Source organism: Aliidiomarina sp., assembly GCF_022565475.1.
Taxonomy (GTDB): Bacteria; Pseudomonadota; Gammaproteobacteria; order Enterobacterales; family Alteromonadaceae; genus Aliidiomarina.
Window position 1 is genome coordinate 57672 of the sequence record NZ_JAIUMR010000008.1, and the last position, 57671, is coordinate 115342.

The following is a 57671-nucleotide window of genomic DNA, read 5'->3' on the forward strand; positions in this document are numbered from 1 at the left end:
AGCGATCACGGCTTCTTGCGCATCTAAAACGACTTGATAGACGTCTCTCTGAGCTGCGGTGAAGCGTCCATTGACTGGAAACGTGCGGGTAATATCGCCAGCGTAACCGGCATATTCAGCGCCAGCATCAATCAAGAGCAGATCACCGTCATTCAACACGTCGGTATTGGCGGTATAGTGTAAAATACAAGCATTCTCGCCACCACCGCAGATAATTCCATACGCGGGGCCGGCAGCACCCTGTCGCTTGAATTCATGTTCGATATCAGCAGCCACTTGATATTCAAAGCGTCCAACCGTCGTGCTTTGCATTCCTCGGATCATCGCTTGTGCACTTATCTGTGCAGCCTTACGCATCTGGTCTTGCTCATAGGCTGACTTGACCAAACGCATTTGATGCAACATCGGCTTCACATCGCACCACGCCTCAGGTGCTGTCTTTGCGCGTTTCGGCGTGGCAGCCAGTCGGCGGCAATAGCCGCGCAATTGCTGTTCAAATTCAGGGTGTTGGTCGAATGCGACATACAGCGATTTAGGTCCATTCAAGAACGCTAAAAGCCGAGACTCTAATTCATCGCGGGTGTACACCACATCAACGGCGCTCACTTGCTTCGCCACATCAGCGCCCAAGCGGCGACCATGCCAAACTTCTTGCAAGGGGTCTTTCGGCAAAACAAAAAGAATTTCTTGCTGCTCGGCGTCGGGAATCAATACCAACACGCCCTCGGGCTCGGTAATACCAGTTAAATAGTAAAAATCGCTGTCCTGACGAAACGGGTAATGGGTGTCGCGACTGCGCACAACTTCTGCACCAGCGGGAAAAATTGCAATCGCATCGGCGGGCAACTGTTCTAGTAGCTGCCGGCGACGCTTTTTCACTTCATTTTGCATGGCTAATGTCATCTTCCACTCACTTCTTCAACGCGTTGCGCACTTCAGCTTTAATGCAAGGTGGAATTTTCCGGGACTTTAGCCAACGGGAATTCACTTAATTCGTTAAAGCACATAATCGCGGTGATTCGCACATACTCACTCACTTCGTAATACGCGCGCTCGTCCTCTTCGTTGCTGACGACGTCAGTCGATAGGCGCGAAATTTCCGCCATATCTTGAATCGCTTCTTGCAAATCAGCAGACGCCTTCGCCAGATTTTGTTGATGAATTCCAAACCCGACTAAAAAGCATTGTGCCCATTCGGTTAAAGCGGCCAGGCGCTCTGTTAATGGCTCATCGTCACTCGGTAACACCATTTGAAAGCTTAAATCCGGGCAGCGCAGTCCTTCCAACGTATAGTCATGGAGCGCTTCGAGGTCATTTATCAGCGCATCACTGAATTTTTGCCCTTCATGAATTAAATCTGCCATCACGACCAACCACTCACGTTGCTCGGTCGGCTTGCAGCTAGCCACTAGTCCGGTCAACATGCCATGAACTTCCGCGGCACTCACAATCAGCTCATTGTCGTGCAACTGCCGATTTAATTGCTCAAATAACTTACTCGGTGTTTTTGTCATAGCTCGCTCATCACTCGTATGTTCAGCCTTTATGCTACCATTGCCTGTACCTAGCAGCCAGATTTGCACGTGAATTATCAGAATTTCAATTCTAATGGTTGTATTGTAGGCAAAAGCATACAAATCCGACACGTAAACACGTTAAGGTGATTGCAAGTTTTCGGGTGCCTCGGTATCCTGCAAGCAATCGAACTGTAATCGGTTTTTGTTCATTAGGGCAATCGAGGGAAGGTCCATGAGTGGTAATGTAGTTGATATTAAAGTGCTCGAGCGGAGCTATCGGGTCATGTGTCCAGCCGGACAAGAGGGTGCGCTGCGCGATGCGGCAGAACAACTCGATCAACGCATGAAGGAAACTCGCGAAACCACCAAGCTAACGAACATGGAACAAATTGCAATTATGGCTGCGCTCAATTTATGCCATGAGTGGATTCAAGAACGCGCCACTGAAGCGCGCAAAATCACTGCGTTGGAAGACAAGGTGAGTTTGTTGCAAGCCACCATCGAAAAAGCGATAGGCACACCAAATAGTTCATCTAAATCAGCGCTGACTGACGCGAATTCGACCAATCCACCCTCCAGTTCTTCACAAGAATAAGTTATACTATCAGCGTTCTCTGGGGTGTTTGCCAGCACGTGAATGTCCCTGAGCCGATATCGTCAGTACAGGGTCCTGCTCGTGTACCAGTGTGCAAGCCCGCCGAGCAGCGGGAAGCCTGCGGTATATGTTTCAGCACCCGCCTTGAGCCAAAGGGTTCAAGGGCTAACACGACGCAGCGGCACTCTGGAGAACACCCATTTACCCTTGAGTAGATTCACCTGTGCGAACGCTTAGCGAACGCTTCGCGATAGCACTCCCTCGGGAACAAGAACATGCGTAAACTTGAAGTGGTTGCTGGAATTCTGATTATATTAATTGCAATTTTGGTGATGAACACCTGTAGCAGCGAGCCTGCCACGACGGCTGCCCCAAGTGTTAATGAACTGAGTGACGTTTAAAGTCGCTACCGTTGCTGACGAAACTCAAAAACGACCCCCTTCCACGCCATCAACAATCGCTCATCATCGACACGGATCAGTTCGCCACCCGGTGTGAACCAAGGCTCGCCAGCACAATCAATATATAAAAGTTGGACCGGTGTTTCTGCACGTAATGCGAACACATCGACTTGAATTCCTAGGCGATCCGCGACCATACTTAACTGCTGCCAATCCGATGTAATCCGCGGATCGTTGCATTCCCAGCGGGCGAATTGAATGCGGCGATCGTCAAAATAGGCACGGTAACCCATCCAGCTAATCGCTTCTTCATCGGTCAGTTCCGCGGCAACACTGGTGTGAAAACCGGTGATCCGCCATTCACCTTTAAGTTCAGGAGAATACATGGGTTTACAAGCCGCTAAGCCGACGATCGCCAGCAAACCTAATACGGCTTTTGCAACGTTTAAATTTATTCGTTTGCCTATCATTGTGGCCGCCTCTGCTTATTCGGCTTCTTCTTGTTTGGCTAATTCGACGATGGCTCTGACATTAGCCAACAGTTGCTGGGCGTCATAAACAATACCGTCGCGAACCGTGTAAAGAACACCCTGAGTGCGCATCGGTTCATTTTGGTCGTTTAATTGGTAATGACCGGTACCATACAACACCTTCCAGTTTCTCAGCGGGTTCTCTTTGACAATAAAGAGATCAGCTTTCTTACCGGCAATCACGCTGCCCACTTCTTCGTCCAGCCCGAGCGCTTCTGCGCCAGATAATGTCGCAGCACGAATGACTTCTAATGGATTGAACCCAGCTTCGCGCAAAAGTTCCAATTCTTGGATATAGCCAAACCCATAGATTTTATAGATATAGCCAGAATCGGAGCCTGTGGTCACCCGACCGCCGTGATTTTTAAAGTCATTGAGAAACGCCATCCACAGTCGATAGTTTTCACGCCAAGCAACTTCATGCTCGGTGGTCCAGTCAAACCAATACGAACCGTGTGCGTAGCGACTTGGGGTAAAAAAGCGGGTCAGCGTCGGTAAAGTATATTCCGCATGCCATTCGGCATTGCGCTGAGCGGCCGCGTCTCGGCTTGCCTCATAAATAGTAAGTGTCGGATTAATAGTAAAATCGAGTTCAATTAAGCGATCCCGCACCATGTTCCAACGCTCACTGCCGGGTTTCGCGGCTTGCGCCCACAAGTTACCCGCTTCACCGAAGCGATCCATTTCATTTTGATAATTATAATCCGGTGAATAATTTTGGATGATCTGGTCGGTGAAGAGTGCTTCTGGCAGTCCATACCAATGCTCCATGGTCGTCAGCCCCATGGCTGCCGAGTCCAGCACATTCGTGCGGACGACGTTTAATTGTGCATGGTGCATCATGGTGCCCATATCGAGCTCGTTCGCCTGTTCAATAGCGGCGCGAATCACTCTTGGAGGTGCACCGAAAAACTTCACACCTTGCGCACCGCGACTTTGTGCTTGACGCACCCAAGCACTAGCTTGCTCGGCAGTAATAATCGGCTCAGCACTACCCATACCAAAGCCAGCGTACGGAATGATTCGGGGAGCGGCAATCTCATTCGCTGCAGCACGCTCGGCTTGCTCAACGGTCCAATCTAAACCGCGGAAACTACCCGGCTCCCGGACCGTGGTAATACCGTGGGCCAACCAGAGTTGATAGACATACTCTGGTGGGATATTCGGTGCTGAACCGCCAATATGACCGTGCATATCGACGAATCCGGGCAATACATAATGGCCGCTGATGTCAATTTCACGGTCGCCCGGGCCGGCTTCGGGACGACGTTGTTCAAGAATGGGCACTCCCGGATAACCAACAACGGCAACACGCTCAATGCGATCACCGACAATGACAATGTCGACCGGACCAACGGGTGGTGCGCCCTCACCATTGACCAGAATACCGCCGCGCAGAATTAACCGTTCAAACGGCCCTTCACGAGCGTCCAGTCCACTTAAGTGCGCCGGTACGTCGGTGGCTAACACCGTCGTTGGCATTAGAAAATGTGCGCTGAAACAGGCCAAGACAAAAAGGGAGACATGGCGTGCTGATTTCGTCGCCAAGAGGGTCTTGGTAGCGGCGTTGGTTAGGGTGCGGAATACAGATCTCATGGTTGATTTCGCCTATGTTTTAGTGTGATTATCAGGCATAGTTTTTGATTCTGACCGATTCGTTGCGGTATAGCAACTCTGTGCCTGGCAACTAAGGAATATTCGTGACTGAGAACGAACGTCAACAATGGCGGCGACAACTGCGAACGCGGCGCCAGCAGCTCAGTGAGACCGAGCAACGCGAAGCCAGCGAAGCTGTGAGCCAACGCCTATTGACGTTCACCGAACAGCGACCACAAGTGCAAGAAGTCGCCGTTTTCTTAGCCAATGACAGTGAAATTAACCTGCAACCCTATATTGAAGCCCTTTGGCAGCGTAATATTAAAACCCTAGTGCCGGTTCTTCATCCATTTTGTGCTGGCCATCTACTCTTTATGCGTTATGCCGACGACACGGTCATGCGACCTAATCGTTTTTCTATTCCAGAGCCTGAGCTCGCCTGTCCGAATGTTGTCCCTTTAGCAAAAATCGACTTGCTCTTGGCGCCTCTCGTTGGTTTTGACGGTCATGGCAACCGCCTTGGCATGGGTGGCGGCTTTTACGACCGCACGTTAAATAGCTGGTTTGCAGGTCGTTATCCCAACCTGCAGGTCGCTGGCGTGGCGCATGATTGCCAATACGTCGAGCAGCTGCCCGCTGCTGCTTGGGATATTCCCCTCCCCCGCGTGTTTACACCGACCCGCGAATGGCAATTCTAACCGACGATTCAACGCTGACAGCGGTACAGAAAATCAGTATACTATTTGCCCATCCTGAACCACCTCCCAACACGACCCAAATCAGTGGCCATAAACATGACTAAAATTGATCAAAATCGCGCCAAACAACTCGCTGCCGAAGCGGCTTTAGAATTCGTCGAAGCCAATACCATTGTCGGTGTCGGTACCGGCTCAACTGTCAATTACTTTATTGATGCGCTCGCCCGCCGAAAACACGAAATTCTTGGTGCAGTCAGCAGCTCAGAAGCGTCGACCGAACGACTCAAGCAACACGGCATCCCAGTCTATGACTTAAACGGTGCAGGCGATGTGAAAGTGTATGTGGACGGCGCAGATGAAATTAATCAGCAGTTAGAAATGATCAAAGGTGGCGGAGGTGCGTTAACCCGCGAAAAAATCGTTGCCGCCGTTGCGGAAAAGGTTATTTGTATCGCTGACACATCAAAGCTTGTTGACGTGCTGGGTCAGTTCCCACTACCCGTTGAGGTCATTCCGATGGCGCGTTCTTATGTCGCACGTGAAATTGTCAAGCTTGGCGGCGATCCACTTTATCGTGAAGGCGTCGTGACCGACAATGGCAACGTTATTCTTGACGTTTATAGTCTACATATCGAAAAACCGGTAGAACTTGAAGCCAAACTCAATCAAATTACAGGGGTCGTCACCAACGGATTGTTTGCAGCGCGCCCGGCTGACATTGCTTTGCTCAGTGATGGCACTTCTGTTTTTACCCATACACGCTAAGTTTTGTTAAGGAACCATTCATGCAGCCGTCATTTTCACTGGCCAAAGACAAAATAAAAATCCTCTTACTTGAAGGCGTGCATCCGAGTGCGGTGCAGTGTTTTCAAGAACATGGCTACCATGAAATTGAACAATACTCGACGGCCATGAATGAAGATGAGCTCGCGGCGAAGATTGGCGACTATCATTTTCTTGGTATTCGTTCACGTAGTCAGCTGACACGGAAAGTACTCGAAAAAGCAGAACGCCTAAATGCCATTGGTTGTTTCTGTATTGGAACCAACCAAGTTGACACGCAAGCCGCGCGTGAATTCGGTATTCCGGTATTTAACGCTCCGTTTTCTAATACCCGCAGCGTCGCCGAATTGGTCTTGGCCGAAATCATTATGTTGTTGCGCAAGATTCCGGAAAAAAACGCCGCCTGTCACCGCGGTGGTTGGTTAAAATCGGCCTCAGGCTCACATGAAGCGCGCGGTAAAACCTTAGGGATTATCGGTTACGGCCATATCGGCTCGCAACTTGGTGTTCTTGCCGAACAGCTTGGTATGCGCGTGGTTTTTTACGACATCGAGAACAAACTGTCGATGGGCAATGCCTTACCGATGCCCTCATTGCCAGCGTTACTGCAAACGGCCAATGTCGTGTCACTACATGTCCCAGAAACCGAGCAGACCCGCAATTTAATTACCGCCAGTGAGCTGGCTTTAATGCAACCAGGTGCGCTGTTGATCAACGCTTCACGTGGCACCGTAGTCGACATCGACGCGCTGGCTCAAGCGTTGCGTGATGGTCACCTCAATGGCGCCGCGATTGATGTTTTTCCAGTCGAGCCGAAAGGCAATAGCGACGAATTCGTGTCGCCTTTACGTGGTCTCGATAACGTCATTTTGACCCCGCATGTGGGCGGTAGCACGCAAGAAGCGCAGGAAAACATTGGCGTCGAAGTGACCCATAAACTGATCAAGTACTCGGACAACGGTTCGACCTTGTCCGCAGTCAATTTCCCCGAAGTGAGTTTACCTGTACATCAAGGTTGTAGCCGCCTCTTGCACATTCATCGCAATCAGCCAGGTATGATGAATCGAATTAACCAAGTGTTTGCCGATTTAGGGGTGAATATTTCGGGTCAGTTCCTGCAAACCGACAGCGAACTTGGCTATGTCGTTATGGACGTGAATAGCGACCAAGCCCCGGAAGTGCTTGAGCAACTCAAAGCCATTCCGGGAACTATTCGTTGTCGCGTTTTACACTAAGTATGACCGCAGGTTAAACCTGCGGTTTGCCACCACGGACCGTATCTTCCATCGACTCGTGTGATGAGTGACGAACATCCTTGCCTTGTACATTGTAAATTATGTACTCGGCAATGTTTTGACAGCGGTCACCAATCCGCTCCAGCGAGCGTGCTGACCACACCACATCCATAATCTTCGGAATACTGCGCGGATCTTCCATCATATAGGTCATCAGCTGACGCATCATCCCTTCGTATTGACGGTCGATATTGCTATCAAGCTTATGCACTTCCAACGCTGACTCGACGTCCATACGCGCAAACGAATCCAGTGCTTGACGAAGCATGTTGACCACCAGCTGACCAAGATTTTCCAGTCCGATTAACAGATGTTTTTGATCGCTAGTAAAGTTCTCTTTCGCCACTCGCGCTAGTCTTTTGACTTCATCACCAATACGTTCGAGATCGGCGATCGTTTTTAACGTCGCAACAATCAATCGCAGGTCGCTGGCTGTTGGCTGGCGTTTAGCGATAATCCGCGTGCACGCACCATCAATGTCCATCTCCAACGCGTTAATTTTTTTGTCGTTCGATAACACCGTATCAGCCAAACTTGCGTCATTGGTTTCAATGGCCGTTAGCGCGTCGGTTAATTGCTTTTCAACCAAGCCACCCATTGACAACACAGCGTTGCGAACACTCTCCAGTTCACTATTGAACTGCTCAGAAATGTGTTTACCTTTTTGCATTCTTAATCACCTCAACCCATTGGCTTAGCCGTAACGACCCGTAATATAGTCTTCTGTTTGCTTTTTCGCCGGCGTGGTAAATAACGTGTTGGTGTCGGCGTATTCAATCAATTCACCCATGTACAAAAACGCAGTCTGATCGGAGACACGTGCGGCTTGCTGCATGTTGTGAGTGACGATAACAATGGTGTATTGCTCTTTTAACTCATTAATCAATTCTTCGATTTTCAGCGTCGAGATTGGGTCAAGCGCTGACGCCGGTTCGTCGAGCAACAATACTTCTGGCTCAATCGCGATCGCACGAGCGATAACCAAACGCTGTTGCTGCCCACCCGACAACCCAAAGGCATTGTCGTGCAAACGGTCTTTGACCTCGTCCCATAATGCCGCGCCACGTAAGGACTGCTCAACCACTTCGTCGAGCGTGCGACGGTCGTTTACACCTTGCAAGCGCAAGCCATAAGCAACATTTTCATAGATTGACTTTGGAAATGGGTTTGGCTTTTGGAATACCATTCCCACTTGCCGACGCAACTCGGCGACATCGACATTCGGCTGATAGATGTTCTCGCCGTCAAGTAGAATTTCGCCAGTAATCGTGCAGCTTTCAACCAAGTCATTCATGCGATTGAAGCAACGCAGCAGGGTTGACTTACCGCAACCCGAGGGACCGATAAACGCGGTCACTTTCTTCTCAGGAATGACCAAGTTAATACCTCTGAGTGCTTCGTCTTTCCCATAGGATAAGCGCAGATCTTTCACTTCCAACTTACGCGGCAACGCATCGATATTCACTTCTGACGGTGCAGCTAAATGGGTTTTAATTGTCGGCTTTTCAGTTTGCTGTTCCATAAGACTCACTTCGCTTTTAAATTAAATTCGTGGCTATCATCAAATCATTCGTTAGTCTGAATCGCTGCGATATTTTTCACGCAGGCGGTTCCGAATGCTGATTGCAGTTAAGTTCAGAATGACGATCAATATCACTAGTACCAAGGCCGTGGCATAAACCAGCGGACGCGAGGCTTCAACGTTCGGGCTTTGGAAACCAACATCAAAAATGTGGAAGCCGAGGTGCATGATCTTGCGCTCTAAATGGACGAACGGAAACTCACCATCAATTGGTAGGTTCGGCGCCAGTTTCACCACCCCGACCAGCATCAGCGGCGCCACCTCTCCTGCCGCCCGCGCAATCGCAAGAATCAAGCCCGTCATCATACCCGGTGTTGCTAAAGGCACGACAACCCGCCACAAGGTTTCTGACTTCGTCGCTCCAAGCGCCAGCGAGCCTTGGCGAACCGTACTTGGGATCCGCGCCAAACCTTCTTCGGTTGAGACAATAACAACCGGCAAGGTGAGCAGTGCTAAGGTTAATGATGCCCAGAATAAGCCCGGGGTACCGAACGTTGGCGACGGTAATGCCGCTTCGTAGAAAATACGGTCAATGTTGCCACCGAGGTAGTAGACAAAGAAACCTAAACCAAACACCCCGAAAACAATCGACGGCACACCCGCAAGGTTATACACACTAATCCGAATCATCCGAGTCAGTGGTCCTTGCTTGGCATATTCGCGCAAGTAAATCGCGGCTAAAATACCAAAGGGTGTCACCATAATCGACATAATAAAGACCATGGTGATGGTGCCAAATATGGCGGGGAAGATACCACCTTCCGTATTCGCTTCTCGCGGCTCAGTAGTTAAAAACTCCCAAATTTTGGCGAAGTAATGACCAAACTTGCTCAATAACGACATGTCGTTGGGCTGTGTAATCGCAATCACAGTCGATAAATTGAGCTGCACTTCGCGTCCGTCAGTCATGGCCATCACCAAGCTGTCACGGCGACGTTCGCGCTGAAGTTCATCCATTTGCATACGCAAAACATCGTATTCTGCGTCGAGCGCTTCCCGCTGTGCCCGTAACTCAGCTCGCTGACTAGCTAACTCTTCGTCCGGTAGTTGCTGCAATTCAAGACCCCGTTCAGTCAAGCGAATCCGTTCAATTGCAGTGTTGATCCGACCCACATCACGGCGCTCAATCACCCGTTGTGCGTTGGCACGCTCAATTGCACGCGCCAATGCGACTTCAAGTTGCGCTGCGAAAGCAGGGTCGTCCGCGGTAACGGTCACCAAGCCATCAGTCATTAAGGCAACTGGGAAACCATAAAAGTTACCCCACTCACGCCGCTCAATCACCATCACACCTTGCGGATAACGAACATCTTGCATGGTGCTGTCGAAATGCCAAACGAAATCCGTACCGAACTGGTCACGGTTGCCTTGTTTAAACAAATAGCGCGTGACTAAGTCTTGATCTTCACCGACTGGGTTGCCACCTTCTCTCGCCATTTGCGCGGTAATTGTTTCGCTGCGGACAATTTCACCCATAACTGAACTGGTTTCACCGGTTCTCGGATCAAATATTGTCACTTCCGCCACACTACCTGGCCAAAAGTGGCTTAAGCCACGCACAGCAATCAAACTTAACAAGCCGACCACCATGACGATACTAATTGTAACTGCGCCCCCAGTTAACCAGATCCAAGGAGTACCGCTTCTAAACCATTGTTTCATTGCTTCTTACCCCTTTAATTACAGGCTACTGTAGCGTTGACGTAAACGCTGACGTACAACTTCAGCAATCGTGTTGAGAATAAACGTAAAGGTCAGTAACACGAGTGCCGCCAAGAACAAGATTCTAAAGTGGCTACTGCCGACGGCTGTTTCTGGCAATTCCACGGCGATATTCGCTGACAAGGTCCGCATTCCTTCAAAGATATTAAAGTTAACGATTGGGCTGTTGCCGGTGGCCATTAACACAATCATGGTTTCACCCACGGCGCGACCGAAGCCAATCATAATTGCTGAGAAAATCCCCGGACTTGCGGTCGGTAAGACCACACCAAGCACGGTTTGCCAAGGGGTTGCACCCAGCGCTAACGACCCTTGAGTAAGGTGCTTCGGTACGTTAAACACCGCGTCTTCAGCAATCGAGTAAATCGTTGGAATGACGGCAAAGCCCATCGCGACACCCACGACCATCGCGTTACGCTGGTCATAGGTAATGCCGTTATCGGTGAACCACTGGCGCATGCTGCCGTCGAAGAACCACACTTCAATGTAAGGACTAATCGACACCATCGCCCAACCAAAACCAAGCACCACCGGAACCAAAAGTGCCGCTTCCCAACCTGCCGCGACACGACCGCGAATCACTGCAGGAACGTAACGCCAGAGAAAGGCCATCAGGAGCATGACAATTGGCATACCGATCAACAGTGAGAACACTGCTGGCAAGTTGTTTTCCATGAATGGCGCGAGCCATAAACCAGCAAGGAAACCAAGAATAACGGTCGGTAACGCTTCCATAATTTCGATGGTCGGTTTCACGGCACCACGTAATTTCGGCGTCATAAAGTAAGCGGTATAGATAGCGCCCATGATCGCCAATGGCATGGCAAACAACATGGCGAAGAACGCTGCTTTCAAGGTTCCGATTGATAACGGTACAAGGCTGAACTTCGACTCAAATTCGTCATTGCCCGACGACGACTGCCAAATATACTCTGGATCGCTGCGTCCTTCGTACCACACACGGTTCCACAATGCCGAGAAAGAAATCTGTGGATGGCGGTTCCAAAGCTCAGAAACATGCAAATTTTGGTCTTGATCAAGCACTACCAACCGACGGTTCACAGGCGATAGAGCAATACCTGCGATAGCACCATCGACCATTTGTTGTTGCAACAATGTCCGTGCCGAAGTGCCGTAATGAACGCCCACGGTACCGCTGGCGTCACCGACGATGAAGCCCTTACGAAGGTACTCTGGAGCAATATGGGTAATCGCTGCTGGGTGGGATTTGAAATCACGAATCCGTTGCAGAATACTGTTATTTTCTGCATCGCGGACTAAGAACCATTGGCTCAAGCGCCCTGAGTCGGTACCGACAATCAGTGACACTGTGCCGACTAAAAAGTCCACCGCCGTGATGTATTCGCCTGGTGCGGCGCGCACACTATGTTGCAGCACTGGCTCGCGTGGGTTACGAATGTCCACGTAATGCAGGTATCCGGCAACGTCGGCGACAAACACACTACGCATTTCCTTGTCGATGAGAATCGTCTGTGGTTGTGCCGGCAGTGCCGGTAATACGCCGCGCGCGACTTGGGTTTCCACTGCACCAGTAAAGAGGTTTTCGCGTGTCGTTAAGCGTGCAGTGACGTAGCGGCCATCATTCGTGTAGCCCACTAACATGGCTGACCGCGCGCCTCGCGTGCTTTCTTGCAAACCAAGCTGAATAATGGCTGCGCCTTCTGGGTCAAGTTGAATTGGCGTGTCACCGTAAGGACGGGTTAACGAAGGCGTGATATAGCGTTGATCATCGGGGAAAGTGACCTGGTAGTCTGCTCGAGCTAGCTTCACACTACCATCGGTATAACCGTAAGCGACGAGACCACCGATGTCCTCGCCGCGCGCAAATACGGTGATATCGGCGCCATCATTACCCACTAATTGGTCTTGCAGGCGCACTTCACCAGAGTCGAGGTTAAAGAAAGTGACCTGACCATCCGCACCATAATTTAACCCCATTTCTTGATAGCGTTCGATGCTCAGATGCAACGGTTGCGCGTCACCTGGAACTTGGAAGGTCACTTCGTGATCAATCGTTGCACCTTTGAAGACCGGCATGACTTCGTAGAAGAGGTAGATAAAAATGAGGGCCAGAGAAAACACTACACCGAAGCCGGCAGCAGTAATTCCCCAACGCGATAAGCCGTTCTTGAACATCCGCACGCGGCGACGTTTTGCCCGCAACTCTGGAGAGGGCAAACGCGACTGGCGGCGGCTGCTCAGGGCGTTAGACGTGGAATCTGTCATCATACGAGTATCTCATTTTGGCAGATAGAAGTTATCATGAGCGAAAGTATAAATTTGGAATATGACAGCAATGTGACAGTGACACGAAAATGTCATATTTGATGTCACTACCAAACGCAAAAAGAGGCACAAGGGTGCCTCTTTAATTAACCACACTCATGGTCGCGTTACTTTACATTCAGCTCGTTGCGAATGCGTGACGCTAATGACTCAGGTAATGGTACGTAACCGTCACGATCTACGACTTCTTGACCGACTTTCGAGTACAACATTTTTACGAATTCACGCGTCATTGGGTCGAAGTCACGGTTTGGATGCTTGTTCACATACACGTATAAGTAGCGTGCTAGCGGATAATCACCAGATGCTGCATTCTCAGCCGTTGGCTCGAAGCACTCACCGCCTTCAGTCGCTGACAACGCGATAGCGCGAACACCAGACGTGCGATAGCCGATACCTGAATAACCGATACCATTCAATGATTCCGTTACACCTTGAACTACAGATGAAGAACCAGGCTGCTCGTTGATGCTTGATTTAAAGTCACCGCCGAATAAAGCATTGTCTTTGAAGTAACCGTAGGTACCTGATACTGCGTTACGGCTGTATAAAGCGAAGTCACGGTTTGCCCACGAACCGGTCAAGCCAACTTGGCCCCAACGAGTAATATCATTCGGATAACCACCACGGCGAGTGGCTGAGAAGATGGCATCAACTTGTTGCAAAGACAAACACTCAATAGGGTTGTCGTTGTTGACGTACACTGCCAACATGTCGATAGCAACTGGCATTGCGTATGGAGCATAACCATGACGTGCTTCGAAAGTTTCGATTTCAGACTGACGCATCGCACGGCTCATCGGCGCGAAGTTTGCAGTACCTTCAGTGATTGCCGGTGGCGCAGTAGAAGAACCAGCGCCCTGAATTTGCACATTCACGTTCGGGTAGAACTTGTTAAACTCTTCTGCCCAAAGGGTCATTAAGTTGTTCAAGGTGTCAGAACCAATTGAGTTAAGGTTCCCTGACACGCCTGATGCGCGTTGATATTCTGGAAGACGTGGGTCAACATCAGCAGCTGCAGTTGCACTTAGTGTAAACGCGGCGGCAACGATGGTAGCGATCATAGTCTTTTTCATCATTCTCTCCTGGTCCTGTCGATTCAACAGGGTTATCAAGTTAAGTCGAGGTCATCCTAGCGCTTAAATATGACACAAAGATGACACTCAATTATTTTTTAGAAACTATACACAAGGCCGACTGATAAACCGGTTTGGGTTTCGCCAGCAAGCGCTGGAAGACGCGTATCACGGCCGCCGGCACTGACTTGGAAAGTCGCAGCAGCGTCGTTATCCGCCATCGCGTATACAATGTAAGCTGTCGTTGAACGCGCTAAGCGACGGTCTGCACCAATGACTAACATGTTGGCGCCAGTATCAGCGGTGTCGTTGTCACTTGCTGCATAAAACTGGGCACGGTAAGTCCATTCGCCAGAACGGTAGCTGGTGCCTAAACCATAAACAGTGCGGTCACCACCAACAATATCAGTTGCGCTCTGGAAGAACGCTGAAACGCGCCACTCAGGTTTGAAGTTGTAGTAAGCACCGACGCGCACCACTGACGGGTCAAGCACGGTTCCGTCTGCAGTGGTCACTGCACTTTCCAATGTTTCGTAGGCTACGACCGCGTACCAGTCACCTTGGCGATAAGTTAATGCGGTACTAATGGCGGTACGGTTATTGTCTGCAGTCGCGCCTTCAGCATTGTGCGGCGAGTACTGGACATCAAATGATACTGGACCTTTGCTTGGGCTGCGGTAATGAACGCCGTTACGGAAACGGTTATCGAAGCTCATGTTATCGCCACTGGTGAAGTTACGAGCATCACCTAAACGATCACCGAACATGTCTGTGTTGCTGCGCACAAGCTTGGTAGGGGTATCAAAGTAACCAACGCGCAATTGACCGAAACCACCGCGAATCCCTGCAAATGAATCGCGCGATGCAAGTGAACCACCGTTACCTTGATCGTAGCGAATATTGGTTTCAATTTGCATAAAGGCTTCTAAACCGTTGTCCAGTTCGTGCTTGGCACGGAAACCTAAACGGCTGGAGTTACTTGAAACGTTCATCCCAGTGTCATTGCCGTTATCTAAAGCATCGACAGACACATGTGCGCGGCCATAGATTTCAATATCCTGAGCCATGACAGGGGTTGCCAGTGAAGCTGATATCGCAGCAGCGAGTAATAATTTTTGTGGTGCTTTCATGGAATATCTCCAGCAATTAAAGACAAAAAGTTGTTGGCTTGCTGGACAGGTATGTTGCGTCACTTGCATGACAAAAGATTTTCATTTATGTGACAAGTTGATGACATTTTTGCGGTTAGTTGGCACTGACGAGCAATTCAGGGGCAATTCGGAAGAAAAAGCGGCTACCTTGACCCGGAGCGCTTTCTATTTGCAAGTAGGAGCGGTGGTGCTCTAGGGCGTGCTTCACAATCGACAAGCCCAAGCCGGTACCGCCACTGGCGCTGTTACGATCTTTCTCAACGCGATAAAAGCGTTCGGTTAATCGTGGCAAGTGCTCGGTTTCAATACCGGGACCATCGTCTTCGACCGAAAACTCCGCAAACTGCCCTACTCGGTACCAAGCAACTCGTAAATGGCCACTTTCTTTGCCGTATTTAATTGCGTTGGTAATCAAGTTACTGCATGCAGCGCGGAGTTTTTCTTCATTGCCCAGCACTGCATCCGTGGCAGACATATCGACATGCAGAGCTATATTTTTCGCCTGAATGATAGGCTGCAGCTCGGCGATTACTTCCTGAATAAGCGTTACCATGGCGACCTTTTTGGTAAAGGTGTCCTGCATTTGCCCTTCCATCCGCGACAAGGTGAGCAGTTGTTCGACCATTTTCTGCATCCGCTGATTTTGCAGGTTCATGTCATGAACTGCTTTTTTAACCATCGCAGGCGGAACGCCTTCAGAATCTTGGAGCAACTCAAGGTAGCCATTCATGACCGTTAATGGCGTCTTTAATTCATGTGAAACATTGGCTACAAAGTCTTTGCGTAACCGTTCTAGCTTACGAAGTTGGGTGATGTCTCGCGCAATGACAAGTAGCTGCGTATCGGTGTACGGCATAAAGCGCATCTCAATGTCGCGCTGCTCTCCAACGGGATCTAAAATCGTAATCGGCTCGTCAAAATCGGCAATTTCAAAATACTTTAAAAAGCGAGGGTAACGAATCAGGTTGGTAATTCGAATACCCCGATCTGCAGGCCAGCGCAAACCGAAGTAGATTTGCGCCAATTTATTGCTCCAAACCAATGTACCGTCACTTTCAATCACGAATGCTGCATCTGGAATCGCTTCCGCAGCTTGGCGAAAGCGTTGCAACAGTATTGATAATTGACGGCGTTTGATCTGTGCCCGACGCAAGGTTCGATAAATACCGTCATAGATGTCACTCCATGCCCCAGGCGCTTGCGGTGGTAGCATGGTTCGACTTTGCCAGAGCCAATGATTAAGACGATGAAAATAGAAGAGATGCCAAATCACAGCACTCGCAAACGCGACCGCTAACGCTGGCCACAGTAAATCAAGCAACCAACCGATTAGCGCAAATGGTAACACCCACGCTATGAGTCGTTTCAGAAGCCGCGTTAGCGTATAGTGTCGTTCCATTTAACGCGCCGAAAACCGGTAACCAACACCGCGAACGGTTTGCACTAAACGGTCGTGACCATGAGCCTCAATTGCTTTTCGCAAGCGGCGAATATGCACGTCGACGGTGCGGTCTTCGACATAAACATTCGTACCCCATACGTGGTCAAGCAACTGCTCGCGGCTATAAACGCGATCTGGATGGGTCATGAAAAAATGCAATAAGCGGAACTCAGTCGGCCCCATGTCTAGGCTTTCTTGATTGGCCGAGACACGATGGGAAACCGGATCAAGCACTAAACCTTCGATATCAATAGGCTCATCGAGATTCGTTGGCGACACCCGACGAAACACAGCCCGCATGCGCGCGACGAGTTCTTTCGGAGAAAACGGTTTGGTTAAGTAATCATCCGCGCCCACTTCTAAACCTTTAATCTTGTCTTCTTCTTCGCCACGCGCCGTTAACATGATGATAGGAATATGACGAGTGTGTTCTTTTGACTTTAATGCACGTGCAAGTTGAATACCACTACCACCGGGAATCATCCAATCCAGTAATACCATGTCTGGATAGGGCTCAACGATTTTTTCCTGAGCCTGTTGATAATCTCCCGCTTGGATAGGTTGGTAGCCATGTTGTTCCATGACAAAGGCGAGCATCTCGCGAATTGGCGCCTCATCTTCCACAATCAAAATTTTGCTTGGCATGTTATTCACCCAATCATCATAAAGTTAGGTCATTATGCGACGTGAGTGTGACAGTTTTATGACGTCACGCAACAAGCTAGAAATTCCAACGCAAACCGAGCGCGAGCGCAAACGGATCTTGACCGGGCTCGATGGTCATGGTTTTACCATGTCCGCCTGCGGAAACATTCGCTGTCGCTTGCTCAGCATTGTCCGTGTGCGAAAACGTCAGATAGACATTCACTTTCGAGTTGAGCTTACGGTCAATCCCCACTGTAATCATGGTCGAGTCTAATTCACTGACTAGGTCAGCCGTACGATAAAACACTTGGCCTTTCAAGGTATACTCGGAGGTTAACCCGTAGCTCGAAGTAAAACCATAAACCTCTTGCTTACCGGTCGCCATGCCGTCTGCGTGCTGATAAAACAAGGCGTGATTCCAACGCTCGAACTTACGCATCAAGGCCAAGCGAAACGCTTCAAGATTGGCTTGGTCTGGACGACTCTGCGACTCATAACCGGCGATGGCAGTCCACTCGTTGCGTTGATAGGTAATCGAAGTGCTGTACGCATCGTGCTCATTGTCAGTGGTCGCGCCAGAGAGTTCATGGGTACCGTAGTGAACCATGACCGTGACGTTGTTCCAGGTCGGCGTTGTGTAATGTAAACCGCTTTTAAAACGTTTGTCGAAATGCATTTCACCACTACGTATGATATTTCGCGCTTCACCAACTTGGTCACGAAACTGTTCAACGGCATTAATAATCCGCTTCACCGGCGTGTCGTAATAACCAGCTCGGAGTGTGCCCCAATCGCCGCGAACACCGACAAATGTGTTGCGTGCCGTGATCGTGCTGTTCCCCTCAGATACATCGATGCCGCGTTCAATTTGGCCGATTAACTGCAGTTGTTCGTCAATTTTATAATCCAGTGTCAATCCCAATCGACTGCTATTATTGGAGACGTTCAATCCACCTTCCTGACCATCATGGAGGTAGTCAGTGGAGACATGGAGACGCCCATAAAAGCCGATTTCAGGGTCGTTAGCGATTGCAGCGTGACTCGCGAGCAGCAGACATAGGGGGAAGGTTGTATAAAGCGTTTGACGTGTATATCCAGACATGGGACTCGTCCAATTCAGAGAAAGTAAGTCGTTGTGAATGAATTATAATCCACTGTCTTCTATTTGAAATAAATATTTCATAATAAAACTTTTTTTACGCTGTCCATGCGTGGCTGCAAAGTATGTGCATTGGCCGCAGATTTCCAATAAACTGACGTTTGAGAATATCTCGCTTTCGCCTTTGGAGTGCCGATTCTTGTCAAACGCAATTGACCCAGCACAATTTCAGCCGCAAAACAGCATCAGTCGGGTGTTATTGACCAGTGTACTGGCGGTCTATTTTTTGTTGACGCTGATGATAACCGCGGTGCAAGTCGGTCTTGAATACAACAATACACGCAACAACCTTTTAAACGACATTCGCCATCAACACCATACGTTTGCCGCCAGTTTCGCGCGTGCGATGTGGGAGTTTAACACCCCGCAGGCCGAGTCTTTAGCCATGGGCATGATTAACATTCCATCCATTAGCGGCATTATCTTGCGCGATGACCAAGGTAACGTCGTCTACAGCTCAGGTCGCGTGGTCTCTGAAGAACGGTTGAAACAGATGTCGGAAGGGGGCGTAATCGACCATCAGGGCGTGTTTGGTTACTTTAGCCCCTTAGTTTGGGAGTTTGCCGGCGGCTCGCAAATGGTTGGCGATGTCACCTTGTTCTCTAGTCGTGAAATCACCATCGAACGACTCAAACCCAGTCTCATGGTGTTGATCTTTGCTGCTGTCATTAAGAGCTCATTACTCATTATTCTGTTCACCTTAGCCTTTCACCTCTTTTTAAAACGACCATTCGCGCAACTGATTGAACAAATTCGACAATTTAATCCAGACGACCCAGAAGGCTCGCAAGTCCATTTGCCGCAAGGGCAAGCGAATGAATTTACATTGCTGGAAATCACATACAATCGCCTCTTACAACGCCTGCGCTTGCATCAAGAGGAGCGTGAAGTCACCCAACGTGAGGTTTCTGATTTGAACCGTCGACTCGACGAACAAAACAGTCAGCTTGAACGTGAAATTACCGAGAAAACACTCGGCATCAGTCAACTGATGCTCGACCTCGAGCAGCGTCGAGCAGCGCTGCAAAGCAGGCAAGACGCATTAGAAGAGGAAATTCGCCAATGCCGTTTGGAGGCGTCAAAACTGAAACAACGCAACTTTGAATTAGAACAGGCGTTGCAATTCAGCCAAAACAATACGAAAAGAACTCGAAACCAAGACTAAATATTCGGTATGATGTCGGATTAATTTAGAATCATCGAGAGTTGCAGTGCATGTGGTTTAAGAATTTACGCGTTTATCAATTTACCCAACCATTCACGTGGGCAGACGATGCTGAAAAACAACTAGAAGAACGTCGTTTTTCACCTTGTGCTCGTCATGAGCCAATGAGCTTTGGCTGGGTGTCGCCGTTGAATGACGAGGACGCTCCGTTAACACTTCAAGTTGGGCAACATCTTTTGCTCTGCGCTCGGAAAGAAGAAAAAGTGATGCCAGCGAGCGCGGTGCAGATTGAGTTAGACGCAGTTCGTGAAGCTTACCAGCAAGAACATGCCCGTCCGATGCCGCGTAAAGAACTGCAAGCGACCAAAGAAGACGTCGTTCAGCGCCTATTACCGCAGGCTTTGAGTCGGCATTCAGTGATTTGGTTAATGATTGATCTAGAGACACAACGTGTGCTGGTCGATGCGTCGAGTGCGAGTCGTGCTGAAGAAGTCACTGCATTGCTGCGCAGTTGTTTAGGCTCGTTACCGATTCGGCCGTGGGGTCCAGAAAACTCTGGTGAGTTTTTCTTTACCGACTGGCTAAAGTCGAAGAAGTCACCAGCGCCATTCGAACTTGGTACCGATGCTGAGTTACGTGGTCAAGGCGAAGAAGAAAGCGTCGTCAAGCTTAAAGATCATGACTTGACCAGCGATGAAATCAGCTTGCATTTAGAACACAATAAGTTGTGTTTGCAATTAGGCTTAAATTGGGGCGAACGTATTAGTTTCATGCTCACTCACGACTATGCCATTAAACGCATTCACTTCCTCGACGTGATCAAAGACGCCCGTGATGCAGACGAAACTGAAACGCGTGCTGAGCAGTTAGACGCCGACTTCGCCATCATGAGTCAAGAGTTTCAACAGCTGCTCAACCAGCTTAATGCTATACTAACCGACGCATCGGCTACAGGAGAGTAAGACCAAATGACGCCTGACTGGGATTCCCTTGAACTTGAACCAGAACTGGTTAATATCCTCCTGGATCTTGGCTTAAAGAAGCCGACGACCATTCAACAAGATGTGATTCCACTTGCATTGGAAGGTCGTGATGTATTGGCTTCATCACCTACAGGCACAGGGAAAACCTTAGCCTTTGTCTTGCCCATTATTCAGCATCTTGTCGACTTCCCACGGAAGAATCCTGGGCATGCACGCGTACTTATTCTTGCCCCCACTCGTGAACTTGCCGAGCAGACGGGGAAAATCACCGAGCAGCTTTGTGCTGCTGTTGATTTAACCAGCCTGACAATTACTGGTGGGGTTAATTTCGGTAGTCACACCGGCGCTTTAAAGCAAAATTTGGACATCATTATTGCCACGCCAGGACGTTTACTTGATTATCTTGGCGAGGAAAAGTTCAGTGCTGAAGACTTAGAGATTCTCGTACTCGATGAAGCCGACCGAATGTTGGATATGGGTTTCAAAGAGCCTGTTCAGCAGATCATGAATGAAGCTGTGTATCTCAAGCAGCGTCTGTTATTTTCCGCTACCACTGATAGTCATGCGCTAGCTAATTTCAGCACTCACGTACTCAATAACCCAGCATTTATTAATGTCGACCCGCCTAAGCGTGAGCGTGGCAAAATTCTACAACGCATGTATGTTGCTGACACCTTAGAGCATAAGCAACAACTATTGCTGCAGCTGTTGCGCGACTACAACGGTCGTATCCTTGTTTTTGTGCGCAAACGTGAACGTGCGCATGAACTCGCCCAATTCATCAGCGCACAAGGCTATGGCGCCGCAGCGTTAGAAGGTGGTTTGCCGCAAGACGAGCGACAAAAACGTATTCAATCGTTTCACAGTATTCGCCAACGGATTTTGGTCGCAACCGACGTTGCCGCGCGTGGACTCGACATCCCGGATGTTGAGTTAGTGGTGAATTTCGATTTGCCGCGCAAAGGCGATACTTTCTTACATCGCACTGGCCGTACCGGTCGCGCGGGTAAGAAAGGTACCGCTATTTCCTTGGTCGAAGCACATGATGCGGAAAACCTCGGCCGGATTGAGCGTTATTTAGGCGAACGACTGGAACGGCGGGTAATTCAAGAATTGAAGCCTCAGTTCAAGTTCCCAGATCCACATAAAAAGCCAGCGAAGAAGAAAAAGAAGAAGAAAGATAAGAAGGCAAAGAAAAGTGAAAAAGTAGGCTCTATAAAAAAACGTCGCGATTAGCGACGTTTTTTGTTTCTATCAGGTACGCAATATGCGTCGCCGACGCGGCCATAAAACCACGAGTCGCAATAGATAGAAGCTTGCCGCTCCTGCCATATCAGCAACCACATCCCAGACATCGGCGCCGCGACCCGGCACATAATGCTGAACGACTTCGATAAGGACCCCATAAATAAGCAATAACGTCAGGCCAAGCAATACTCGCGGCCGAAACGCTAAGTGCAGTGACCCCGCGAGAATAAAAAACAACGCAAAATGCGCCACTTTGTCGGCGTGCGCAAAACGAGCAACCTGAGCTGGTGTTGGCGGTGACTGTATAAGAAATAAAATCGATATACTTACCAACACCAATACAAATGTGATTCGCCAAAATCGCAACTGCTAATCCTCTATGCTAATTCACTTAAGGTCTTTCGTAAATTGCGACGCGGTCGAACCCTTGCTCCTGCAACTGTACTGCTTGCAAGCGACTCATCACACCCTGATCACAATACAAAAAATATGCTTTGGACTTGTCTAGCATATCCTGTTTACTGGCCAAACGGAAAAAGGGAATGTGTAAAACTTTGTGTCCGGGCACCTCGAGCGGTGACGCTTCCTGCTCTTCATCCCGACGCACGTCGACAATAACGGCATCGGACGGTAAGGTTTCGCTGGAGCGAACCACCGGCGGTCCAAGCGTGTCCTGTTGCGCCGAATGTGCATCACGGATGTCAATGACACGGCATTGTGCAACGGCATCAGCAATTAATGCATCCGGTAACACAGTTTGCTCGGTTGCAGCGATAACTTCTGGGCGCACTTTCACCGACGGTTGCTTCGAGATAACGCCGCAATACTCAGGCACCGCAGCACTCAGCGCCTCGACACCGATCGCCCGCGCGCAATCCACGATCATTTGTTTGTCCTGGACGATTAACGGGCGCAAGATCAATGCATCCGTCGATTGATCGATTAACTGCAAATTACTAAGTGTTTGACTGGAGACTTGGCCCACCGCTTCACCGGTCACAATCGCCTGTGCGTTAAGTCGCTGGGCAACTTGTCCCGCTGCCCGCATCATCGCACGCTTCAGTAATACGCCCAAGGTACCTTGATCGCCTGCTTCGAGAATCTGGGCGACGACTTCGCTAAAATCGACAGTGACAAATTTAACCGCGTGAGTTTTGGAGTACTTTTCCCACAAGAAGTAGGCAATTTCACGCACCGCAACTTCATGGGCATCCGCGCCTAAATTAAAAAAGCAGAAATGTGTGCGCGCGCCGCGGCGAATCATTTGAAAACTAGCCACTGCCGAATCAAAACCACCAGACATTAGTGACAGCACCGTTTCTTGAGTCGGTAAGGGGAAGCCACCAAGCCCAGGGAAACGCTGTTGAACCAACGACACCTGATCCTCGATCACATGAATGACGAGTTCCTCTTGCGGGTTCTTTAACTGAACCTTGGTATCCGCTACACGCGCACGAATTCCACCGCCCAGATAAACAGCCATGTCCATCGATGAAAATTCGTGACGACCTTTACGCTTGACTCGCACAGCAAATGTTTTGCCCTGCAGCCGTTGCGTTTGTAACGGCAGTATCCACTCTAACAGCTCGGCAAAATCGGTCAGTGGGTGCTCAACAACTTGTTCAAAATAGGCGATGCCGGGGATTTGACCTAAGTGACGAATGGTCGCTGCGGTGAGTTGCGGTTCGTCATCGTGATGCACTTCAATTCGGTCCCAGTGGTTACGGACACGCATCGATGCATGCAAAGGTTTAAGCAAAGTGCGGATATTTCCGGTCAGCACTTTGAGATGACGTTGGCGCACCGATTTACTCTTAATTGTAATTTCGGCATGCAAGCGAACAATAAATTTCATGGATTCCCCAGCGACGAGCAAAATAAAGCGCAAAATTATAGCAGAAACCTTGCTCATACGGCCACTTTATCGACAGTACCGCCAAAAGATTACACCCTTTTAACACTGCGTTCTCCGTCATGCTGTGGTATTTTATACAGATTCAGATTTCAGTATTCGAATTTGAGGACATTGAAGCATCATGAGTCAGAAAGAAGCGAATCAACTCGACTTTGAGCAAGCGATGCAGGAGCTCGAGGGCATTATTAAAGAATTAGAAAGCGGTGATTTGAGCTTAGAGAACTCATTACAAAAGTTTGAACGTGCCGTCCTCTTGACCCGTGTGAGTCAAGACAAGCTCAGTAAAGCTGAGCAGCGCGTTCAGCAATTACTGCAGCAAAATGGCAATGAGTCGTTGCAAGCACTGACAAGTAACAACGAAAACAACGACGGGCTGCCGTTTTAACTTAGATTAGGAAGTTTTCATGTCGGCAATGTCTGCCCAACTCGAGCATCAAATGGCTGCTTATCGCGAGCGCCATGTTGCTTGGCTGCAAAATGCACTGCAACAGCAAGGTCCTGCCGCTGAACTGCAACAAGCGATGGCCTACAGTGCTATTCTTGGTGGTAAACGCGTGCGTCCGTTTCTTGTCTACGCCACCGGTGAAATGCTCGGAGCAACGCTTGATGCGCTCGACGCTCCCGCTGCTGCGATCGAATGTGTACATGCTTATTCGCTAGCGCACGACGATCTACCGGCGATGGATAATGATGCTTTACGTCGCGGCCAGCCAACCTGCCACGTCAAGTTCGGCGAAGCGACAGCAATTCTTGCCGGCGACGCGCTACAAACGATGGCATTTCAGCTTTTAACCGTGCCGCATGTGGATTTGTCGTCGTCCCAGCAACTTGAAATGGTTGCCGCTCTGGCACACGCGAGTGGCCATCTCGGCATGTGTGGTGGGCAAGCACTCGATATTGCTGCGACTGGTCATGCACAAACACAAGAAGCTTTAGAACAAATTCATCATCTAAAAACCGGCGCTTTGATTCGTGCTGCCATGCAACTTGGGGCAATTGCTGCACCGAACCGAACCCCAGAAATTATGACAGCGATTGATGATTATGCTCATGCGATAGGTTTAGCGTTTCAAGTGAAGGACGATATTCTCGACCTCACCAGCACTCCAGAAATGCTCGGCAAAGCGACCGAAGCTGATCTAGCGCTGAATAAAACCACGTATGCGACGCTTCTGGGGGTTGCCGGTGCCGAGCAATTGCTCCGTCAATTGACCGAAAAAGCGCTACACGCTTTGCAGCAAATCCCGTACAATACGCAGCTATTGCAAGATTTTACTGACTATTTAGTAACACGAGACCACTAGTATTATGACGCAAGCAAACTCAGCATTTCCATTGCTGCACATTATCGACTCCCCTGCAGATTTACGCGGTTTACCAAAAACCAAGCTAAAGCAGGTTAGTGACGAATTGCGTCAATTTTTGCTGAGCTCGGTCAGTAAGAGTAGCGGTCACCTTGCCAGCGGTTTAGGTACTGTTGAGTTAACCGTTGCCTTGCACTATGTCTTCAAAACGCCGTTTGATCATTTGGTCTGGGACGTTGGCCATCAAGCCTATCCACATAAAATTCTTACCGGCCGTCGTGACCAGCTGCATACGATTCGCCAAAAAGAGGGATTACATCCGTTTCCTTGGCGAGAAGAAAGTGAATATGACGTGTTGTCCGTAGGGCATTCAAGCACCTCGATCAGTGCTGCATTAGGCCTTGCCGTTGCCGCTGAAAAGGAACGTCAGAATCGTAAAGTTGTCGCCATTATTGGTGACGGTGCCATGACCGCCGGAATGGCCTTTGAAGCCATGAACCATGCGGGCGATGTTTCCCCAGATATGCTGGTGATTCTCAACGACAACGAAATGTCGATTTCCGAAAACGTTGGTGCGTTAAACTCCCATTTCGCCCGCCTTTTGTCAGGTAAGTTTTATACCTCACTACGGGAAGGCGGCAAGCAATTATTAAGTGGCATGCCAAGTATGCGTGAGCTGGTCAGCCGCGCGGAAGAGCATGTTAAAGGCATGGTCACGCCAGGAACCATCTTTGAAGAATTGGGTTTCAACTATATCGGACCGATTGACGGTCACGACGTTGAAAGCTTAGTCGAAACACTGACCAACATGCGTTCATTGAAAGGCCCACAGTTACTCCACGTGGTGACGCGCAAAGGCAAAGGTTATGCGCCTGCAGAGAAAGATCCGATAGGTTACCATGGTGTCCCGAAATTCGACCCAATGACCGACGCTCTACCGTCGAAAGCACCTAAGGTTCCCTCTTACTCACAAATTTTCGGCGACTGGCTGTGTGAAACAGCGGCAAACGATCCGCGTCTAATCGGTATTACCCCTGCCATGCGCGAGGGTTCCGGCATGGTTGAGTTTGCCAAGCGTTTCCCTCAACAGTACTTCGATGTCGCCATTGCCGAACAGCATGCAGTCACTTTTGCCGCGGGTCTTGCCATTGCCGGTGAAAAGCCCGTGGTCGCGATTTATTCGTCGTTTTTACAACGCGCTTACGACCAGCTCATCCATGATGTTGCTTTACAGAATTTAGATGTTCTGTTTGCCATCGATCGTGCCGGAATAGTCGGCGCGGACGGCCCAACCCACCAGGGTGCGTTCGACTTATCCTATTTGCGTTGTATACCGAATATGGTGGTGATGACACCAAGTGACGAGAATGAATGTCGATTAATGCTACACACGGGTTATCTTTATCAAGGTCCAGCTGCGGTGCGTTATCCACGTGGTAATGGTCTTGGCGTCGACTACAGCCCATTAACCGAACTCGAGCTTGGCCGCAGTGTTAATCGCCGAAAAGGTCAAGATGTCGCGTTTCTCAACTTTGGCACCTTGTTACCGGAAGTCTTAAGCGCTGCTGAAGCGCTAAACGCGACCGTAATTGATATGCGTTTTGTCAAACCACTCGATACCCAAGCAATCGACGAGGTATGTGCGCAACATACGCTGTTGGTCACAGTTGAAGAGAACGCCATATCAGGTGGCGCAGGTAGTGCGGTAAGTGAGTACTTACGCAGCCAGAATAAGCAAACACCGGTGCTACATATTGGTTTACCTGACCAATTTATCAAGCATGGTAGCCAAGAAGAGATTCGCGCTGAACTCGGTCTCGACAGTCACGGTCTTCTTCACACCGTGCGCGACTATCTGGGCAAGCGCTAACAAGACCAATTCAGCTCATTGATAGAAAAAACGCTCGATGAACCATCGAGCGTTTTTGTTTGTTCAGATCAGCGTTTAGGCGATGGGTAGCCAGCCATAGAACAAGGCGAGATGCATAAGCACGAGTGTCATCAAGCCGGCGACAATATCGTCCAACATGATCCCCAGTCCGCCATCGACTTTCTTGTCGAACCAAAGAATCGGCCATGGCTTGAGAATATCGAAAATACGAAAGAGGATAAAAGCCACGAGCAGAGCTTGCCAAGTCACTGGTACCGCAATCATTGCAATCATATAGCCAACGATTTCGTCCCAAACAATGGCAGGAGCATCATGTTCCCCCATCGCTTTGGCTGTTTCACCGCACAAGTAAATGCCAATAATTGCAAAAAAAGCAACGACGCCAATATATTCAGCCAGACCCAAAGGGGCAAACAACCACACCAACAGAAGCCCTGGAATTGTGCCGAACGTGCCAGGCGCTTTCGGTGCCAATCCGGTACCAAAGCCTAACGAACAAAAATGGATAGGGCTTTTCAGCAGTTCTTTTTTACTTAAACGTTTATGTGCATAACCCATGACGCAATCCTTTTTCGCAATCTGCGACTAAAAGTGGCTATAGCTGGTATCGTCGAGCTTGATAACTTTGTCTTTATGGAAAAAGCGCAAGCCGCGTTGAGCTTCTATCGTACCGATACAGCTTACCGTGACACCCGCTTGGCGAACAAGACTTTCAAGCAACCCACACCGATTTTCAGGAACCGTAAAACATAACTCATAGTCATCACCACCATTTAATTGGTAGTGCCAGCCTTCTTGCGCGTTAAGGTTTGCTCGAAAAGCGAGTGACGCCGGCAATGCATCAAGGTTAACCCGAGCGCCTACACCTGACGCAGCGAGAATATGTTGTAAATCACCCGCTAGACCGTCAGAAAGGTCAATCGCACTGGTTGCTTGATTACGCAGTAATTGCCCAAGCGCGACACGTGGCGTGGGATAAAACAACCGCTTTTGCAACTCGTCGATGGTTGCATCGCGCAATTCAATGTTGCCCTGCAGACCTGCCAATGCCAGTGCTGCATCCCCTAAAGTACCACTAACAAAAATACGATCGCCGGGTTGCGCGCCGCTTCGCTGTAAACAACGATCGAGTGGCAAAATACCTTGCGCAGTGATGGTTAACGTTAGTGGCCCGCGGGTCATATCACCGCCAATTAACTCGCAGTGATAATAATCCAATGCACTAAAGAGACCTTCAGAAAACGCTTGCAACCAACTCTCGTCGACGTCCGGCAACGAACAGGCGAGTGAAACCCACGCTGGCTCAGCGCCCATGGCGGCTAGGTCACTGAGATTCACAGCCACCAGCTTATAACCAAGCGCATGTGGCGAGGTCGAATCGTCGAAGTGCACACCATTGACCATGGTGTCCGTCGTAATGGCAATACGTGATTCTGCGGGTGGCGTAACCACCGCAGCGTCATCACCAATACCAATCAGGACATCATTACGTTGACGGCGAAAGGGCGTCTTCTGATTCTCTGACATAGATGAGCCGGTCGATTGACCGGCTCGCTTTTGGAAAAACTCAGAAATGATCGCGAATTCGCGACGTTGAGCGTCCATACTAACCTCTTATTGACGCGCTCCGCGCAGGGAATCAACGGCTTTGTCGAGCACACCGTTGACGAAGCGATGACTATCGTCGGCGCCAAATGCTTTGGCCAATTCAATCGCTTCGTTCATAACAACTTTGTAGGGCACGTCAAGACGTGCTTTCAATTCGTATGCGGATACACGTAAAATCGCCCGTTCAATCTGGTCGAGGTCCGCAAATGGACGATCGGTGAACGGCGTTAACGCTTGATCAAGGAGATTCGTTTGGCCAGTCACGCCACGAACAAGATCGAGAAAATACTCAACATCGACTTTGCTAACATCGTTCTCGGTGAGAAATTCAGCTTCAATGTCGACGACACTATTGCCGGACAACTGCCATGAGTAAACCGCTTGAATAGCTAAACGGCGAGCTTTGCGACGCGCTGCAGGTTTCACAAGCTACTCCTTAGAGCTGTTCAAGAACATTGATCATTTCTAAAGCGGACAATGCTGCTTCAGAACCTTTATTGCCGTGCTTCACGCCGGCGCGATCAATTGCTTGTTCATCGGTGTCTGTGGTAATCACCCCAAAAGCAACGGGAACGCCCGTTTCCATTGCGACTTGTGCAAGACCCGAATTGGCCTGACCGGCAACGAAATCGAAGTGTGGCGTACCACCTCGGATGACAGCACCAATAGCGATCACTGCAGCATAGTTGCCCGACTCAGCGGCTTTCTTAGCGGTAATGGGCAGCTCATAAGCGCCCGGCACTTTAATCACCGTGATGTCATTGGTATCGATTTGACCAATACGAACCAAGGTATCAATCGCACCTTCCATTAATTTTTCAACAATAAAGCTGTTGAAACGTGAAACCACGATAGCTACTTTTTTACCGGGTGCCGCAACACCTGCCTCAATGATCTTCATGAATATTCCTCAGACATACCTGATAACGGCGCGAAGAATAGCATATTTTTGCGCCGTTAGCACTGCGTTACTGTAACTCGGGGCGTTTTCCTACCGCTTGGTTGGTGAACGCTTTAATTTCAGTAAGTGCCGCTTCGACGTCTGCGCCAACCATCATAGGTTTACTAATGTTAATGGTGCGGTTCTTAAAGCAAAAAGCAATCGGCACCACCGGCACTTGCGCTTGTTGGGCGATATGCAAAAAACCCTTTTTCCATTCAGCGACTTTGCTGCGCGTACCTTCTGGAGCTATCACTAACACCATACGGTCGGCGTGGGCAAATTCATCAATCATTTGGCCGACAACGCCATGAGCACTATCACGTCGCACAGGGATGCCGCCCAGCCACCTTAACAGACCTTTAATCGGAAACACGAAAATCTGGTGCTTGCCAAGGAAGTTCACGCGAATTCCCAAGGCTAATTTCACCATCAGACCAACAAAAAAGTCCCAATTAGAGGTGTGCGGTGCAACCGGCAGAATTGCTTTCGGAATATCAGGGATTTCACCATTTAACGTCCAACCGCCAAGCACGCGCATACCTAAACGCCCAAACCAACGACTGAAACGATTTCCTCGGGTTGGGAAGTGTTGAAAGTCCGTTTTTATTTCGCTCACTGTTGTAGCCTCTGACGAATTTCACGTAATTTTGTTTTAACCAGTGCGCGATTGTCTGGACCCAGTCGCAGTAATTGCTTTTGCGCCGGCGGCAGAGCTTCAAGTTCAGGATCGGCAAAGGTGTACATGACTTTGTCATCGTTCAACGCTAACAGACCGGTAGGCTCTGGCGTGTCGAGAAGGATCGCAATCGCGTCGAGAATACGGTCACGTAAGCGCGAACCCGGTTGCTTAATTTCATCATGAGCCTCAACAAATAGCGGTTCAAAGCGATTAAATAGTTTGACTAAGGCGTCGGTATCGAGATTATAAAACCACAAGGCTAAGTCATCGAAACGCGCATACGTGCGTTCGTCGATATACAGCTGATGGTCAATTTCTTGCACGACAAAACGCGACTCAGGGCCGCGGACGACCATGGCCTCCCGCACGATTTCACCGTTAGCCATACTTTCTGCCAACACGACCAGTTTACGTAAAACGTTCTCGCTCTCGACCATATCGACAGTCAAACCGGCTGCTGTGGCTTCGTCAACAAGTACCGGGCTAGCTTCATCTAAATTTGGCAGCGGCGGCTCAGGCTCAACCTCAGGAACTGGATCTAACTCTTCTTGTGGCGTTGGCACAACTTCAGACTCGGGCTCAACCACGACTTCAGGCTCCGGCTCTGGAAGTGGCTCGGGTTCAGGCTCGGCAATAACTGGCTGCTCAATCGGTGTCGGCGGGGTTGCGACCGGATCAGGCTCGCCGCCACGGGTAAACCACAAAATGGCGAGAATGACGACCAATATAGCCACCAAACCAACCACGACCTTCCCTGACAGTGCCGGTTTTGTTTCTGTTTCGGACGTTTGCTGTTCTGACATGGTCGCTCCTTACCTTACGCTATTGTTCAGGACGACAAAAAACCAATTCTTTGTCGGTCGACAACGAGGGATTAAATTCATAACCTGCTGTATTAAAAGACTGCAACTCTTCGACAGAGTTCGGTTGTTGTTCAAGAATAAAACGTGCCATCATGCCACGCGCTTTTTTGGCGTAAAAGCTAATAATCTTCAACTGACCGTTCTTTGTGTCTTTAAACACTGGTGTAACGACCGGCACATTTAATTTCGCTGTCTTTACCGCTTTAAAATACTCGTTCGATGCAAGGTTAATCAATACCTTACTGTCAGATTCTGCGATAGCCTGATTTAATTTCTCGCTAATTTGATCGCCCCAATAAGTGTATAGGTCGCCGCCGTGCGGATTTTTAAGTTTAGTACCCATTTCCAACCGATAGGGCTGCATCAAATCAAGTGGTTTCAACACCCCATAAAGTCCAGACAATATGCGCATATGCTGCTGTCCATACGCCCATGTTTCTTCGTTCAGCGATGGCGCATCAAGTCCTGCATACACGTCACCATTGAATGCAAACACCGCTGCTTTAGCATTCTTCGTCGTAAAGGGTCGTTGCCATTCACTAAAACGAGCCGCATTTAAGCCGGCGAGTTTATCGCTAATTTTCATCAGCGACGCCAGCGCTTGCGGGCTTAACTCTTTACAAATATCGACCAGTTCGGCTGCCTGATCAAGCATCTCGGGTTGGGTATAGGTGTTGATCGGTGCAGGTGTTTCGTAATCTAAATTCTTGGCTGGAGAGACAACAAATAACATCTTCGATTCACCTCTTTTCTGACAGTCAACACAGGAGTTAACTTCGTATTTTTGAACAAATTGAATGAGCTACAGCTTACCACAGGCATAAAAAAAAGGGGATTGCCGCAGCAGTCCCCTATTCTTTACGCCTTTGTTGACGATGACGATCAGAGATAACTCTCGTGATCTTCACCTTCTTTTTCAACTTCCGGCGGCATCAAGTCTTCGCGACTAATACCCATAGCCAACACTAAGGTGCTGCGGGTGAAGACAGACGAGTAAGTACCAACAACTACACCGACCGCTAGTGCCACGGAGAAACCGAAGATCATTTGACCACCAAACAGCATGAGAACGATCAATACGACTAATGTGGTTAATGAGGTCACTAACGTTCGACTCAAGGTCTGGCTGAGCGAGATATTAATGACTGAAGTCGGATCTTCCTTCCGCAGCTTCCGGAAGTTTTCACGAATCCGGTCGGCTACAACGATACTATCGTTAAGGGAGTAACCTATGACCGCGAGCAATGCGGCCAAAATCGTTAAGTCGACCTGCATTTGCGTGACTGAGAAGAGCCCCAGAATAATAATCACGTCCTGACCAAGACCGGCGACGGCCGACAAGGCTAGTCGCCATTCGAAGCGGAACGACACGTAAATCAAAATACAGATTAACGCCACGAGCAATGCTAGACCGCCTGCTTCGGCAAGCTCTTCACCGACCTGCGGCCCGACGAACTCAACCCGACGAATTTGAATGTCGTCTTCGATGTTCGCTTGCAGCATACTCAACAATTCATTGCCGATGGCGTCCGAGTCGCCTTCGCCACGCGGTGGGACACGCACCAGCACATCCCGCGGTGTGCCGTAGTTTTGTACAATTGCGTCGCCAAAATCATTGTCTTCAAGAACTGTACGTAACTCGCTTAAATTAGCGGGTTGCGTGAAGCCCACTTCCACGAGCGTACCGCCCGTGAAATCAAGACCCCAGTTCAACTTGTTTACTGACAATGAAATCAATGAAGCAACAATAAGAATCACACTCAGAGCTGTTGTCCACTTATTAATGGACATAAAGTCTACGGGGCGATTCTCATCCACTTTTGTGATTTGAAAAAACATAATACTTGCCCCTTAGATTGACAGCTCTTGAAGACGCTTATTGCGACCCCAAGTCAGGTTAATCACAGCACGTGTGCCAGCAATGGCGGTAAACATCGATGTGATAATACCGATTGCTAGTGTAACTGCGAAGCCCTTGATTGAGCCGGTACCCACAGCAAAAAGAATCAGTGCTGTGATGAGTGTCGTGATATTCGCATCGGCAATGGTTGAGAACGCATTTTCGTAGCCCCGAGCAATGGCTTGCTGCGGACTTCGTCCTTCAACCAGCTCCTCACGGATCCGCTCAAAGATAATTACGTTCGCATCGACTGCCATACCAACGGTCAGAACGATACCCGCAATACCGGGCATGGTTAAGGTCGCACCAGGAATCATCGACATCACACCGATAATCATCACTAAGTTGGTCATCAGTGCCAAGTTAGCCACTAAACCGAACTTGCGGTAATAGATGCCCATAAACAGCAGAACCAAGATGAATGCACCAATAATCGCTTTCATACCTGCTTCGACGTTTTCTGCACCAAGGCTCGGCCCGACCGTACGTTCTTCGACGATCTGGATTGGAGCGATCAGCGCACCAGCACGGAGCAATAGCGCAAGGTTTTGTGCATCTTGTACAGAGCCGACTCCAGTAATCCGGAAATTACTGCCAAGCACCGCTTGAATCGTTGCGACACTGACGACTTCTTCCACGCGGTCAAAGGCAATACGGCCTTCGTCGGTCGTTTCGCCAGTGGCTAAGAATTCAATGAACACGGTCGCCATTGGCTTACCAATATTGCCACGGGTCGCTTGAGTCATCATTCGACCACCAGCAGAATCCAAGGAAATATTGACTTGTGGACGATTACTCTCGTCGTAGCCAACGCTCGCGTTAACAATATGGTCACCAGTAAGAATCACGCGGTTCTCAAGCAGAACTTGACCGCCACCACGTTGATCGAACAAACGGCTACCAAACGGCACACGGCCAGCAATCGCGTCTTGCAGGTCATTGTCGGTATCGACAAAGCGGAACTCTAGTGTTGCGGTCGCGCCTAATATCTCTTTCGCGCGCGCTGTATCTTGAACACCCGGAAGCTCAACCACGATACGGTCAGCGCCCTGACGCTGAATCAAGGGTTCAGCAACGCCGAGTTCATCGACTCGATTCCGCAAAATGGTAATATTTTGGTCGATCGCATTGCTGCGCGTTTCTTGCAGGAATTGATCCGTCATCGCCAAGGTGATGGTACGGCTCCCGGCATCAGTGCGGAAATCATAGCCTTCATATTGGTTACGCAACACCGCGCTCGCGCTTTGGAAGTCTTCCTGATTGCGCATGGTCACGATAATCGAATTACCAGAAGCTTCCACGCGTTGATAACGCAGACGCTCGTCACGCAAGCGATCTTGCACGGTCGTGACCATTTGCTCGCGAATCTTGGTGAGCGCTTCTTCCATGTCCACTTCCATCAGAAAGTGAACACCGCCACGCAAATCGAGACCGAGCTTTAATGGCTCGCCACCAATTGCGGCCAGCCAGTCCGGTGTCGCCGGCGCCAAGTTCAGCGCCACAATATATTGTGAACCGAGCTCTTGAACCAAAATCTCGCGTGCATTGAGCTGATCTTCATCAGATTCAACGCGCACCAGCAATTGACCATTTTCAAAGGTTAAACCGCGTATTGGAATACCCGCTCGATCTAACGTTCGTTCTACCTGTGTCACTGTATCGACAGTAACTTCACCGCCACGCGTTCCAGAAATTTGCACCGCGTAGTCTTCGCCGAATAAATTCGGCAACGCATAAAGCGTGCCGAACAATACAACGAACAGAATTAACAGGTTTTTCCATAACGGATATCTGTTTAACACAATTCCGTCCTTCCCCTAGTTACTGATTAAAGGGTTTTAATCGAGCCCTTTGGTAATACGGCTGCTACCGCTGCTTTCTGTACAGTGATTTCGACACCTTCGGTCAAACCAATCACCATAAAGTCGTTATCGTCTTGAACTTTTGCAATTTTGCCAACGAGGCCGCCTTGCATGAGCACTTCATCACCTTTCGTCAGTGAACCAACCAAAGTTTTATGCTCTTTGACACGCTTCGCTTGTGGGCGATAAATCAAGAAGTAAAAAATCAAACCAAATAAAACCAGCATGATGATTAACGATGCGGTACCACCCTCTTGGCCACCTTGTTGGGCATAGGCATTGGCGATTAAAAAGTCCATAACTCTTCCTCAATTAACTTAAATTATTCATCTGTGATCATTCTAAGATCATGAGACTTAACAGGAAGTTCGTAAGACAAGGTTGTCGAACGTGCCATCGAAGCTGTTAAATCGCATATAAAGCGCTGTATTGTAACTGAACACTTGCCAGAGCGAAACGTTTGCTGCGCGTTAGCTTGATATGTGGACAAACTTGAGAATTACAAGCGTTGCTTCTGTTTTCCGTGGAAACGTGGCAAATTAATCCCTGCTATCATGCTTTAAAAGCAGTTTTCGAGCGAGAAAAACAAGCTCATTTGCGGGGAAACTAGGTTTAATGGATACATGGTTTTATATTGCTGATTTGGCTGGTGTCGCGGTTTTTGCTATTGCTGGAACACTATTAGCTTTCCGTAAACAAATGGACGGCTTTGGTGTTATCGTCTTGGCTTCAGTCACGGCCATCGGCGGTGGTACCACACGTGACTTAATTCTCGATGTCCCGGTATTCTGGCTGCATGACCCGACCTATTTTGCGGTGATTGCCATTGCTGCGTTTTCCACCATTATCTGGCTGCGCTACAAAGCCTACATTCCATTAAATCGTTTATTAATCGCAGATGCTTTGGGGATCGCTTTTTTCACCGTATTGGGCACGGAAAAGGCGTTAAATGCAGGCGTCAGCCCCATTGTTGCCATTATTTTAGGCACGATGACAGCCGTCTTTGGTGGCATGCTACGGGATGTGCTTGCGCGCGATATTCCGATGGTACTGAAAAGTGAGTTGTATGCAACGACCTGTATCGCCGGCTCGCTGATCTACGTGCTTTTCAACAGTTATAGCCAGACCCTAGCGATGCTGGCAGCAATGACAGTCACGCTTATTTTCCGCTTTGGTGCGATTCGTTACGGCTGGTCTTTGACCGTGTTTAAAGAACACAAATAGGTGGTTTCTGCGGTTATTTCTTGTTACTGAGATGACGAACAAGATGACCCACTTCACGGCCAATGATTGTGCTTTTCCATGAAGTGGGCATAGGTCAATAGAGCTTGGCGACTAGCCACCAAGCCGTCGGCGTAAACGGTCCCGCAGTTGATCGCCGATATTTAAATCATCGGGATTGACGGACAGCAACTCACCTAAAACATCGTCGAAGTTTTTACCTTGCTCTAAACTTCCCACGAGACTTTGTAATCGCGGATCGAGGTTTTCCGTGGCGACACTGACTCGCTGCTGCAAATCTTGACGCAAGCGCGCGATTTGCTCATCGGCCTCTGCAGTTAGCCGTGCGGTCATCAGCCGCTGTAACTGCGCATCAAGGTCGGATCGCAAGGAAAGCCCAGGGGCTTGCATCGGGCCGGAGACACTCAGGTTCATGTCGAAGGCGTTAATTTGACCGACGACATCACTAAGAATTTGCGCCCAACGTGCGTCACCCGTGAGTTCAAGTGCGACATCTTGCATGGCGATCACACCACCCCCACTCAACTGACCGGATTCAACACCAATTTGTCCTTCAGAATTCAACATGGCTCCGAGCAAACGAGCGACCACATCATTTTGCGCGAACAGCTGCTGCTCAAGTAGGTTCACACCGCGAATTCGCCACGCTTGCTGCCCCATAAAACCGCGCAAATCGCTGAGCGCAAATTCACCGTTCAAGGACAGCTCTTGCCAATACGAGGATTCGGACGCGGCCACAGCAAACGTCGATGGATTACCACCAATCCGATCATGCTGCCAAGTGATATTCGCCCAATCCATACTTAAGTGCGTATCCGGTAAACGGATATCCGTTACGGCACGTTCAATCAAAAAGACAGGGCGCTGGGCGCGGTCAAAGTCGATAAATCGCCCTTCCCAACGACTCGGTTTCACCTCTTCGTCGTCGGAACGTTGCAACATGGGACCAATGAAATCGAACGCCATCAATAAATAATGACTCCATTGCTCTACTTTTGGACCAAATAAAACACCGCTCAGCTGACTCATGCTGTCATTATCGAAACGTAGAAGGCTACGCACCCGCTCAATATCTTGGCCCGGTGCTGCACGCACGGCCTCAAGATCAGCACGCAAAACATTAACCGCCTCTTCACTGGTCGCCACAAAAGCGCGGACGGCTTCTCGATCTTGGCGCATATCGCGCTGCAACGTTCGCAGTTCTTCCCGCAGTCTGAGCAACTCTTCAGGATTTCGTGGCCGTGCTTCAGTAATGGCTTCGACACGTTGCCGATACGCTTCAATTTTTTCCCTCTCGGGCAAGTTTTCCTGCGCTTCCTCGACATTCGCACGTTGTGTTTCATAGTTCGACTGTGCTTGCTCGATAACACCTGGGGTGCGAACTTCGCTGCGCTCTAACACGCCTTCAACCGTCGGGATTTCGATTTCAAGATCGGCCAGGGTTTGGCGCCAATCGAACGGCTCACTTTCTCGTTGATAGTCGGCTCGGACGCGCCCAGGACTGCGACGTTCTTCGCCCATAGCGATACCAGAGACTTCTAGATCAGTAATGTGCACACGACCGATCACCGCGTCCCAAAAATACAGTTCCGCTCGTGCACGGCTCGCTTGCATGCGATTGAATTCAGGGGCTTCGGGATCCGTGAACTGGATCTCCTCCATATTCACACTGAATGGCGACCACTGAATTTGCACACTGGCAATGTTCACTTCGGCACCGTTGGCACGTGTTAAACCATACTCAAGCCCACTTTTCACCAACGGACCAGCGAAGGTGCGAACGATCAAAGCAAGACCACCCACAATGACAACAAAGGCAATCAGCCCAGGCCAACGAATCACTTTATTCATAGTGAACCTCCGCGTAAGCCACTGACTTTCTGATACATAGCAAAGAACTTGGTGCCTTTAATCACTTGCACGAAACGTAAACGATCAAACCACGCCTTCACGCGACTGCGATAGGTCACAATCAATTTGTAAGCAACCGGTGCCCAGATCGGGGTCACGAGCAAACAGAAAACCAAACTGCCAAGCGTGATGGTGTGGTTATATTGAAACAGGCGGGCCAGCGGGTTCTCATACATGGCTACCCACATCGGTTCCAGCGCAGATGCCATGAGCAGACTCTCGCCGATTAGGTCAAACACAGGGTCGAGTAAGTAGGCCAATCCGGAGAAAAATAGCCAAGCAAGAATAAACCCGCTGAGGTTAATCCGCAGCGATAATGCTAAAAACAAAATAATGAGATTATGTAGGCTCAATAAGGGCGTTAAGCCCATGTACATACCCAATACGAAAGCCCATGCTAATGCCCATGGACTGGTTTCAGCGTTCAGCGCTTTGAACAAGCGCGCCAACATCGACAACATGATTCACCCCTTGTGAATACTATTCGTTGAAATCTTACTTATAGCTTAGCACCGAGTTGCTTGGCGTGCTCCAAGGTTTGCGCACTCTTTGCTGAATCCCCTGCTTGCCAATTCACTAGATTTTGTTTGAGTATCTCGGTCAGTGCATCTAAGTGTTGCGGGTCTGAATTCAAGCACGGAATATATTCGAAACGCTCACCACCCGCTTCCATGAAATACTCGTGATTTTCTTCGGCAATTTCTTCTATTGTCTCTAGACAATCCGATGAAAAACCAGGGCAAACCACTTGAATCGCTTTAATTCCCTCTCCGGGTAGCGCTTTCATCGTTTCGTCCGTGTAAGGTTGTAGCCACTCTTCTCGGCCAAAACGAGACTGGAACGTGGTTTTGTACTGATGCGGCTCGAGCTCGAGCGCTTCAGCGACTAAACGTGTGGTTTTATAACATTCGCAGTGGTACGGGTCGCCCTTGGTCAAATAACGTTTCGGTACGCCATGATAAGAAAAAACCAAAAGGTCGGCTCGGCCATGTGCCGCCCAATGCGCTTTGATTTTATCCGCTACCGCTTGAATGTAACCGGGGTCGTCATGGTAATGCGAAATAAAACGAAAATCAGGTAACCAACGACGCTTGGTGAAATCGTGGGCGATCGCGTCAAATGTCGATGCTGAGGTCGAGCCTGAATACTGCGGGTACAGCGGTAACACAACTAACTTGCGGACGCCTTGCTGCATTAACGTTTCAATGCCACTGGAAATTGAAGGATTGCCATAGCGCATACCAAACTCAACCACGACATCATCGCCATATTCCGCTTTTAAACGCTCGCGAATGCCATCGGTTTGCGCTTGCGTATGAAACAACAGAGGTGAACCCTGTTCAGTCCATACGGTTTTGTACGCAGCGGCTGAGCGTGCTGGACGAATGCGCAGAATGACACCGTGCAGAATCACTTTCCATAACAGCTTTGGAACTTCAACGACACGTGGATCGGAGAGGAATTCAGCGAGATATCGACGCAGTGCAGCGGGCGTTGGTGCATCGGGCGTACCGAGGTTAGTCAGCAACACGCCTACTTTACCTACTTGATCATGTCGAAAGGTTGGCGAACCTTGATATTTCATACTATAGATCCCTTGTGAAATTGCTTGATTATTCGTCAGTTTTCAGCGATAACGTGCGCGACACGTGTGTCACATATTTTCTTTGTTACAAGGCCTATCATGCATAATGCACCTTTGATCATTCTTGATGATCTTGCCGACTGGCAACCATACCATCCGTCACAATCCATTATTTCTGCTGCCGACTATATTCTGCAAGCAAGCAAGCACCGTGGCCCAATTATTAACTTGTGCGATGACTTGAGCTACCTCTCAACCGGCTACTATGTCAGTTTATTGGCCGAAGCACGGGGGCAGCGTGCGTTGCCTTCAGTCTCGGCAATTAATGATTTAGCTAATTTATCGCATTATCAGTTGTTTCTAAATGATAATACGCGATTATTGAATCGCTTTGTTGCGCAGCATCAACCGGATCAGACCAACAAGGTCAAGTTGCTTATTTGTTTCGGTCGGACCGCTTATGTCGAGTTAGAAGACCTTGCTCGACGTATGTTTGAGGCCTACCCGTGCCCGATTTTAGAAGTCGAGTTCCGCTTTGAAGGCCGATGGCATTTGCATGCAATACGTAATCGTGCTCTTTCGGATCTAAATGACAATGAGCAAACCCTCTTTGGTGAGTCGTTGGAGTACTTTTCTAAGCGTGTCTGGCGCAAAGCTCGCAGCCGCAAAGAATATCGCTTTGATTTGGCTATTCTGCATGATCCCGACGAAAAAATACCGACCAGTGACAAAAAGGCACTGCAGAAATTTATTCGTGCTGCGCGCGAGAATGACATCGACGCTGAGTTAATCACCAAAGCCGATTTTAACCGCTTGCTCGAGTTTGATGCCTTGTTCATTCGTGAAACTACGCGAATTAACCATTACACCTATCATTTCGCGAAAAAAGCGGAAGCGAATGGCATGGTGGTGATTGACCATCCGGAATCGATTCTACGGTGTGCAAATAAAGTATTTCTGAATGAAATGCTGGAGAAAAACAAAGTTCCACAGCCTCGTACTGAGCTTTTAGTCATGGGTGACGCCATCGACTATCGCGACATTGGTGAGCGCTTTGGCTACCCGGTTGTTCTCAAGATTCCTGATGGCTCTTTTTCTATCGGTGTCGAAAAGGCACGAGACGAAGTCGAATTCCGTAAAGTTGCCGGTGAGCTGTTCAAAATGTCGACCATTCTCTTGGTGCAAGAATTCTTGCCCACCGAGTTCGACTGGCGCATTGGCGTACTCAACAATCGGGTAATTTACGCCTGCAAATACTTTATGGCGCGCAACCACTGGCAAATCTACAACCATAGTAGCGAAACCAGTCGCGGCAAAAGTGGTTCATTTGCTTGCTTCGGTGTTCACCAAGTCCCCAAGGAAGTGATTAAAATTGCCATGCAAGCAACACGCTTGGTCGGTGACGGTCTGTATGGGGTCGATATTAAAGAGACCGCTAAAGGTCCGGTCATTATCGAGATTAATGATAACCCGTCCATCGATAGTGGTGTCGAAGACCTCTATCTCGGTGATGAACTTTATCGAATGATCATGGCCGATTTCCTCCGCCGGTTGGATGATTAATTCATTCGGGGTCGGAGCCGTAATACAAATCAATGAATGCTCGGAGCCTTAATTCACGCGCTGAATACCGCCATTTTCGTAGTGAATTGCGGCTCCGAGCCGAAATGCAAGGACTGATATTGTGGGTGTACGCGTTGAACGGGCGCAGTTATCTGATTTACAAGCCATTTTCGAGCTAGAGCAGCGCTGTTTCAGTTATGACCAGATCGGTCGTCGGTCGTTTGCACATTTACTCAAGCAACGCAGTTCGTTGTTCTGGCGTGCAGAGCTTGACGGCCATTTAGTCGGCTATGCGATCGTTTTAACCCGCAAAAACAGTCGCAAGTGGCGACTGTATTCATTAGCAACGGCGCCTGAAGCACGCGGCAAAGGCGTGGCTCGTGCTCTTGTTGCGGCGTGGCTCGAAGAAGCCCAACGCCAAGCGATCCAAATCCTCAGTTTAGAAGTAAAATGTGACAATGCGGCAGCCATTCAACTATACCGAAATGTGGGCTTTGAGGTTGTCGACCTACTTGCGAGCTACTACTCTGACGGTAGCGATGGCTATCGAATGCAACTGACGCTGAGCCCAGCGTCGTAGGTTGTTCACTTATTCTCATCACGGAGTACCGATGAAAAACTTCAGTTTCTACAACCCAACGAAAATTATTTTTGGTGCTGAGCAAATTGCCGCAATCAGTCAAGAAGTCCCAGCAAATGCCCGAGTGATGTTGGCTTACGGCGGTGGCAGCATTAAAAAGAATGGTGTTTATGACCAGATTATCGCTGCGATAGGCGACCGCCTTGTTAGCGAATTCTCTGGCATTGAAGCCAACCCTGAATTCGAAACATTAGTGCGCGCCGCGCAACAAGTGAATGCCGACAACGTCGACTTCATTCTGGCTGCTGGCGGTGGCTCCGTCATTGATGGTGTGAAGTTCATTGCCGCTGCCGCTCATTACGACGGCGACCCATGGGAAATTATGACCAAAGGCGGCAAAGTCGTGAAGTCAGCGGTACCCTTCGGCGCCGTATTGACCTTGCCTGCGACCGGATCGGAAATGAATTCAGGTTCAGTGGTCACTCGCGCTGAATATAAAGCCAAATTACCGTTTGGCAGTCCGTTGGTTTACCCAGTATTTTCTGTCCTTGATCCAACGACGACCTACACCTTGCCAGTTCGCCAAGTCATCAATGGTGTGATTGACCCGTTTGTGCACGTCATGGAGCAATACCTGACCTATCCGGTTGGTGCGCACCTGCAAGATCGCTTAGCCGAAGCCATTTTACAAACACTCATTGATGTCGGTCCGCAAGCCTTAGCCGAGCCGGAGAACTATGAAGTACGCGCCAATGTCATGTGGTGCGCAACCATGGCTTTAAATGGCCTGATTGGCGTTGGCGTGCCGCAAGACTGGTCAACGCATATGATCGGCCACGAGCTTACGGCATTGTATGGTCTTGACCATGCGCAGACGCTCGCTGTGGTTTTACCTGCGAACTTGCGCGTGCGCAAAGCCGACAAACTAGCTAAGCTAGCTCAATACGCTGAGCGCGTTTGGGGAATTACCGAAGGTAGTGACGACGAAAAAGCCGAAGCGGCGATTGCTAAGACCGAGGAATTCTTCTTTAACTTAGGTGCGGGTACTCGCCTTGAGCACTACGACCTCGACAGCTCCGTCATTGACACGATTATTAAGCAACTTGAAAGTCACCGCATGGTCAAGTTGGGTGAAAACCAGGATGTAACGCCCGACGTTAGCCGAGCGATTTTAGAGCGAGCGCTATCGAACGATTAAGCGGCTAGGTTAGGGTTGGTTAGTTGACCTGCCAATCCCTGCGTTCAACTTTCAATGCCCGTGAGCGAGCAGCTCGATAACGCCCTTTTAACGCGTCTATCGGCTCTGGCTCCGGGTTTAAGTCTCTACTACGCAAGTACTCAGGGTTATAAAGCTTGGAGATACTGCGCTCACCAAGATCACAAGCAAAGGTGACAATCGTTTTCCCAGGCTCATGTTGCAGCGCCGCAAACAATGCGCCGGCAACATTCAAAGCCGAACTACTTCCAAGCACAATGCCGTCCTGTTCGCGTACATATGAGGCAATACTGACAAGGTCTTGATCCGGCAAGTTGAGTGCATAGTCGATTTTGGCATGGCGGAAGTTTTCAACTAAACGCATGATGCCAATTCCCTCGGTCATCGAGCCACCTGTGGCCCGATACTCACCACTACGCAAGAACTCGTAAACGCCGGAGCCGTCGGGGTCAATCATCCATACTTCAAGCTCTGGTTTTTGTTCTTTCAAAAATTTTGAATTGCCCGCTAAAGTCCCGCCTGTACCGGCAACTGAAACTAAGATATCGATTGCGCCATCGGTTTGTTGCCAAATTTCTGGCCCCGTTTGCAGGTAGTGCGCTCGCATATTGCTGGTATTTTCAAACTGGTTCGCCCACCAATAACTCGGGTTTTCCTCGGCAAGGCGGCGGGCGGTGTGGTAGAAGTGGTTTTCGTCGCGAAAAGGTACGGGTGGCACCGTCATTAAACGTCCACCGTGCAGTTCGATCATGCGCGTTTTTTCTGGTGTTTGGTCATTGGGCATTACCACTAACAAATCAAAGCCGAGGGATTTCGCCACCACCGCTAAGCCAATCCCTGTGTTCCCCGCGGTGCCTTCAACGATAGTCATACCTGGCTTTAATTCACCGCGTTCCATCGCATCTTGAACAAGTTGCAGCGCTGCTCTGTCTTTAATCGAGCCGCCTGGGTTTTGAAATTCACACTTCAGATAAATATTCGAACCCGACAACTTTGATAACGACGGAATTAATAATAAATCGGTATTACCGATCAGTTCTGCTTGCGAACGGGCACGCCTTAATCCAACCATAACCACCTCATTCATTCCCTACTACGGACTTGCTCCACAGCTCAATATGCATGGAGGCTACTATAGCAAAGGCATGCGAACAAATGCAGTGATAGTAAGCTTTGGCTTCAGAATATTTCTGCATAATTAATAATCAACAAAAGGCGTGGCGACTTCAAAATCTGCGGTGTATACTTGTTCCTGCTTGTAAGCAGCTCGTTTTGAACGCTGGAACGATATCTTCTTGGAAGTCCTCGTCTATAGCCTCTCAATCTAGCTGTCGAACAGCATTAAGTTCGCTGGCTTATGGTCAGCAGTTTCATTTTAAAGAAAGTTAGGAAAGGCTATGTCTGATATCGTTACTGGTACCGTTAAGTGGTTCAACGAATCGAAAGGTTTTGGTTTTCTTGAGCGCGCCGGCGGTCCAGATGTGTTTGTTCACTTCAGCGCCATTCAAGGTGACGGCTTCCGCACCCTGACTGAAGGCCAGAAAGTTCAGTTCACGATCACGCAAGGCCAGAAAGGCCCACAAGCTGAGAACGTAACTGTTGTTTAGTCATGTCATTGTTTGACATGACCGTTTTGACATCCGTCAGTCAACAACGTTTACAGACAAACAATTCAAATAATGGTCGGCGTTCAGCCGACCATTATTTTATGCGGTGTTACCGCGCTTGCTAGTTAAAAAAGCCACCAAGCGTTCAGCGACGCCATTAACAATCAGGTAGAAGGCAGGAACGACGAAAAGAGTCAGCAGCATCGCACTGAGCAGGCCGCCGACCACGGTCAACGCCAGTGGGTGCATAATTTCTGCACCTTCACCAATGCCGAGCGCCAACGGCAACATACCGAGCACGGTGGTTAGCGTCGTCATTAAAATAGGTCGCAAGCGTACACTCGCGGCTTGCAGCACCGCCTCATGCATCGACAGTTGCTCGTCACGACGGCCTTTCTCAATATATTCCACCAGTAAAATGGCGTTATTGACGACAATCCCAATCAACAAGACCACGCCGATGAGTACTGGCGCTGACAAGGCTGTGCTCGTCAGTTTTAAGATACTGACAACACCAACCAGCGCCAGCGGTGCTGCGGTCAAAATTACCAAAGGATTGGTTAATCGTTCATATTGCACCGCCATGACCACGAACACTAGGAACAGTGCCAAAAAGACCACCGTTCGCAATTCGCGATTGGTTTCTTGGATGGTTTCCCATTGACCGGCATAAATCAAACTGAACGACTCCGGCAATTCGAAACCTTCCATGCGGGCGTCGACTTCTGCCATGATACTGGCCACGTCATTGACTGCCGTATTGATATCACCATTAATTCGAACAACTCGATTTTGATTTTCACGTTCAATATGGGCTGGCCCCTCACCGAGCTGAAAACTCGCGACATCACGCAGCAATACCGGCGCACCTTGCACGCGATCAAGTAGCAAATTACCTAAGACTTCTTCGTCATTGACCTGATCGCGCGGTAAACGCACGCGCACATCGTATTCATATTGACCATCTCGGAAGTACGACGGTACGGCACCGTCAACAGCAAATCGCACCGCACGACCAATTTCAGAAACCCGCAAGCCTAAATCTGCCGCGCGCTCGCGATCGACGATAATCCGCATTAATGGGCTTTGATCTTCACGTCCCACTTCAACCCCTTCGAGCCCGGGAATACCTTGCAGCAGCGCTGCTATTTCGCGTGCGGTTTCGCGTAAATCACGCAATTCATCACCGACCACACTAATTGAGAAGTCCGCGCCACCTGGGCTAAATTGCAATCCGCGAATGGATGGCGGCCGCACACTGATACGGGCGCCTGGCAAGTCTAAAGCGTCGAGCCGCTGCTGCGCTTCGGCAACCCACTGACCTGCGGTCATGTCCGGTCGTTCGCGCGAGGGCGTGAGTTGAACTCGAATATTACTGGTACCAGGCCGTTCGTTAATAATACCGCCACCTAAATGACCACCAACCAAGGCGAACATGGTTTCAACATGCGGCATATCCATAATGACTGCTTCAATTTGGCGCGCCGCCTCGTCAGTTTCCAGCGGCGGCGTACCGCTCGGTAGCACCAGACGCACACTCACGCCACCGTCATCAACTTGCGGTAAAAACTCGTTCCCTAAGTCGCTGCCAACATTCACAATCACAACCACACCGGCAATAGCGGCAGCGACCACCATGTAGCGCCATCGCAACAGCTTCGCTAATGCTTTGACATAAATGGTTTGCAACCAGCCAATAAAACGCGCAAACCCACGAACGAGCCAACTGTTTTCAAAACCACTTTGCCAACTAATTTTGGCAAGCAAGGCCGCTAATGCCGGAATAAGTGTCAGTGCTGCGGCCAAGGTCGCTAATATCGCGAAAGAAATGGTTAGAATTAATTCTCGGAAAATCATCGAAGCATAACCGGTGATCAACAGAAACGGCAAAACCGCTGCTAAGTTGGTTAAGGTACCCGCTGTGATTGCCGAAGACACTTCAGCCGCGCCTTGTTCAGCGCTTTCATCAATGCTCTGAGATTCATCCTTTTGATGGCGAAAAATGTTTTCTAACATGACGATGGCGTTATCGAGCAACAACCCAACCCCAAGCGCAAGACCGCCTAAACTGATGACATTGAGAGTGAGGCCGCTAGCCCCCATGAGTGCAAAGGTTGCAAGGACCGCAACAGGAATGGATAAACCGACCACAAAGCTTTTGCGCAAGGAGCCCAAAAACAGCATAACCATGAGCATCGCTAATACACCACCTAAAACGGCTGCAGTGCCGACACTACTAATAGCTCCGCGAATAAAATAAACCGGATCGTCAATCGGTTGAAAACGAATATCAGCAGGTAAAAAGCCGCTTCGGTCCAATTGTAGCATAAGGCTTTGCACGGCTTCGACGACATCCACCGTATTCGCTTCCGGTAACTTGGTCAGCGAAACCTGCACCGCTGGAGTACCGTTTAAACGGGAAAATAGACGCTGCTCACGAAAGCCGTCACGGACCTCAGCAACTTCACTGAGGCGAATACGTTGATCAGAACCGGGAATTTGTAACAGAAGATTAGCGACATCCTCTTCTGAAGTCAGCATGCCATCGGTTTTTGCCATCACATCAAAACTTGCAGAGGTCATCCAACCTGCCGCTACATCGATATTTTCCATCGCTAACAAGTCGACAATATCCTGCATGCGCAAGCCGAAAGCGCGAAGGCGCTGCTGATCGACAATGACTTCCATTTCGCGTTGTAACCCGCCGGCAACTTCAACACCTGCAACACCATGAATTGACACCAGTTGTGGCGTAAGTTGATTGACGACCCAATCACGCACCGCGACTTCACTGCGCACCGTTGAACTGAAGCCTGCTTGCCAGACTGGGTCTTGTGACGGATCTCGTTTATACAGGCGCGGAGGTTCGGCATCAGGCGGCAATTGTGTCCGTGCTAACTCAAGCAGTCTTCCGGCATCCTGAAGGGCAAGGTCGAGGTTGGTACCGAGCTCGAAATGCAAATTTACATTGGTTCTTCCTTCCGAGGCCCGACTATCAATGAGCACCAGATTCTCGACGGCGGCGAGATTCCTTTCGAGCACGCGCGTCACTTGCTCTTCCATCACCTCAGGCGCAACGCCTGGATGATTCACAGTGACTGTAATTTGCGGGTATTCAATATGCGGCAGGAGGTCAACCGGCAGGCGTTGCACGAAGAACAAACCGAGGACGAGAATAACGGCTGTCAGTGACAGCGTCCCGATGGGACGACGGATGGCTTGACTGCTGAGCCCACGCATCCGCTAACCTCGCCAATTCACAATGCGCACGCGGGTGCCGTCGCGCATATCAATCGGATTGGTTGCTAAGACAACGGCACCAGCGTCAATGCCATCGACCACTTCAGTCCATTGGCCGCGAGTAATCCCGGTTTGAATGATCACGCGCGTCAAACGGTCATCGATCACTTGATAAACATAGCGGTCGGTGCCGTCCTCACCAATCGCAGCAGCCGGTACCGCCAGCGAATCGGGACGCGAGTCCACAATCAAAGGTAAACGCGCTAGAAAACCTGGGCGAACACCGCGTTCGTAACTATCACTTGGCAGCAATACTTCGACATGAATTAAACGACTCTCTGCATCTGCTGCAGGGAAAATACGACGAATGCTGCCGGTGATTGTTTCATCGGGCAATGCGTCAAGCCGCACTGGCACTTCCTGCCCCACGGTCAAATGCCGCACATCGCGTTCGGAAACGCCCGGTAAGATCACTAACTCGTCCATTTTCGCGAGCACAAATAATGGCTCCCGTGGCTCAACCGCTTCGCCTTCCTGAATATAGCGCGCAGTGATCACGCCGTCTGTGGGCGCAGTAATGACGCCAAAAGACAGACGTGTTTGCCACAAATCCCGTTCTGCGGTGGCAGCCGCATAGCTAGCTTCCGCTCGCTCCAGTTCCGCCCGCGCTATCGTTTGGGTATCGCTGAGCTGACGAATACGCTCAAGTTCTAACCGCGCTTCTTGCGCTCGGGCTTGCGCACGATTCAATTCCGCTTGTTGCTCGGCGACATCGAACTCAGCCAGACGTTGGCCTTGCGTGACATAGTCTGATTCTTCAACGGCAATCGAATTCACCATCCCTTGCGCCCGGCTATTGAGATTGACAACAACACGCGGTTGCACCGTCGCCGACAAATTTAATTGTCGCGACAGATCTCGTGGCACAACTTCGTAAGCTGCTATCGGCGTTCTTGGTTGTTCACCTGCAGAGCTATTTTGCTCAGTTTGCTCGGAGCAAGCAGTCAGCAAGAGCAAGGTTGCTGCCGCGCTAAGCAAAGCAATAAACAAAGTCAGTCGCCGAAATTTTTGCGGTTCACCTTTTAGTGTGGTCATAAACTTATTACACCGGTTTGCAGAAAATTGTTCAATTCTTTTAGGCCTGTGTACCTTGTAACACGATGAGTTGTGTATTTGCGGTGACATTCACCTGCTCGTTTAACGGTGGATTCATCACAGTTCGGCCATCGGGTTGTTGATAGCCAAGTAACACAGCCTGCTGAGCGAGTGCATGTTCGCGCAGTTCCGCAATGGTCACCGAGCGCTGTAACGCGGGTGGTGCGTAGCGAATGCCCATACGCGCACCTTCGGAACTCAGAAGCTGCTCATACACCGTATGTAGTTGCGGATAAACCGCGACTTGAGCAAGCACGTGCGAAACCACCACGGAACTGACTAACACTTCGTTATGGCTGTGGTCAACATAGGCTTCATTACTCGGGTCGTGCAGCTCGACCATGATGTGCGGACGAAGGTCTGGGTTCCCCTGCGCCAGCAAGTAATCGAGCACCATGAATGCGACAATACTGCGAGCGTCGGCTTCCTCGCCCGTGCCTAAACGGTCACTACTAAACAACATCACGGCATCATATTGATGGGGTTTCAATTCTTTTAGCACGGCTTCAAGGGTGTAGTCTGCTTCGCGCCAATTGATTTGTAACGGCATCTCGTCTTGACCATTTAACCCCCAACGCTGCTGTAATTTTCGCTGGCGCTCGTCAATACTCGACGTTGACACCGACGTTACCGCAAATTCAGTGCGTTGATCGGCAATGAACTGCTCAAGTAAAGCAGGCACACGGTTGTTCCAACCAAGCAACAACACTTTACTTTGGCGTGGACGTGGCGGCGTTAACAACAGCTGCGGGGTGGCTATCCGCTTATGCGTCGCTGAACCATTGCGATGTTGAATGTCGCGAACGCGACCAGCTAAGTATAGAATCTCATCGCCCGCTTTAAGCATAAAGTCTGCGGGCGGCGCTAAATAGGAGTGCTGCTCACCATTCACTTCGCGCAAGACACCACATGGTGTCACGTACAAAGCACTGGCATACACCTGTTGCCATTTTTTGCCGACAAAGTTAGCGGCAGTAACAGGAATAAATTGCGGCTGATCCGCATCGACCAACAATGCGTTCACGGCACCCGAAAGTCCCGGATACAAGGTACTACGCATCAAAATGCGTGCAATTAAGAGATCGGATGCCACCACTTCTAGCGGCCCACGGTAGGTGTGGCGAGCGATTGCGATTTTCTGTGCGTCCTGTAACTCAATAATCACCCGCGGCGGCAAGGTCGTCAGCTGCTGCGCTTGCAAAGATAACAAGACTTTGATGGCGTCCGCGTCGGCACTTAAGGTCTGCTCAGCGAAGTTCCCTCGTGATGGCACAATTATGGTTTGCGCTTCTTGCACCGCGACTCGTTGCAGATGGTCTGGATTGAGTAGTGACCCAGACCGTAAAACCACACGCCGACGCTGCTTGGTCGACCAAGGTTGAGCAAGAACCTCTTCACTTGGACCTTCGGTAATGTTATCGGCTAATACGGCGATGCGATTGACTAAAGTCGCGGGAACTTCTGGGTGAATCAATTCATTAACCACCGGAATTGAGCGCGACGTCCAACCGAGAATAACCGTGTGTTGGCGAAATGAAACCGGGGTCTGCCCTAGCTCAAATCGACGCATTTGGCGAAAGAGCCATTGGGTCATAATTGCCACTAAGGTACCCATAAACAACACATAGCCGGCGACGGTGAGAAGTGTGGAGATAATGCGTCGCGAGGTGCCCTCGTCGTCACCTAGGTAACCCGGATCGGTTAAACGTAAAAATGACCACCAGAGTTCCTCTGCAATTCCGGCGTCACTGCGCGCAAACACAAAGACTAAAAAGCCCCCAAACACCGCAACTGCAGCGACAACTCCCCAAGCCAAGAGTAGCTGCAACAGCGCACCGCCTCCGAGCATGCGCTCAAGCCAATACTTTAATCGCCCAACCGTACTTGAACGCAAACTCATACTGATTTCCTTATAATTTTTTTTCCTCGGTCAGTTTAGCAGGAAAATTAATCATTCAATTGCTAGTTTCTTAATTAATCTGGGGGCGCGCCAGATTTCAACTTGTGATTTCACTTCAGACTGCTAGTGTAAATAGGTATGCCACCAGAATAATAAACGATTGCCACAACAAGGAGTCTTTGCATGACCGCAAAAAGCAATTCGCGTTGGAAATCGATGCTGCTGATGCCGGTGTTCATTCCCGCTGTCGCTGTCATTACCCTGTTAGTGATTGGAACTCTGTCAAACCCTGAGTTAGCCGGTGAGTTCTTCTCGGCGACACTGGCTCGCATTACCGAAGATTTCGGTTGGTTCTACATGCTTGCAGTTGCCCTATTTTTAATGTTTATCGTCATCGTTGGTATTTCCAAGTGGGGACGAATCAAGCTGGGCCCTGATCACGCCGAGCCGGAATATAGTTTCTTGTCTTGGTTCGCCATGTTGTTTTCAGCCGGCTATGGTATCGCCCTGCTCTTTTTCGGTGTTTCCGAGCCGGTCTTGCATTATGCCAGCCCGCCTGAAGGCGCCGCGTTAACTGTCGACGCCGCAAAACAAGCGATGCAAATCTCCTATTTCCACTGGGGTTTCCATATTTGGGCTATCTATGGTCTGGTGGGCTTAGTTTTGGCCTATTTTTCGTTCCGCCACGGACTGCCGCTGTCCATGCGCTCAACGTTATATCCGATCATTGGCGAGAAAATTCATGGCCCAGCCGGCCATGCCGTCGACACCTTTGCAATTCTTGGCACCATGTTTGGTATTGCCACAACCTTGGGTCTTTCGGTCATTCAAATTAATGCTGGCTTAAATTACATTTGGCCGACCATTCCGGTGTCCACCATCGTCCAAGTCATTGTCATCTTTGTCATCACCTTGATGGCTATTGCCTCGGTTGTTGCGGGTTTGGATAAAGGGGTCAAACGCCTATCCATTGTGAATATGACCTTGGTCATGTTCCTATTGTTATTCGTGTTCTTTGCCGGACCTACCGTACATATTCTTGAGACTTTCTTGCAGAACACAGGTAGCTATCTCAATTACATTGTTGAGCGTACCTTTAATTTGCAGGCCTATAGCCGCAGTGACTGGATCGGCAACTGGACCTTGTTCATCTTTGGTTGGACAATTGCCTGGGCACCATTCGTTGGTCTCTTTATCGCCAAAATCAGTCGTGGCCGCACCATTCGCCAATTTGTCTTTGGCGTTATGTTAGTTCCAACTATCTTTACCTTTTTCTGGTTCTCGGTGTTTGGTGACACCGCGTTACACATGATCATGAACGAAGGTCTCGATACCCTGATTGCCGACGTGCAGGCGGACCAGGCTATTGCGCTGTTCAAGTTGTATGAGAATCTGCCATTGACCAGCATTCTCTCGTTTGTCACCGTCGTGCTGATCATGACATTCTTTGTCACCTCATCCGACTCAGGCTCGCTGGTTATCGACTCGTTAGCCTCCGGTGGTCGCATGGACACGCCTGCTTGGCAGCGGGTGTTCTGGGCAAGCTCAGAAGGGATTGTTGCTGCCGTGCTGTTACTTGCTGGCGGACTCACTGCCCTGCAAACTGCGGCAATTGCCAGTGCACTGCCGTTCGCCATTATTATGCTATTGGCGGCCGTTGGCATGTGGCGAGCGTTGGTTATCGAAGGTCACCAATTCGACAGTTTGAAGAGTGCTGCAAAAATTCACCGTCGTGGCGTTCATTCTGGTGCCAACTACTGGAAAAAACGCTTAGCGGGCCTGGTTGACTATCCGAGTAAAGCCAAAGTCGAAACCTTTATTCGCGAAACTTGTAAAGACTGTCTCGAAGAAGTACGAGCAGAGCTTGAGTCACAAAAATGGCAAGCAGAAGTATCACTCGAAGAGGATCCGACTCGAGTTGTTCTTCACGTCGACCGTGCTGACGCTGATTTCACCTACGAAATCCGCATTCGTGGCTATGCCCGCCCAGAGTTTGCAATGTTGCAGAAACGCACAGAAAGTGACGAATACTTCCGTGCTGAAGTCTTCCTCCGTCAGGGTGGTCAAGCGTACGATGTCTATGGTTTTGAAAAGGCTGATATCATTAACGATGTACTCAACCAATTCGAAAACTATTTGGCATTCCAGCACCACTCGCCAAGCTCATTACCTTGGGACGTGGCACAACATGACGACGACCTCAATCTTGACGAAGAGCCAGAGGTGAAGAGCTAGTTGCGGCTGATGCGCTGCGAACCTTGTGGCTGACGCGCTTAGCGTGTTAGCTGCTTGGTTGAGAGCCTAGCTGCTTGTTAGCTGCGGTTGGAAGCGAGGCTGCTCGTTCTCAGAGTATATGAGGCATGGATGCCGAATATAAGCCCCCAGGGATGGGTTTACGGCGTCTCTGAGAATGAGTAGGCCGATTTCGAACCAAGTAGCTTGTTAGCTGCGGTCGGAAGCGCGGCTGCTCGTTCTCAGAGTATATGAGGCATGGATGCCGAATATAAGCCCCCAGGGACGGGTTTACGGCGTCTCTGAGAATGAGTAGCCCGATTCCAAACCAAGCAGCTAACAGGCTAAGCGGCCCTGCAGCTCAGCCCAACATCAGCTTATGGCAGTAAACGATAATCGCCGAACGCTGGGTAGGTTTCAGAGAGATAGTCTTCCGTGGCTCGAAGTTCAGTTAAACGAGTGCAGAAATAGTCGCTGCGTGCTTCGATGTCTGCGCCCCAAGCTTCCATTTCGGTTTCAAGGTTCGCCGCCATGGTTTCCATCCGTTGTTCGAATTCGTCGATACCACGTTGACCACGAATTAACATGCGTCCCACCATCATTAACATCGAGCCTTTTGCGTTGGTGATCAAATCTTCCATCTCTTCTTCAATGGTGGCCCCGATCCGATCGCCAAACGCGTCCAATTGCGTCCCCTGCACCACAAACATGCCGTTGTCTTCGTAGGCAATCATGGCGAGATCATCACGTAATCGATCAGTCAGCTTATCCATCCGACGGACAATCCGATGACGCTTACCGAACATCTCACCAAAGGTCATGGTTAATGCATAGTTCGTCATCTCGAGCGCTTCATCCAACACTTCAACGATAAACTTCGTTTGTTCAGCAAGGCCATCTTTATAGGCCACAAAGTGGGCACGATCGGCATCCGCAACTGCAATCGCTTGTCCGTTCACATAAACCTGACCATCGGCGTGAATCCGAAACACTTCATTCGTTCCTTCACGCAAAGTTAATGCTTCAGGGCTGATATAAAGATCTTTATCGAGCGACATATTGCAGCCGTTGCCATGGTCAATGACCTGAAAGGCATTGGTTGTCGATTTGACCGCTGGCGCTTTCGGCTCCGCTGGAGGCTCGATCGCCATGGTTTGAAGTCCGCTTAACATTACTAGTGTTGTAATCATGATCGTTTCCTTATTCGCAGTAAATTGTTTTGAGATCTTTGCATGATTAATACAGAGCAAACTTCGTGCCCAAACTTATAAACTTATGAAATATATAAAAAAGCCGAAGCTTAAACGCTTCGGCTTTTATGGTGTATTTGGCTAAACCTTGGTGAATTTCTACATTTCGCAGGTTTTATAAGCCAATTTGCGCCTTACCTTGGTTAAACACAATATCAACTGGAATGTTCGCTGCAGACAAGCGATCAAGGTCAGCTTGAAGTTGAGCACCGACGCCCCCCTTATCACGGAATAATGCCGCCACACCTTCATAGTCACCGTCACCCTGCAAGCGCAAAATCAGCTCAGACAAACTGTTCATTGCCTCTCGCATATTGTCCATATCGACACTGTAATAGCCGTTTTCGTCATGAATAAACGCGCCTTTCTCGGCAAAATAGTTAAAGCGAATCATGTTGGCTTGCCCGTGCGCACTCGACGCACCGAAGCGTACGGAGCGGAAGATTCCAGCAAGGAAAGTTACATAATAGTCTTCTAGCTGTCCTTCGGTTAGCACGCCTGCTTCGAGTAACTGGGTAACCATGTATAAGCCAAGAATATCCGCTTTGCCTTCTTCTAACGGTGCTGCGTATTCACGCAAGGCTTGACGCACTGTGCTGCGGCCATCAATGGTATTCTTGATACCAAGTCCGTGAGCGACTTCATGGAACATGGTGTTTGCGAAAAACGCATCGAAGGTAATGTGATCACGCTGATCTGGATGAATCAGTTCGTCAGCAATCGGCAACAAGATTTCGTCGAACTTGGCCCGCATTGCGTTTTTCAGCTGCGAACGGCGAGTGCCTTTCGCCAGCTGAACTTCTTCGTCATTCGGCAAGTTCACGGCAATCGTTTTACTGCCTGCGTTGGAATGACCAGCGTAGTAGACAATGTCATAAGCGTTGAGCTGCGCTTCTGCACCCGGCTCTTCGGCTTTATACTCGTCAGCAACCGGTAGACCACGTTGCAACGCGGGTAGGTGCTCTGCATAAACCGCAAGACGCTCGCTCCACTCGAGGTCTTTGACTAATACGTACGCCTCAAACCCTGCCTTGTAACCGAACAAGCGATCTTCATAGGTTTCAATTGGACCAATGATCACATCAATCACACTGTCAGTGACATCCATCCAAGCATAGTCCGACGGCTGATAATCATCGGTCAAGAATGCATCGGCGCGCATGACTAGGTACTCTGCGAACTTCTCGTCATCGGCAACTGCAGCCGCTGCGCGTAAAATTGCTGCTGCTTGTTCGAGCTTGTCACGGTATTTTTCAGAGTAAGCAACCGTATACAATTCACCGGCGTCATTGCGGCGAATTAAGGTGTACAAGTCATCCTTACCCACTAAATCAGCAGCATCGAACTCTTCCCGACTCATGTCGGCAGGATAGTAATTTGCGCCAGCAGGCTTCGGGCCGTACCCTTGCAAGAAGGGTTGCATATTGTTCAAACGATCCCATGGGCCGTAGTTAATTTCAGCAAACTGACGCACTTTCGGATCCGGAATACGCGATAAAAACTCTTGGCGATCACCCGGATATGCCTGCATCCAGAAGAGTTCATCCATAATGTCAGCGGCGTCAATTAAGAGACTTACCAGCTCTTTTTGAGCGTCCGTTAAATGCGAAATGTCGACACCCATTTCAACCGGTACATAGATATCTAGACGCTCCTGAGCAGATGGCATCAAGACAAAAGCTTCCGGCTCAGCTGACACGTCGGGTGTTTGCGGTGCTTGGCCGCAGGCGGTTAACAACAGTGCTGCGCCAACGGCTATTGCAGCACTAGAACGAGCAAATTTAGCAAGTGTACGCATGGGTTTTTCCTCTTGGTTGTTCCCATCTTCTATTTGTAATCACAACTCCTGCATGATACACAAAAACAACACGAAATATACGGGGGCCAAGGTGACAAAAATAACAACGGTACTCATCATCGTGATCATCGCAATGGGTGTATGGTGGTGGATTTGGTTAAATCCTTATAGTTTTAATTTTTCGGAAACAACGCTCGACATCGACCCAGAGGCCGAACATCGTGTCTTCGCTTTTGGTACACTGACGAATCCACTCGTGCGCAGTATTGTTATTCGGGGTTACGTGCCAACCGCTCCGGCAGAGCTTGAAGGCTATCGGCGGCATCGTTTAGATTTGTTGCCAGATGATGACGCGGTCACCCAAGGGCGTATTTTTTACGTCACCGCTGCACAATTGCGGCGGCTCGACCGCTACGAGCGTGTCGGTGTGCGCTACGAGCGCTATTTATATTATCTTGCCGATGGCAAGCCAGCTTGGGTTTATCGCCGTATTAGCGAAATTAACCCAGCAGTCGATGCAGCCGATAAGGAGTAGACACTGATGACAAAACCACAACTAATAACGCCTCCCAAGCAAACGAACGCTGACGGTGATGAGCGCACCGTAGGTGTTGAGATTGAGTTTGGTGATTTGAATCTCGAGTCGGCTGCAGAAGTCCTACAAACTTTCCTAGCCAAACAGTGTGACAGCTGTGAGGTCAGCTCGCAGGGCCGTTATGAAAAGACGATCAGTGGTGATTCTGCGGGTGACTGGGTGATTGAGTTTGACTACAGTTACCTGAAGAAGATGGGCCGTGAAGAAGAGCAGGACGAGTTGCGGGCCGCGACGGAAAAGGGTTTAGCTTGGGTTGCTGAAAGTGTGGTGCCCGTAGAAGTGGTAAGCCCACCGTTGCCGCTCTCGCGTTTAGATGAAGTTGAGACGCTCATGGATGATTTGCGTGCAGCGGGTGCCCGCGGCTCTTCTGACAGTTTAGCGTATGCATTTGGTATGCAGCTGAATCCCGAGCTACCGTCGTTAGATAGCCACACAATTATGGCGCACATTAAGGCATTTTTGTGCTTGTATGACTGGTTGCTGGCGCGCATCGATCCAGACATCTCACGACGTATCAGCAACTACATCGACCCATTTCCCAAAGAATATCTCGAGCTCGCCTTGAGCCCTGATTACTGGCCCGATTTAGAAACCTTAATGGACGATTACCTAGAACATAATCCAACCCGTAACCGTGCCCTCGATATGCTGCCGTTATTTCGTCATCTTGATGAAGACAAACTGGTCGCGGCGGTCGATACTCGACTCGTGAAAGCTCGCCCGACTTTTCACTACCGATTACCCGGCTGTGAAATTCACGATCCGAACTGGGGTTTACATAGTGTTTGGAATGACTGGGTAAAAGTGGAACAATTAGCCGCGAACGAGAAATTGCTCAATGATTGTGGTCAAGCGTTTCTGAAGCACCAGAAAAAGTTGTTCGGTAGCTTCGGTAAACAATGGCTACAGCAACTGGAGCAGGACTTTCTGCCGCAACT

53 protein-coding genes and 1 other RNA gene (2 of these 54 cut by a window edge) are annotated in these 57671 nt (G+C 49.6%); 20 read left to right on the top strand and 34 right to left on the bottom strand.

Going from position 1 to position 57671, the window contains the following annotated elements:
* Together pepP and LAT77_RS08355 are read right to left on the bottom strand one after the other, a co-directional pair.
* Positions 1–903, bottom strand: partial view of a Xaa-Pro aminopeptidase gene (pepP, locus tag LAT77_RS08350; protein ID WP_290564101.1) — the 5' portion only. The gene continues 444 nt to the left of window position 1, outside the view; the window shows 903 of its 1347 coding nt (coding positions 1–903); it begins with the start codon at positions 901–903; its stop codon lies beyond the left edge, outside the window.
* A gap of 38 nt (positions 904–941) precedes the next feature.
* Positions 942–1514 carry a UPF0149 family protein gene (locus tag LAT77_RS08355; protein WP_290564102.1) on the bottom strand — a complete coding sequence of 191 codons (573 nt, stop codon included), beginning with the start codon at positions 1512–1514 and terminating at the stop codon, positions 942–944.
* A 235-nt stretch (positions 1515–1749) separates the two neighbouring features.
* Between LAT77_RS08355 and LAT77_RS08360 the strand changes: the two genes are divergently transcribed.
* From LAT77_RS08360 to LAT77_RS08370, 3 genes are all read left to right on the top strand, one after another.
* Positions 1750–2112 (top strand): cell division protein ZapA, encoded by a 363-nt coding sequence (locus tag LAT77_RS08360; RefSeq protein ID WP_290564103.1) that lies wholly within the window; start codon positions 1750–1752, stop codon positions 2110–2112.
* Positions 2113–2125: 13 nt separating this feature from the next.
* Positions 2126–2309, top strand: a non-coding RNA gene (ssrS, locus tag LAT77_RS08365) — 6S RNA.
* Between the two features lie 78 nt (positions 2310–2387).
* Positions 2388–2513: a hypothetical protein gene (locus tag LAT77_RS08370; protein ID WP_290564104.1), complete on the top strand. Its 126-nt coding sequence runs from the start codon at positions 2388–2390 to the stop codon at positions 2511–2513.
* A gap of 5 nt (positions 2514–2518) precedes the next feature.
* Here the strand turns inward: LAT77_RS08370 and LAT77_RS08375 are convergent, their stop codons facing one another.
* The gene (locus LAT77_RS08375) at positions 2519–2983 is read right to left on the bottom strand and encodes a hypothetical protein (RefSeq protein ID WP_290564105.1); all 465 of its coding nucleotides are present in this window, start codon (positions 2981–2983) and stop codon (positions 2519–2521) included.
* 15 nt (positions 2984–2998) lie between these two features.
* Positions 2999–4525 carry an amidohydrolase family protein gene (locus LAT77_RS08380; protein WP_290564173.1) on the bottom strand — a complete coding sequence of 509 codons (1527 nt, stop codon included), beginning with the start codon at positions 4523–4525 and terminating at the stop codon, positions 2999–3001.
* Between the two features lie 218 nt (positions 4526–4743).
* On the opposite strand from LAT77_RS08380, the gene LAT77_RS08385 reads away from it, so the two are divergent.
* From LAT77_RS08385 to serA, 3 genes are all read left to right on the top strand, one after another.
* Complete coding sequence (locus tag LAT77_RS08385; RefSeq protein WP_290564106.1) at positions 4744–5337, top strand: 5-formyltetrahydrofolate cyclo-ligase; 594 nt, start codon at positions 4744–4746, stop codon at positions 5335–5337.
* 105 nt (positions 5338–5442) lie between these two features.
* The gene (gene rpiA, locus LAT77_RS08390) at positions 5443–6102 is read left to right on the top strand and encodes a ribose-5-phosphate isomerase RpiA (protein ID WP_290564174.1); all 660 of its coding nucleotides are present in this window, start codon (positions 5443–5445) and stop codon (positions 6100–6102) included.
* Between the two features lie 20 nt (positions 6103–6122).
* Positions 6123–7355: a phosphoglycerate dehydrogenase gene (gene serA / locus LAT77_RS08395; protein ID WP_290564107.1), complete on the top strand. Its 1233-nt coding sequence runs from the start codon at positions 6123–6125 to the stop codon at positions 7353–7355.
* Between the two features lie 13 nt (positions 7356–7368).
* On the opposite strand, the gene phoU is transcribed toward serA, so the two are convergent.
* From phoU to LAT77_RS08440, 9 genes are all read right to left on the bottom strand, one after another.
* Complete coding sequence (gene phoU / locus LAT77_RS08400; protein WP_290564108.1) at positions 7369–8085, bottom strand: phosphate signaling complex protein PhoU; 717 nt, start codon at positions 8083–8085, stop codon at positions 7369–7371.
* A 24-nt stretch (positions 8086–8109) separates the two neighbouring features.
* Positions 8110–8937: a phosphate ABC transporter ATP-binding protein PstB gene (pstB, locus tag LAT77_RS08405; protein WP_290564109.1), complete on the bottom strand. Its 828-nt coding sequence runs from the start codon at positions 8935–8937 to the stop codon at positions 8110–8112.
* Between the two features lie 51 nt (positions 8938–8988).
* Positions 8989–10659: a phosphate ABC transporter permease PstA gene (gene pstA / locus LAT77_RS08410; protein ID WP_290564110.1), complete on the bottom strand. Its 1671-nt coding sequence runs from the start codon at positions 10657–10659 to the stop codon at positions 8989–8991.
* A gap of 18 nt (positions 10660–10677) precedes the next feature.
* Positions 10678–12969, bottom strand: coding sequence for an ABC transporter permease subunit (locus tag LAT77_RS08415; protein ID WP_290564111.1), 2292 nt, complete (start codon positions 12967–12969; stop codon positions 10678–10680).
* A gap of 164 nt (positions 12970–13133) precedes the next feature.
* Positions 13134–14102: a phosphate ABC transporter substrate-binding protein PstS family protein gene (locus tag LAT77_RS08420; protein WP_290564112.1), complete on the bottom strand. Its 969-nt coding sequence runs from the start codon at positions 14100–14102 to the stop codon at positions 13134–13136.
* Between the two features lie 98 nt (positions 14103–14200).
* Positions 14201–15232: a porin gene (locus tag LAT77_RS08425; protein WP_290564113.1), complete on the bottom strand. Its 1032-nt coding sequence runs from the start codon at positions 15230–15232 to the stop codon at positions 14201–14203.
* A gap of 115 nt (positions 15233–15347) precedes the next feature.
* Positions 15348–16652: a phosphate regulon sensor histidine kinase PhoR gene (gene phoR / locus LAT77_RS08430; protein ID WP_290564114.1), complete on the bottom strand. Its 1305-nt coding sequence runs from the start codon at positions 16650–16652 to the stop codon at positions 15348–15350.
* On the bottom strand, positions 16653–17339 hold the full coding sequence (gene phoB, locus LAT77_RS08435) for a phosphate regulon transcriptional regulator PhoB (protein WP_290564115.1): 687 nt from the start codon (positions 17337–17339) through the stop codon (positions 16653–16655).
* Positions 17340–17415: 76 nt separating this feature from the next.
* A complete protein-coding gene (locus LAT77_RS08440; protein WP_290564116.1) occupies positions 17416–18441 on the bottom strand; it encodes a porin in 1026 nt (341 codons plus the stop codon).
* Between the two features lie 196 nt (positions 18442–18637).
* Here LAT77_RS08440 and LAT77_RS08445 point away from each other — a divergent pair, with 196 nt between their 5' ends.
* Genes LAT77_RS08445 through srmB form a run of 3 tightly spaced genes read left to right on the top strand, consistent with a single transcriptional unit; the run spans position 18638 to position 21882 of the window.
* Positions 18638–19663, top strand: coding sequence for a hypothetical protein (locus LAT77_RS08445; protein ID WP_290564117.1), 1026 nt, complete (start codon positions 18638–18640; stop codon positions 19661–19663).
* 50 nt (positions 19664–19713) lie between these two features.
* The gene (locus LAT77_RS08450; RefSeq protein WP_290564118.1) at positions 19714–20625 is read left to right on the top strand and encodes a recombination-associated protein RdgC; all 912 of its coding nucleotides are present in this window, start codon (positions 19714–19716) and stop codon (positions 20623–20625) included.
* A 6-nt stretch (positions 20626–20631) separates the two neighbouring features.
* The gene (srmB, locus tag LAT77_RS08455) at positions 20632–21882 is read left to right on the top strand and encodes an ATP-dependent RNA helicase SrmB (protein ID WP_290564119.1); all 1251 of its coding nucleotides are present in this window, start codon (positions 20632–20634) and stop codon (positions 21880–21882) included.
* Between the two features lie 18 nt (positions 21883–21900).
* Here the strand turns inward: srmB and LAT77_RS08460 are convergent, their stop codons facing one another.
* Complete coding sequence (locus LAT77_RS08460; RefSeq protein ID WP_290564120.1) at positions 21901–22260, bottom strand: VanZ family protein; 360 nt, start codon at positions 22258–22260, stop codon at positions 21901–21903.
* 25 nt (positions 22261–22285) lie between these two features.
* Entirely contained in the window at positions 22286–23806 is a 1521-nt protein-coding gene (gene thiI / locus LAT77_RS08465) for a tRNA uracil 4-sulfurtransferase ThiI (RefSeq protein ID WP_290564121.1), read from the bottom strand.
* 124 nt (positions 23807–23930) lie between these two features.
* Between thiI and LAT77_RS08470 the strand changes: the two genes are divergently transcribed.
* From LAT77_RS08470 to dxs, 3 genes are read left to right on the top strand one after another with little or no spacing between them, the layout of a single operon-like run.
* Entirely contained in the window at positions 23931–24194 is a 264-nt protein-coding gene (locus LAT77_RS08470) for an exodeoxyribonuclease VII small subunit (RefSeq protein ID WP_290564122.1), read from the top strand.
* Between the two features lie 19 nt (positions 24195–24213).
* Entirely contained in the window at positions 24214–25113 is a 900-nt protein-coding gene (gene ispA, locus LAT77_RS08475) for a (2E,6E)-farnesyl diphosphate synthase (RefSeq protein WP_290564123.1), read from the top strand.
* 4 nt (positions 25114–25117) lie between these two features.
* Positions 25118–26983 (top strand): 1-deoxy-D-xylulose-5-phosphate synthase, encoded by a 1866-nt coding sequence (gene dxs, locus LAT77_RS08480; RefSeq protein ID WP_290564124.1) that lies wholly within the window; start codon positions 25118–25120, stop codon positions 26981–26983.
* 75 nt (positions 26984–27058) lie between these two features.
* Here the strand turns inward: dxs and LAT77_RS08485 are convergent, their stop codons facing one another.
* The 10 genes from LAT77_RS08485 to yajC form a co-directional block, all read right to left on the bottom strand.
* Positions 27059–27562: a phosphatidylglycerophosphatase A gene (locus LAT77_RS08485; protein ID WP_290564125.1), complete on the bottom strand. Its 504-nt coding sequence runs from the start codon at positions 27560–27562 to the stop codon at positions 27059–27061.
* A gap of 27 nt (positions 27563–27589) precedes the next feature.
* Positions 27590–28609 carry a thiamine-phosphate kinase gene (gene thiL, locus LAT77_RS08490; RefSeq protein ID WP_290564126.1) on the bottom strand — a complete coding sequence of 340 codons (1020 nt, stop codon included), beginning with the start codon at positions 28607–28609 and terminating at the stop codon, positions 27590–27592.
* A 9-nt stretch (positions 28610–28618) separates the two neighbouring features.
* Positions 28619–29038 carry a transcription antitermination factor NusB gene (gene nusB / locus LAT77_RS08495; protein WP_290564127.1) on the bottom strand — a complete coding sequence of 140 codons (420 nt, stop codon included), beginning with the start codon at positions 29036–29038 and terminating at the stop codon, positions 28619–28621.
* 10 nt (positions 29039–29048) lie between these two features.
* On the bottom strand, positions 29049–29513 hold the full coding sequence (ribE, locus tag LAT77_RS08500; protein ID WP_290564128.1) for a 6,7-dimethyl-8-ribityllumazine synthase: 465 nt from the start codon (positions 29511–29513) through the stop codon (positions 29049–29051).
* A gap of 67 nt (positions 29514–29580) precedes the next feature.
* Entirely contained in the window at positions 29581–30171 is a 591-nt protein-coding gene (locus tag LAT77_RS08505; protein ID WP_290564129.1) for a 1-acyl-sn-glycerol-3-phosphate acyltransferase, read from the bottom strand.
* Positions 30168–31037, bottom strand: coding sequence for a DUF3014 domain-containing protein (locus tag LAT77_RS08510; RefSeq protein ID WP_290564130.1), 870 nt, complete (start codon positions 31035–31037; stop codon positions 30168–30170). Before LAT77_RS08510 ends, LAT77_RS08505 begins: the two co-directional genes overlap by 4 nt.
* 19 nt (positions 31038–31056) lie before the next feature.
* A complete protein-coding gene (gene yaaA, locus LAT77_RS08515; protein WP_290564131.1) occupies positions 31057–31830 on the bottom strand; it encodes a peroxide stress protein YaaA in 774 nt (257 codons plus the stop codon).
* Positions 31831–31979: 149 nt separating this feature from the next.
* Positions 31980–32936: a protein translocase subunit SecF gene (gene secF / locus LAT77_RS08520; RefSeq protein WP_290564132.1), complete on the bottom strand. Its 957-nt coding sequence runs from the start codon at positions 32934–32936 to the stop codon at positions 31980–31982.
* A 12-nt stretch (positions 32937–32948) separates the two neighbouring features.
* Positions 32949–34799, bottom strand: a complete 1851-nt coding sequence (gene secD, locus LAT77_RS08525; RefSeq protein WP_290564133.1) for a protein translocase subunit SecD — start codon at positions 34797–34799, stop codon at positions 32949–32951.
* A gap of 26 nt (positions 34800–34825) precedes the next feature.
* Positions 34826–35158, bottom strand: a complete 333-nt coding sequence (yajC, locus tag LAT77_RS08530; RefSeq protein ID WP_290564134.1) for a preprotein translocase subunit YajC — start codon at positions 35156–35158, stop codon at positions 34826–34828.
* A 316-nt stretch (positions 35159–35474) separates the two neighbouring features.
* On the opposite strand from yajC, the gene LAT77_RS08535 reads away from it, so the two are divergent.
* Positions 35475–36083, top strand: coding sequence for a trimeric intracellular cation channel family protein (locus tag LAT77_RS08535; RefSeq protein WP_290564135.1), 609 nt, complete (start codon positions 35475–35477; stop codon positions 36081–36083).
* A gap of 111 nt (positions 36084–36194) precedes the next feature.
* On the opposite strand, the gene LAT77_RS08540 is transcribed toward LAT77_RS08535, so the two are convergent.
* The 3 genes from LAT77_RS08540 to hemH are packed head-to-tail and all read right to left on the bottom strand — an operon-like array spanning position 36195 to position 39597.
* The gene (locus LAT77_RS08540; protein WP_290564136.1) at positions 36195–37952 is read right to left on the bottom strand and encodes a TIGR03545 family protein; all 1758 of its coding nucleotides are present in this window, start codon (positions 37950–37952) and stop codon (positions 36195–36197) included.
* Positions 37949–38473, bottom strand: coding sequence for a TIGR03546 family protein (locus LAT77_RS08545; protein WP_290564137.1), 525 nt, complete (start codon positions 38471–38473; stop codon positions 37949–37951). Before LAT77_RS08545 ends, LAT77_RS08540 begins: the two co-directional genes overlap by 4 nt.
* Positions 38474–38511: 38 nt before the next feature.
* Positions 38512–39597, bottom strand: coding sequence for a ferrochelatase (hemH, locus tag LAT77_RS08550; RefSeq protein ID WP_290564138.1), 1086 nt, complete (start codon positions 39595–39597; stop codon positions 38512–38514).
* Between the two features lie 99 nt (positions 39598–39696).
* Between hemH and LAT77_RS08555 the strand changes: the two genes are divergently transcribed.
* The 3 genes from LAT77_RS08555 (at position 39697) to LAT77_RS08565 (ending at position 42938) form a co-directional block, all read left to right on the top strand.
* A complete protein-coding gene (locus LAT77_RS08555; RefSeq protein ID WP_290564139.1) occupies positions 39697–41160 on the top strand; it encodes a RimK family protein in 1464 nt (487 codons plus the stop codon).
* Positions 41161–41281: 121 nt separating this feature from the next.
* Positions 41282–41740, top strand: coding sequence for an N-acetyltransferase (locus LAT77_RS08560; protein WP_290564140.1), 459 nt, complete (start codon positions 41282–41284; stop codon positions 41738–41740).
* 31 nt (positions 41741–41771) lie between these two features.
* Positions 41772–42938 carry an iron-containing alcohol dehydrogenase gene (locus LAT77_RS08565; RefSeq protein ID WP_290564141.1) on the top strand — a complete coding sequence of 389 codons (1167 nt, stop codon included), beginning with the start codon at positions 41772–41774 and terminating at the stop codon, positions 42936–42938.
* A gap of 19 nt (positions 42939–42957) precedes the next feature.
* Here the strand turns inward: LAT77_RS08565 and LAT77_RS08570 are convergent, their stop codons facing one another.
* Entirely contained in the window at positions 42958–44043 is a 1086-nt protein-coding gene (locus tag LAT77_RS08570; protein WP_290564142.1) for a cysteine synthase A, read from the bottom strand.
* Between the two features lie 310 nt (positions 44044–44353).
* Between LAT77_RS08570 and LAT77_RS08575 the strand changes: the two genes are divergently transcribed.
* Positions 44354–44563 (top strand): cold-shock protein, encoded by a 210-nt coding sequence (locus LAT77_RS08575; protein WP_126792671.1) that lies wholly within the window; start codon positions 44354–44356, stop codon positions 44561–44563.
* A gap of 99 nt (positions 44564–44662) precedes the next feature.
* Here the strand turns inward: LAT77_RS08575 and LAT77_RS08580 are convergent, their stop codons facing one another.
* Genes LAT77_RS08580 through LAT77_RS08590 form a run of 3 tightly spaced genes read right to left on the bottom strand, consistent with a single transcriptional unit; the run spans position 44663 to position 50858 of the window.
* Entirely contained in the window at positions 44663–47803 is a 3141-nt protein-coding gene (locus tag LAT77_RS08580) for an efflux RND transporter permease subunit (protein WP_290564143.1), read from the bottom strand.
* A 3-nt stretch (positions 47804–47806) separates the two neighbouring features.
* Positions 47807–48898 carry an efflux RND transporter periplasmic adaptor subunit gene (locus LAT77_RS08585; RefSeq protein WP_290564144.1) on the bottom strand — a complete coding sequence of 364 codons (1092 nt, stop codon included), beginning with the start codon at positions 48896–48898 and terminating at the stop codon, positions 47807–47809.
* Between the two features lie 40 nt (positions 48899–48938).
* Complete coding sequence (locus LAT77_RS08590) at positions 48939–50858, bottom strand: hypothetical protein (RefSeq protein ID WP_290564145.1); 1920 nt, start codon at positions 50856–50858, stop codon at positions 48939–48941.
* A gap of 183 nt (positions 50859–51041) precedes the next feature.
* Between LAT77_RS08590 and LAT77_RS08595 the strand changes: the two genes are divergently transcribed.
* A complete protein-coding gene (locus tag LAT77_RS08595; RefSeq protein WP_290564146.1) occupies positions 51042–53093 on the top strand; it encodes a BCCT family transporter in 2052 nt (683 codons plus the stop codon).
* 374 nt (positions 53094–53467) lie between these two features.
* On the opposite strand, the gene LAT77_RS08600 is transcribed toward LAT77_RS08595, so the two are convergent.
* Both LAT77_RS08600 and LAT77_RS08605 read right to left on the bottom strand, forming a co-directional pair.
* A complete protein-coding gene (locus tag LAT77_RS08600; RefSeq protein ID WP_290564147.1) occupies positions 53468–54280 on the bottom strand; it encodes a DUF2884 family protein in 813 nt (270 codons plus the stop codon).
* A 175-nt stretch (positions 54281–54455) separates the two neighbouring features.
* Positions 54456–56138 (bottom strand): Zn-dependent hydrolase, encoded by a 1683-nt coding sequence (locus LAT77_RS08605; RefSeq protein WP_290564148.1) that lies wholly within the window; start codon positions 56136–56138, stop codon positions 54456–54458.
* Between the two features lie 91 nt (positions 56139–56229).
* Here LAT77_RS08605 and LAT77_RS08610 point away from each other — a divergent pair, with 91 nt between their 5' ends.
* Positions 56230–56673: a gamma-glutamylcyclotransferase family protein gene (locus tag LAT77_RS08610; RefSeq protein WP_290564149.1), complete on the top strand. Its 444-nt coding sequence runs from the start codon at positions 56230–56232 to the stop codon at positions 56671–56673.
* Positions 56674–56679: 6 nt separating this feature from the next.
* On the top strand, positions 56680–57671 hold the 5' portion of the coding sequence (locus LAT77_RS08615; protein WP_290564150.1) for an amidoligase family protein. It continues 16 nt past the right edge of the window; the window shows 992 of its 1008 coding nt (coding positions 1–992); its start codon is at positions 56680–56682; its stop codon lies off the right edge, out of view.

Excerpts from the sequence above, each read along its gene's own strand:
- LAT77_RS08555 (WP_290564139.1), top strand. The coding sequence starts at position 39,697 with ATGCATAATGCACCTTTGATCATTCTTGATGATCTTGCCGACTGGCAA.
- LAT77_RS08370 (WP_290564104.1), top strand. The coding sequence starts at position 2,388 with ATGCGTAAACTTGAAGTGGTTGCTGGAATTCTGATTATATTAATTGCA.
- thiI (WP_290564121.1), bottom strand. The coding sequence starts at position 23,806 with ATGAGCAAGGTTTCTGCTATAATTTTGCGCTTTATTTTGCTCGTCGCT.
- LAT77_RS08360 (WP_290564103.1), top strand. The coding sequence starts at position 1,750 with ATGAGTGGTAATGTAGTTGATATTAAAGTGCTCGAGCGGAGCTATCGG.
- pstA (WP_290564110.1), bottom strand. The coding sequence starts at position 10,659 with ATGAAACAATGGTTTAGAAGCGGTACTCCTTGGATCTGGTTAACTGGG.
- ribE (WP_290564128.1), bottom strand. The coding sequence starts at position 29,513 with ATGAAGATCATTGAGGCAGGTGTTGCGGCACCCGGTAAAAAAGTAGCT.
- dxs (WP_290564124.1), top strand. The coding sequence starts at position 25,118 with ATGACGCAAGCAAACTCAGCATTTCCATTGCTGCACATTATCGACTCC.
- LAT77_RS08450 (WP_290564118.1), top strand. The coding sequence starts at position 19,714 with ATGTGGTTTAAGAATTTACGCGTTTATCAATTTACCCAACCATTCACG.
- LAT77_RS08440 (WP_290564116.1), bottom strand. The coding sequence starts at position 18,441 with ATGTCTGGATATACACGTCAAACGCTTTATACAACCTTCCCCCTATGT.
- pstB (WP_290564109.1), bottom strand. The coding sequence starts at position 8,937 with ATGGAACAGCAAACTGAAAAGCCGACAATTAAAACCCATTTAGCTGCA.
- phoU (WP_290564108.1), bottom strand. The coding sequence starts at position 8,085 with ATGCAAAAAGGTAAACACATTTCTGAGCAGTTCAATAGTGAACTGGAG.
- ispA (WP_290564123.1), top strand. The coding sequence starts at position 24,214 with ATGTCGGCAATGTCTGCCCAACTCGAGCATCAAATGGCTGCTTATCGC.
- srmB (WP_290564119.1), top strand. The coding sequence starts at position 20,632 with ATGACGCCTGACTGGGATTCCCTTGAACTTGAACCAGAACTGGTTAAT.
- LAT77_RS08380 (WP_290564173.1), bottom strand. The coding sequence starts at position 4,525 with ATGCCAACGACGGTGTTAGCCACCGACGTACCGGCGCACTTAAGTGGA.
- LAT77_RS08565 (WP_290564141.1), top strand. The coding sequence starts at position 41,772 with ATGAAAAACTTCAGTTTCTACAACCCAACGAAAATTATTTTTGGTGCT.
- LAT77_RS08575 (WP_126792671.1), top strand. The coding sequence starts at position 44,354 with ATGTCTGATATCGTTACTGGTACCGTTAAGTGGTTCAACGAATCGAAA.
- LAT77_RS08605 (WP_290564148.1), bottom strand. The coding sequence starts at position 56,138 with ATGCGTACACTTGCTAAATTTGCTCGTTCTAGTGCTGCAATAGCCGTT.
- hemH (WP_290564138.1), bottom strand. The coding sequence starts at position 39,597 with ATGAAATATCAAGGTTCGCCAACCTTTCGACATGATCAAGTAGGTAAA.
- secF (WP_290564132.1), bottom strand. The coding sequence starts at position 32,936 with ATGTTTTTTCAAATCACAAAAGTGGATGAGAATCGCCCCGTAGACTTT.
- LAT77_RS08590 (WP_290564145.1), bottom strand. The coding sequence starts at position 50,858 with ATGAGTTTGCGTTCAAGTACGGTTGGGCGATTAAAGTATTGGCTTGAG.
- LAT77_RS08470 (WP_290564122.1), top strand. The coding sequence starts at position 23,931 with ATGAGTCAGAAAGAAGCGAATCAACTCGACTTTGAGCAAGCGATGCAG.
- serA (WP_290564107.1), top strand. The coding sequence starts at position 6,123 with ATGCAGCCGTCATTTTCACTGGCCAAAGACAAAATAAAAATCCTCTTA.
- LAT77_RS08600 (WP_290564147.1), bottom strand. The coding sequence starts at position 54,280 with ATGATTACAACACTAGTAATGTTAAGCGGACTTCAAACCATGGCGATC.
- LAT77_RS08535 (WP_290564135.1), top strand. The coding sequence starts at position 35,475 with ATGGATACATGGTTTTATATTGCTGATTTGGCTGGTGTCGCGGTTTTT.
- LAT77_RS08485 (WP_290564125.1), bottom strand. The coding sequence starts at position 27,562 with ATGGGTTATGCACATAAACGTTTAAGTAAAAAAGAACTGCTGAAAAGC.
- phoB (WP_290564115.1), bottom strand. The coding sequence starts at position 17,339 with ATGCCAAGCAAAATTTTGATTGTGGAAGATGAGGCGCCAATTCGCGAG.
- LAT77_RS08510 (WP_290564130.1), bottom strand. The coding sequence starts at position 31,037 with ATGTCAGAACAGCAAACGTCCGAAACAGAAACAAAACCGGCACTGTCA.
- LAT77_RS08425 (WP_290564113.1), bottom strand. The coding sequence starts at position 15,232 with ATGAAAGCACCACAAAAATTATTACTCGCTGCTGCGATATCAGCTTCA.
- LAT77_RS08545 (WP_290564137.1), bottom strand. The coding sequence starts at position 38,473 with ATGTTGTCGATGTTGGCGCGCTTGTTCAAAGCGCTGAACGCTGAAACC.
- LAT77_RS08420 (WP_290564112.1), bottom strand. The coding sequence starts at position 14,102 with ATGAAAAAGACTATGATCGCTACCATCGTTGCCGCCGCGTTTACACTA.
- LAT77_RS08355 (WP_290564102.1), bottom strand. The coding sequence starts at position 1,514 with ATGACAAAAACACCGAGTAAGTTATTTGAGCAATTAAATCGGCAGTTG.
- phoR (WP_290564114.1), bottom strand. The coding sequence starts at position 16,652 with ATGGAACGACACTATACGCTAACGCGGCTTCTGAAACGACTCATAGCG.
- yajC (WP_290564134.1), bottom strand. The coding sequence starts at position 35,158 with ATGGACTTTTTAATCGCCAATGCCTATGCCCAACAAGGTGGCCAAGAG.
- thiL (WP_290564126.1), bottom strand. The coding sequence starts at position 28,609 with ATGGACGCTCAACGTCGCGAATTCGCGATCATTTCTGAGTTTTTCCAA.
- LAT77_RS08375 (WP_290564105.1), bottom strand. The coding sequence starts at position 2,983 with ATGATAGGCAAACGAATAAATTTAAACGTTGCAAAAGCCGTATTAGGT.
- LAT77_RS08570 (WP_290564142.1), bottom strand. The coding sequence starts at position 44,043 with ATGAATGAGGTGGTTATGGTTGGATTAAGGCGTGCCCGTTCGCAAGCA.
- LAT77_RS08580 (WP_290564143.1), bottom strand. The coding sequence starts at position 47,803 with ATGCGTGGGCTCAGCAGTCAAGCCATCCGTCGTCCCATCGGGACGCTG.
- LAT77_RS08585 (WP_290564144.1), bottom strand. The coding sequence starts at position 48,898 with ATGACCACACTAAAAGGTGAACCGCAAAAATTTCGGCGACTGACTTTG.
- yaaA (WP_290564131.1), bottom strand. The coding sequence starts at position 31,830 with ATGTTATTTGTTGTCTCTCCAGCCAAGAATTTAGATTACGAAACACCT.
- LAT77_RS08415 (WP_290564111.1), bottom strand. The coding sequence starts at position 12,969 with ATGATGACAGATTCCACGTCTAACGCCCTGAGCAGCCGCCGCCAGTCG.
- LAT77_RS08595 (WP_290564146.1), top strand. The coding sequence starts at position 51,042 with ATGACCGCAAAAAGCAATTCGCGTTGGAAATCGATGCTGCTGATGCCG.
- LAT77_RS08540 (WP_290564136.1), bottom strand. The coding sequence starts at position 37,952 with ATGAATAAAGTGATTCGTTGGCCTGGGCTGATTGCCTTTGTTGTCATT.